This window comes from Caballeronia sp. GAWG2-1 (genome assembly GCF_023631405.1).
Taxonomy (GTDB): domain Bacteria; phylum Pseudomonadota; class Gammaproteobacteria; order Burkholderiales; family Burkholderiaceae; genus Caballeronia.
In genome coordinates this window covers 1-57,671 of the sequence record NZ_JALQDD010000024.1, presented here as the reverse complement: position 1 = coordinate 57,671, position 57,671 = coordinate 1, and the positions used below count along the sequence as shown (strand labels likewise).

The 57,671-nt window shown below is 62.1% G+C and carries 40 protein-coding genes and 1 pseudogene (1 of these 41 running past the window's edge); 20 read left to right on the top strand and 21 right to left on the bottom strand.

What is annotated here, in order from left to right:
- From glgA to treY, 8 genes are all read left to right on the top strand, one after another.
- Positions 1–1,004, top strand: the 3' portion of a protein-coding gene (gene glgA, locus NCR98_RS15015; protein ID WP_250509835.1) for a glycogen synthase GlgA. 628 nt of this gene lie to the left of the window's left edge; 1,004 of the gene's 1,632 nt are visible here — the last part of the coding sequence; the start codon falls outside the window, past its left edge; the stop codon is at positions 1,002–1,004.
- Between the two features lie 363 nt (positions 1,005–1,367).
- The gene (locus NCR98_RS15010; RefSeq protein WP_250526547.1) at positions 1,368–4,760 is read left to right on the top strand and encodes a maltotransferase domain-containing protein; all 3,393 of its coding nucleotides are present in this window, start codon (positions 1,368–1,370) and stop codon (positions 4,758–4,760) included.
- A gap of 72 nt (positions 4,761–4,832) precedes the next feature.
- Entirely contained in the window at positions 4,833–8,234 is a 3,402-nt protein-coding gene (gene treS / locus NCR98_RS15005; protein WP_250466499.1) for a maltose alpha-D-glucosyltransferase, read from the top strand.
- A complete protein-coding gene (gene glgB, locus NCR98_RS15000) occupies positions 8,227–10,464 on the top strand; it encodes a 1,4-alpha-glucan branching protein GlgB (RefSeq protein ID WP_250526546.1) in 2,238 nt (745 codons plus the stop codon). The genes treS and glgB overlap by 8 nt, the downstream gene beginning before the upstream one ends.
- Before the next feature lie 278 nt (positions 10,465–10,742).
- Complete coding sequence (gene glgX / locus NCR98_RS14995; RefSeq protein ID WP_250526545.1) at positions 10,743–12,968, top strand: glycogen debranching protein GlgX; 2,226 nt, start codon at positions 10,743–10,745, stop codon at positions 12,966–12,968.
- 69 nt (positions 12,969–13,037) lie between these two features.
- Complete coding sequence (gene treZ / locus NCR98_RS14990) at positions 13,038–14,906, top strand: malto-oligosyltrehalose trehalohydrolase (protein ID WP_250526544.1); 1,869 nt, start codon at positions 13,038–13,040, stop codon at positions 14,904–14,906.
- 26 nt (positions 14,907–14,932) lie between these two features.
- Positions 14,933–17,113 carry a 4-alpha-glucanotransferase gene (gene malQ, locus NCR98_RS14985; protein WP_250526568.1) on the top strand — a complete coding sequence of 727 codons (2,181 nt, stop codon included), beginning with the start codon at positions 14,933–14,935 and terminating at the stop codon, positions 17,111–17,113.
- Complete coding sequence (gene treY, locus NCR98_RS14980; protein ID WP_250526543.1) at positions 17,110–20,022, top strand: malto-oligosyltrehalose synthase; 2,913 nt, start codon at positions 17,110–17,112, stop codon at positions 20,020–20,022. The genes malQ and treY overlap by 4 nt, the downstream gene beginning before the upstream one ends.
- A gap of 70 nt (positions 20,023–20,092) precedes the next feature.
- Here treY and NCR98_RS14975 read toward each other — a convergent pair whose 3' ends face one another.
- Together NCR98_RS14975 and NCR98_RS14970 are read right to left on the bottom strand one after the other, a co-directional pair.
- Positions 20,093–21,454, bottom strand: coding sequence for a hemolysin family protein (locus NCR98_RS14975; protein WP_250509831.1), 1,362 nt, complete (start codon positions 21,452–21,454; stop codon positions 20,093–20,095).
- Positions 21,455–21,527: 73 nt separating this feature from the next.
- Positions 21,528–22,649, bottom strand: a complete 1,122-nt coding sequence (locus NCR98_RS14970; protein WP_250526542.1) for a sensor histidine kinase — start codon at positions 22,647–22,649, stop codon at positions 21,528–21,530.
- A gap of 620 nt (positions 22,650–23,269) precedes the next feature.
- Here NCR98_RS14970 and NCR98_RS14965 point away from each other — a divergent pair.
- The 12 genes from NCR98_RS14965 (at position 23,270) to NCR98_RS14910 (ending at position 38,386) form a co-directional block, all read left to right on the top strand.
- Positions 23,270–24,325 (top strand): glycosyltransferase family 2 protein, encoded by a 1,056-nt coding sequence (locus NCR98_RS14965; protein ID WP_250526541.1) that lies wholly within the window; start codon positions 23,270–23,272, stop codon positions 24,323–24,325.
- A 22-nt stretch (positions 24,326–24,347) separates the two neighbouring features.
- Complete coding sequence (locus NCR98_RS14960; protein ID WP_250526540.1) at positions 24,348–25,838, top strand: N,N-dimethylformamidase beta subunit family domain-containing protein; 1,491 nt, start codon at positions 24,348–24,350, stop codon at positions 25,836–25,838.
- A gap of 337 nt (positions 25,839–26,175) precedes the next feature.
- Positions 26,176–27,441 (top strand): flippase, encoded by a 1,266-nt coding sequence (locus NCR98_RS14955; protein WP_244829141.1) that lies wholly within the window; start codon positions 26,176–26,178, stop codon positions 27,439–27,441.
- A 246-nt stretch (positions 27,442–27,687) separates the two neighbouring features.
- Positions 27,688–27,864 (top strand): hypothetical protein, encoded by a 177-nt coding sequence (locus NCR98_RS14950; RefSeq protein ID WP_244829140.1) that lies wholly within the window; start codon positions 27,688–27,690, stop codon positions 27,862–27,864.
- A gap of 422 nt (positions 27,865–28,286) precedes the next feature.
- Entirely contained in the window at positions 28,287–29,441 is a 1,155-nt protein-coding gene (locus NCR98_RS14945) for a glycosyltransferase (RefSeq protein WP_244829139.1), read from the top strand.
- A gap of 12 nt (positions 29,442–29,453) precedes the next feature.
- Entirely contained in the window at positions 29,454–30,539 is a 1,086-nt protein-coding gene (locus NCR98_RS14940) for a glycosyltransferase family 4 protein (RefSeq protein ID WP_250526539.1), read from the top strand.
- Between the two features lie 22 nt (positions 30,540–30,561).
- Positions 30,562–31,755 carry a glycosyltransferase gene (locus NCR98_RS14935; RefSeq protein ID WP_250466490.1) on the top strand — a complete coding sequence of 398 codons (1,194 nt, stop codon included), beginning with the start codon at positions 30,562–30,564 and terminating at the stop codon, positions 31,753–31,755.
- Between the two features lie 24 nt (positions 31,756–31,779).
- Complete coding sequence (locus NCR98_RS14930) at positions 31,780–32,892, top strand: glycosyl hydrolase (protein ID WP_250493112.1); 1,113 nt, start codon at positions 31,780–31,782, stop codon at positions 32,890–32,892.
- A 368-nt stretch (positions 32,893–33,260) separates the two neighbouring features.
- On the top strand, positions 33,261–35,621 hold the full coding sequence (locus NCR98_RS14925) for a polysaccharide biosynthesis tyrosine autokinase (RefSeq protein WP_250466488.1): 2,361 nt from the start codon (positions 33,261–33,263) through the stop codon (positions 35,619–35,621).
- A 76-nt stretch (positions 35,622–35,697) separates the two neighbouring features.
- Positions 35,698–37,128 (top strand): O-antigen ligase family protein, encoded by a 1,431-nt coding sequence (locus NCR98_RS14920; protein WP_244829134.1) that lies wholly within the window; start codon positions 35,698–35,700, stop codon positions 37,126–37,128.
- A gap of 134 nt (positions 37,129–37,262) precedes the next feature.
- Entirely contained in the window at positions 37,263–37,604 is a 342-nt protein-coding gene (locus tag NCR98_RS14915) for an FKBP-type peptidyl-prolyl cis-trans isomerase (protein WP_244829133.1), read from the top strand.
- Between the two features lie 11 nt (positions 37,605–37,615).
- Positions 37,616–38,386, top strand: a complete 771-nt coding sequence (locus NCR98_RS14910; RefSeq protein WP_250509825.1) for a helix-turn-helix transcriptional regulator — start codon at positions 37,616–37,618, stop codon at positions 38,384–38,386.
- 66 nt (positions 38,387–38,452) lie between these two features.
- On the opposite strand, the gene purF is transcribed toward NCR98_RS14910, so the two are convergent.
- The 19 genes and pseudogenes from purF to sdhB all read right to left on the bottom strand — a co-directional run.
- Positions 38,453–40,000 carry an amidophosphoribosyltransferase gene (gene purF, locus NCR98_RS14905; protein ID WP_244829131.1) on the bottom strand — a complete coding sequence of 516 codons (1,548 nt, stop codon included), beginning with the start codon at positions 39,998–40,000 and terminating at the stop codon, positions 38,453–38,455.
- Positions 40,001–40,117: 117 nt separating this feature from the next.
- A complete protein-coding gene (locus tag NCR98_RS14900; RefSeq protein ID WP_244829130.1) occupies positions 40,118–40,657 on the bottom strand; it encodes a CvpA family protein in 540 nt (179 codons plus the stop codon).
- Positions 40,658–40,674: 17 nt separating this feature from the next.
- Entirely contained in the window at positions 40,675–41,493 is an 819-nt protein-coding gene (locus NCR98_RS14895) for an SPOR domain-containing protein (protein ID WP_250526538.1), read from the bottom strand.
- Between the two features lie 61 nt (positions 41,494–41,554).
- A complete protein-coding gene (gene folC / locus NCR98_RS14890; RefSeq protein WP_250526537.1) occupies positions 41,555–42,865 on the bottom strand; it encodes a bifunctional tetrahydrofolate synthase/dihydrofolate synthase in 1,311 nt (436 codons plus the stop codon).
- Positions 42,866–42,941: 76 nt separating this feature from the next.
- Positions 42,942–43,814, bottom strand: coding sequence for an acetyl-CoA carboxylase, carboxyltransferase subunit beta (gene accD, locus NCR98_RS14885; RefSeq protein WP_244829127.1), 873 nt, complete (start codon positions 43,812–43,814; stop codon positions 42,942–42,944).
- A 71-nt stretch (positions 43,815–43,885) separates the two neighbouring features.
- Positions 43,886–44,689 carry a tryptophan synthase subunit alpha gene (trpA, locus tag NCR98_RS14880; protein WP_250509822.1) on the bottom strand — a complete coding sequence of 268 codons (804 nt, stop codon included), beginning with the start codon at positions 44,687–44,689 and terminating at the stop codon, positions 43,886–43,888.
- An 81-nt stretch (positions 44,690–44,770) separates the two neighbouring features.
- On the bottom strand, positions 44,771–45,625 hold the full coding sequence (locus NCR98_RS14875) for a DNA-methyltransferase (RefSeq protein WP_250526536.1): 855 nt from the start codon (positions 45,623–45,625) through the stop codon (positions 44,771–44,773).
- A gap of 8 nt (positions 45,626–45,633) precedes the next feature.
- Complete coding sequence (gene trpB, locus NCR98_RS14870; protein ID WP_250509820.1) at positions 45,634–46,827, bottom strand: tryptophan synthase subunit beta; 1,194 nt, start codon at positions 46,825–46,827, stop codon at positions 45,634–45,636.
- A gap of 51 nt (positions 46,828–46,878) precedes the next feature.
- Complete coding sequence (locus NCR98_RS14865) at positions 46,879–47,547, bottom strand: phosphoribosylanthranilate isomerase (protein ID WP_250466482.1); 669 nt, start codon at positions 47,545–47,547, stop codon at positions 46,879–46,881.
- Positions 47,544–48,347 (bottom strand): tRNA pseudouridine(38-40) synthase TruA, encoded by an 804-nt coding sequence (truA, locus tag NCR98_RS14860; RefSeq protein WP_250526535.1) that lies wholly within the window; start codon positions 48,345–48,347, stop codon positions 47,544–47,546. The genes NCR98_RS14865 and truA overlap by 4 nt, the downstream gene beginning before the upstream one ends.
- A 1-nt stretch (position 48,348) precedes the next feature.
- Positions 48,349–50,412, bottom strand: coding sequence for a motility hub landmark protein FimV (locus NCR98_RS14855; protein ID WP_250526534.1), 2,064 nt, complete (start codon positions 50,410–50,412; stop codon positions 48,349–48,351).
- Positions 50,413–50,595: 183 nt separating this feature from the next.
- A complete protein-coding gene (gene asd, locus NCR98_RS14850) occupies positions 50,596–51,717 on the bottom strand; it encodes an aspartate-semialdehyde dehydrogenase (RefSeq protein WP_250493102.1) in 1,122 nt (373 codons plus the stop codon).
- 376 nt (positions 51,718–52,093) lie between these two features.
- Complete coding sequence (gene leuB, locus NCR98_RS14845; RefSeq protein ID WP_250526533.1) at positions 52,094–53,161, bottom strand: 3-isopropylmalate dehydrogenase; 1,068 nt, start codon at positions 53,159–53,161, stop codon at positions 52,094–52,096.
- 141 nt (positions 53,162–53,302) lie between these two features.
- Positions 53,303–53,953: a 3-isopropylmalate dehydratase small subunit gene (gene leuD / locus NCR98_RS14840; protein ID WP_244829115.1), complete on the bottom strand. Its 651-nt coding sequence runs from the start codon at positions 53,951–53,953 to the stop codon at positions 53,303–53,305.
- A gap of 71 nt (positions 53,954–54,024) precedes the next feature.
- A complete protein-coding gene (locus NCR98_RS14835; protein ID WP_250466478.1) occupies positions 54,025–54,162 on the bottom strand; it encodes an entericidin A/B family lipoprotein in 138 nt (45 codons plus the stop codon).
- 9 nt (positions 54,163–54,171) lie between these two features.
- On the bottom strand, positions 54,172–55,581 hold the full coding sequence (gene leuC / locus NCR98_RS14830; protein ID WP_244829113.1) for a 3-isopropylmalate dehydratase large subunit: 1,410 nt from the start codon (positions 55,579–55,581) through the stop codon (positions 54,172–54,174).
- Positions 55,582–55,828: 247 nt separating this feature from the next.
- A complete protein-coding gene (gene gltA, locus NCR98_RS14825) occupies positions 55,829–57,130 on the bottom strand; it encodes a citrate synthase (protein ID WP_244829112.1) in 1,302 nt (433 codons plus the stop codon).
- Positions 57,131–57,277: 147 nt separating this feature from the next.
- A complete protein-coding gene (locus tag NCR98_RS14820) occupies positions 57,278–57,574 on the bottom strand; it encodes an FAD assembly factor SdhE (RefSeq protein WP_244829111.1) in 297 nt (98 codons plus the stop codon).
- Between the two features lie 13 nt (positions 57,575–57,587).
- Positions 57,588–57,671, bottom strand: a pseudogene (sdhB, locus tag NCR98_RS14815) (succinate dehydrogenase iron-sulfur subunit); the annotation flags it as partial.

Sequence of the window (57,671 nt, the reverse complement as noted above, 5' to 3'; positions counted from 1 at the left end):
GCATCGTCCATAGCGACAAAGTGACGACCGTCAGCGAAACCTACGCGCGCGAAATTCTGACGCCGCGCTTCGGCCATCTGATGGAAGGCGTGCTGCAAAGCTGTAAGGACAAGCTGTCGGGCGTGGTGAACGGCATCGACGAAGAGACGTGGAATCCGGCTAGCGATCCGCTGATCGAGCGCAACTATTCCTTCGACGATATGCGCGGCAAGCACGCTTGCAAGCGGACCTTGCAGCGCATGTTCGGCCTGCCGGTCGATCCGTTCGCGCCGCTGATGGCAATCGGCAGCCGCATGACCGGTCAAAAGCTCGCCGATGTCGTGCTCGACGCACTGCCGCGTCTGCTCGAAAAGCATCCGCGTCTGCAACTCGCGGTGATCGGCAAGGGCGAATCGCACATCGAGAAAGGTTTCAGGCGGCTTGCGCAAGAGTTTCCCGATCGCGTGGGCGTGCGGATCGGCTATGACGAGCGGCGCGCGCATGCACTGCACGCGGGCGCGGACATTCTCCTGCATGGCAGCCGCTTCGAGCCTTGCGGCCTCACGCAACTTTACGCGATGCGCTATGGCACCCTGCCCGTCGCGTCGCGCGTGGGCGGTCTGGCGGATACCATCGTCGACGCCGCCGAAGCCGCCGTGCGCGAAACCGTCTATCTGCGCGACGGCACATACGACACGCCGATCGCCATCGAGGAAACGTCGGCGGCGCCAACGGGCTTCCTCTTCGAAGGCGAATCCGCGGACGATGTCGTGCAGGCCGCGAGCCGCGCCATCGACGCCTACATGCGCCCGCAGACCTGGCGCGAACTTCAGCGGAACGCCATGTCGTGCGACTTCGGCTGGCGCGAAGCCGTGGCGAAGATGGTTGCACTCTATGTCGATCTCAGCGGCCTCAAGCCGAGCAAGACCGCCTTGCGTACCCGCCGTATTGCCGATGCCGCTTCGCAAGCCGCGCATCCGGCCATTCTCGAGACAGCCGAGCGCCTCGTCGCGCGCACTGCCTGAGCCCAAGCCTCGAAGCTATTGCACGGCAGCGTCGTCACGTCAGACGCAATGGCATTCGGGGCGCGGCACGCTACGTGCTCCAACCCCCCATGCGAAGCCCCGAAGGAAACTCTTGGGGGGCCGTGGCGCCCACCGGCGAGATGCACTCTCACGCCGGTGCCTCGCGATACGCGACGCGGGCCAGTGTCGATACCGGCGGTACTGTGTTATCCATGTGTCGATACGTCTTGGCCCGTGACGCGTGCACAAACGACACGCGTCGTGATATATGGACCGACGCGTTGCCAGTTTGGCCCGTGAGCGTGATCGCGATTCAAAGCCCGCATCCCCGCCACCGCAGGACGACTCTGGAAAAGACGAACGATGGAAAACCATCAAGCTCATCATGCGTATGCGCCTCGTATCTACTTCATCGATCCCCTTCTCGTCGGCCCCTTGCCGAACTGGCCAGCTCAGTTCGAGCACGCAGCGGCGCTGGGCTTCGATCACGTCCTGATCGGCTCGCCGTTCGCGCCCGGAAGCAACGGGCATCGCGAGGCAGTTGCCGATCATCATCAACTTCACGCTGTTTTTGAATCCGACGCGAGCGCGGCGGAGGGTCTGCGCCAGCTTGCCGATATCGCCACGAAGCACAAGCTGACCTTGCTCGTCGATATCGTGATCGACCGCGTCAGTGCCGAAGGCGGTCTTTATCAGGACAACAAGCATTGGTTCGAGCCGTTCGAGAGCGCGGATGCGCGGCTCGATCCGCGTCGCGCGCCCAGTCAGCGCGATGTCGCGCAGGCAAGGTTCGGCGATGGCGAGGCGGCGCATCATCTGACCGAGTGGTGGGCGAAGGAATTGTGTCTGCTCGCGGACGCGGGCGTTGGCGGCTTTCGCTTCGACTCGCCGCATGCGGTGCCCGCGCACGTGTGGCGGCGTCTGGGCGCGGCAGTGCGCGAGAAACATCCGCAAACCCGTTGGCTCGCATGGACGGTCGGCCTCACGCGTCACGATCTGCATGGACTGAGCGACGCCGGCTTCGACGCGGTCTTCGCCTCCACGCGCTGGTGGGACTATCGCAGCGCGTGGCTCACGGACGAACATGCGGCGCTCGCGCGCATTGCATCGCCGATCACGTTTCCGGAAGAGCCGTACGGCGCGCGTCTCATCAGCGAATTGAGCGATACCAGCGATACCGCGCTCGTCGAACGCGCCTATAACCGCTCGCTCTTTACCGCAACCGCGCTCGGTACCGGTCTGCTCGTGCCGATGGGCTTCGAATACGGTGTGCCCTTGCCGATGTCGCCGCAATACGGCGTCGCGGCGGAATATCAGCGCGCGAAAAGCGAAGCGCGCTTCGACCTGTCGAGTCAGGTCAAGCGCGCGAACGCATTGCAGCGCGATACCGGCACGCTCGAAAGCGTCGGCGAATTGCGCGCGCTGACCGGCGCGGGCACGCCCTACGCCGCGTTGATTCGCTCCGACAGCGCGGACTTGCGCCGCAGCGATTCGGCGATTCTCGCGATCTTCAATCCCGATCTCGTCGCGCCGGTGCATGTCGATACCTTGCATCTGCTCGAATCGGTGCCGGGCAATTACACGCGTTTCGCGCCGCTCGACGACGCCAAGGCGAAGCCCGAACGTCTCTTGCCGTTCACCCTGAAAGCGGGCGATGTACGCTTGTTCCGCGCCGAAGCCGAGCCTTTCATCCTGCTCGCGCAGCCGCAGGTCAAGCGAGGCGCGAAGAGCGCCGATAAAAAGTCGGTGGCCGAAGCGATCTCCGCGCCGCGGGTGTCTATCGAAAGCGTCACGCCTTCGGTCGATAACGGGCGCTTTCCGGCAAAGCGTATCGTGGGCGAAGCCGTGCAGATTCAGGCGGCGATCTTCGCCGAAGGTCACGACAAGATCGCCGCCGCCGTGCAATGGCGTGCCGCCGACGAAACCGAATGGCACGAAGCGCCGATGACCGCCGTGCTCCCGCTCGGCAACGACTTGTGGACCACGCGCATTCCGCTCGAACGCGTGGGCCGTCACGAATTCGTCGTGATGGCATGGCGCGACGATTTCGCCTCGCTCACCGACCACATGTCGAAGAAGCTGAAGGCCGGGCAAACCGTCGAACTCGAACTAGAGGAAGTGCGGCATCTGTTCGCGCTGATCCTCGCCGAAGTGAAGACGGTCGAGGAGTCGGATAGCGCGCCGCTGGAAAAGATCGTCAAGGAATTCGCCAAGGCCGATGCCGCGCGCAAGCTCGAACTCGCGCTCGCGCCCGCAACCGCCAAGGCCATCGCGGCGGCGCGCCACCGGCCGTTCCTGTCGCGCGACCCGGTGGTGTATCGCATCGACTCGGAGCGCGCGGCGGCCCGCTTCGCAAGTTGGTACGAGATCTTCCCGCGTTCGATGAGCGACGACGTGAATCGTCACGGCACGTTCATCGACGTGATCGGCAAGATGCCGCGCATCCGCGAGATGGGTTTCGACGTGCTCTATTTTCCGCCGATTCATCCTATTGGGATTGCCAACCGCAAGGGCAAGAACAATTCGCTGACCGCCGAGCCGGGGGATGTCGGCAGCCCTTACGCCATCGGCGGCAAGGAAGGCGGACACACGGCGGTGCATCCGGAACTGGGCAATCTCGACGACTTCAAGCGCATGCTCGACGCCGCGCATGAACACGGTCTCGAGATCGCGCTCGACTTCGCCGTGCAATGCTCGCCGGATCACCCGTGGCTGAAGGAGCATCCGACGTGGTTCGCATGGCGTCCGGACGGCACGCTGCGTTATGCGGAGAATCCGCCTAAGAAGTATCAGGACATCGTGAATCCGGACTTCTATGCGCAGGACGCCAAGCCCGATCTGTGGCTTGGCCTGCGCGACGTGTTCCTGCACTGGATTGCGGCGGGCGTGCGCATTTTCCGGATCGATAACCCGCATACCAAGCCTTTCCCATTCTGGGAATGGGTGATCGGCGACGTGCGTGCGCGTCACCCCGACGTGATCTTCCTCGCCGAAGCCTTCACGCGTCCGCGCGTGATGAACCGTCTGGCGAAACTCGGCTTCTCGCAGTCGTACACGTACTTCACGTGGCGCGAGTCGAAGCGCGATTTCATCGAGTACATGCACGATCTCACGCAGACCGATGCAAAGGAATTTTTCCGGCCGAATTTCTTCGTCAACACGCCGGACATCAACCCACGCTTCTTGCAGAGCTCGGGACGTCCGGGCTTCGTGATCCGCGCGGCGCTGGCGGCAACGCTCTCCGGGCTCTGGGGCGTATATAGCGGCTTCGAACTGTGCGAGGCAGCCGCGCTGCCGAACAGCGAGGAATATCTCGACTCCGAGAAGTATCAGCTGCGCGCGTGGGACTGGAACCGGCCCGGCAATATCGTCACCGAAGTGACGGCGCTTAATCGCATCCGCCGCGCGAATCCAGCGTTGCAGACGCATCTCGGCGTGAACTTTCTGCCCGCGCATAACGACAAGATCCTGTTCTTCGAAAAGGCGAACGAGTCGCGCGACAACGTGGTGCTCGTCGCGATCAACCTCGATCCGTTCAACGAACAGGGCGCGGATATCGAACTGCCGTGGCAGACGCTCGAACGCTGGGGCGTCAACGAATGGGATGCGATCGCCGTGGAGGATCAAGTCACGGGCGATCGGTTCGAATGGCGCGGACGGCGCCAGCATGTGCGGCTCAATCCGCATTCGCTGCCGTTCGCGATCTGGCGTATTTCGCCGACCTGGGGACTGCCCAAGCCGCAACCGAACGAATAAAGATGCACTCATCCGGCGACCTACGAGACGCCGCGAACCAAAAACAAGGGCGGCAGCAAGCCCGCAAAGCGCATGGAGCAAACCGTGGATACAAGGGTGAAGCGCAACAAGACTTCGCAAGTCAGCGACGATCCGCTCTGGTACAAGGACGCGATCATTTATCAGGTTCACATCAAGTCGTTCTTCGATGCGAACAACGACGGCATCGGCGATTTTCCCGGCCTGCTCGCGAAGCTCGATTACATCGCGGAACTTGGCGTCGATGCGATCTGGCTGCTGCCGTTCTATCCGTCGCCACGCCGCGACGATGGCTATGACATTGCCGACTATCGCAACGTGCATCCGGACTACGGCACGCTCGGCGATGTCCGCCGCTTCATTCAGGAAGCGCACGCGCGCGGCATTCGCGTGATCACCGAACTCGTCATCAATCACACTTCGGACCAGCATCCGTGGTTTCAGCGCGCGCGTCGTGCGAAGCCGGGTTCGAACCATCGCAACTACTACGTCTGGTCCGATACGGACAAGAAGTACGAAGAGACGCGCATCATTTTCATCGACTCGGAGCCGTCCAACTGGACGCACGATCCGGTCGCGGGTCAGTACTACTGGCACCGCTTCTATTCGCACCAGCCCGATCTGAACTTCGACAACCCGGCGGTCATCAAGGAAGTGCTGAGCGTGATGCGCTTCTGGTTGGACATGGGCATCGACGGGTTGCGGCTGGACGCGGTGCCGTATCTCGTCGAGCGCGAGGGCACCAACAACGAGAATCTGCCCGAGACGCATCAGATCCTGAAGAAGATTCGCGCGACCATCGACGCGGAGTACCCGAACCGCATGCTGCTCGCGGAAGCGAACCAGTGGCCGGAAGACGTGAAGGAATACTTCGGCGATGAAGACGAATGCCACATGGCGTTCCACTTCCCTCTGATGCCGCGCATCTATATGTCGATTGCGAGCGAAGACCGCTTCCCGATCACCGACATCATGCGGCAGACGCCGGACCTGGGCGTGACGAATCAGTGGGCGATCTTTCTGCGCAACCACGACGAACTCACGCTCGAAATGGTCACGGACTCCGAGCGCGACTACTTGTGGAACACGTATGCAAGCGACCGCCGCGCGCGTCTGAACCTCGGCATTCGACGCCGGCTCGCGCCGCTGATGGAGCGCGACCGCCGCCGTATCGAGCTGATCAATTCGCTGCTGCTGTCGATGCCGGGCACGCCCGTGATCTATTACGGCGACGAACTCGGCATGGGCGACAACATCCACCTCGGCGACCGCGATGGCGTACGTACGCCGATGCAATGGTCGTCCGACCGCAACGGCGGGTTCTCGCGCGCCGATCCAGAACAACTCGTGCTGCCGCCGGTGATGGGTTCGCTGTATGGCTACGACGCGGTGAACGTGGAATCGCAAAGCCGCGATCCGCATTCGCTTTTGAACTGGACGCGCAAGATGCTGGCCGTGCGCCGCTCGAAGCACGCGTTCGGCCGCGGCACGATCCGCTTTCTGCGGCCGAATAATCGTAAGATCCTGGCGTATTTGCGCGAGCTCGAAGGCGAGCCGCCGATTCTCTGCGTGGCCAATCTGTCGCGCGCGCCGCAAGCGGTGGAACTCGACCTGTCGGAGTTCGCCGGCTCCGTGCCGCTGGAAATGACGGCGGATTCGCCGTTCCCGGCCATCGGTCAGTTGACGTATCTGCTGACTTTCCCGCCCTACGGCTTCCTGTGGTTCCAGCTTTGCCCGGGCAACATGCGTCCGGCCTGGTCGCAAGCGCCTTCGGAGCAACTGCCCGAATTCGTCACGATGGTGATTCGCGCCGGTCAAACCGGTCCGACGCCGGAAAACGTGCGTCTGCTCGAATCGGAAGTGCTGCCTTCGTATTTGAGCAAGCGCCGCTGGTTTGCGTCGAAGGATCAGAAGCTGCATGCGGTTCGTCTCGCCGCGCTCACGACGATCGAAGGCGCGGGCTTTGCGTTCACGGAAATCGAAGCCGATGTCGGCGATCACACCGAGCGCTACGTGCTGCCGCTTTCCATTGCGTGGGGCACGGAAACGACCTCGCCGCTTTATATGCAACTCGCGCTGGCGCGAGCGCGGCGCAATCGCGTGATCGGACATATCACCGATGCCTTCGCTGTGCCGAACTTCACCTACGGCATATTGCGTAAACTGAAGGAACGCGCGGTCGTGCCGACGGTGCAGAAAAGCGAGATCCGCTTCATTCCGACCGAACGGCTCGATGCACTCGACTTCAATCCGGTCGAGCCGCCGGAAATCCGCTGGCTCGCCGCCGAGCAGAGCAATAGCTCGCTCGTGATCGGCGACACGGTGGTGCTGAAGCTGGTGCGGCGCGTGGTTGGCGGCATTCACCCGGAAGCGGAGATGAGCCGTTATCTGACCAAGCTCGGCTACGCGAACACCGGCCCGCTGTATGGCGAAGTGGTGCGTGTCGATCCGCAAGGCGTGCCGCACACGCTCGTCATTCTGCAAGGCTTCATCGACAATCAGGGCGATGCGTGGAACTATGCGCTCGACTATCTGCGCCGCACGGTGGATGAACTCGCGGTCACGTTCGACTCCGAAGAGCACACGCCCGAGCGCGACGCGCAGGAGCAAGGCTTTATCGGCTACGGCAACATTGCGGGCATCATCGGCAAGCGGCTCGGCGAACTGCATGTGGCGCTTGCCTCGCCGACCGACGACGAAGCGTTCGCACCGCGCCGCGCCACGCCGGAAGACGTTCAGGGCTGGCTGAAAGGCACGTTGCAACTGCTGGAAACGGCGCTCGACATCCTCGCGCAGAAGATCGGCGATTTCAGCGAGCACGACCGCTTCCTCGCGCAGAGTCTGCTCGATCGCCGTGACCTGCTGGTGGATGCAGTGAAGAAGCTCGTCTCGGACAATGCCGATGCGTTGTGCATCCGCATTCACGGTGACTTCCATCTGGGTCAGGTGCTGATGGCTCAGGGCGATGCGTATCTCATCGACTTCGAAGGCGAGCCCGCGCGTCCGCTCGAGGAACGCCGCAACAAGACGAGCCCGCTGCGCGATGTCGCCGGTCTCTTGCGCTCGCTTTCGTATGCGAGCGCCGCCGCGCAACCGACGACGGAAAATGCGCCCGCGCAAACCGCCGACCGCAAGCGCGCGCTGTTCGAGCGACTGCGCGCGTTCGCCGAGGAAAGCTTCTTGCGCGAGTACGTGGCAGCAATCGCGGAATCGCCCGAGCCGATCGCCGGCGAAAGCGTCTTCCCGGCCCTGCTCGATCTTTTCCTGATCGAAAAGGCCGCCTACGAAATCCGCTACGAAGCAGCGAACCGGCCGACCTGGATCGGCCTTCCGTTGCGGGGCCTCGCGTCGCTCGCGAGCCGCCTGCTTGGCGACACGGGCGTTCCGCCCGCGCCCGGCACGCGACCCGTGTTCAACGCCACCAAGGACAATCCGGATGGAACCCACCATGAATAATCGTAGCGATCCAGGAGCGGATACCCGAAACCCGGCGCACGGCCTCAGTCCGCTCGACATCGATGCCATCGTCGAGGCGCGCCATCCCGATTCGTTCTCGGTCCTCGGCATGCATCAGACCGACCTCGGGTATGTGGTGCGCGTGTTCCTGCCGAACGCGGCGGGCGCAAATGTCGTCGATGCCGCGAACGGCGAAGTGCTCGGCCATCTCGCGCGCATTCACGATTCAGGTTTGTTCGCGGGCTTCGTGGAGCGGCCGGCGGCGTATCGTCTGCAAATCGACTGGCATGGCACGCCGCAGGAAACGCACGATACGTATTCCTTCGGCCCCGTTCTCTCCGAAGACTGGCTCAACCGACTTTCGGCCGCCGACCCTTACGCGGTGCTCGAATGCATGGGCTCGCGTCCGGTCACGCATGGCGGCGTGGCAGGCGCGCGCTTCGCGGTCTGGGCGCCGAATGCACGGCGTGTCTCGGTGGTCGGCGACTTCAACACGTGGGATGGCCGCCGTCATCCAATGCGCCTGCGTCACAACGCGGGTGTGTGGGAACTGTTCGTGCCGGGCATCGGCGCAGGTACGCGCTACAAGTACGAGATCGTCACGCGCGACGGCCATACGCTGCCGCTGAAAGCCGACCCGTGCGCGATGCAGAGCGAGAAGCCGCCATCGACGGCATCGGTAGTGGCGGACGCGGATGCCATCGACCATTACGCATGGACCGACGCTGAATGGATGGAGACTCGCGGGAGCCGTCAGACGGCGCAATCGCCGATCACCATTTACGAAGCGCACGCCGAGTCGTGGCTGCGCGTGCCCGAAGATGCGAATCGCGGCATGAACTGGCACGAGCTTGCCGAGCGCCTGATTCCGTACGCGAAGGGCATGGGCTTCACGCACCTCGAATTCATGCCGATTGCCGAGCATCCGTTCGGCGGATCGTGGGGTTATCAGCCGCTTGGTCAGTTTGCGCCGTCCGCGCGCTTCGGCACGCCGGAGCAGTTCGCGGAGTTCGTGAATCGCGCGCACGAGGCGGGGCTGGGCGTGATCATCGACTGGGTGCCGGCGCATTTTCCGAACGACGCGCACGGCCTCGTGCAGTTCGACGGCACGCCGCTTTACGAGCACGCCGATCCGCGCGAGGGCTATCACCAAGACTGGAACACGATGATCTACAACCTCGGCCGCAACGAGGTGAGCGCGTTCCTGCTCGCGTCGGGGCTTGCGTGGTTGAAGCGCTATCACGTCGATGGCTTGCGGGTCGATGCCGTGGCGTCGATGCTGTATCGCGACTATTCGCGCAAGGCGGGCGAATGGGTGCCGAACATGTACGGCGGGCGCGAGAATCTCGAATCGATCCAGTTCTTGAAGCGTCTGAATCATGAAGTGCGGTATATCCCGAACACGCCGGGCGCGATCACGATCGCCGAGGAATCGACGGCCTGGCCGGGCGTGACGGCAAGCGTCGAGAGCGGCGGTCTCGGGTTCGACTTCAAGTGGAACATGGGCTGGATGCACGACTCCCTGCACTACATGGAGGAAGATCCGGTGTATCGGCAGTATCACCATCACCTCTATACGTTCGGGATGGTCTATGCGTACTCCGAGCGCTTCGTGCTGCCTCTTTCGCACGATGAAGTGGTGCATGGCAAGGGGTCGCTCATCGGCAAGATGCCGGGCGATCTCTGGCAGAAGTTCGCGAATTTGCGCGCTTACTTCGGCTTCATGTGGACGCATCCGGGCAAGAAGCTACTGTTCATGGGCGGCGAGTTCGGGCAGTTTGCCGAGTTCAACCACGACGCGACGCCGCATTGGCACTTGCTCGACGATCCCTATCACGGCGGCGTGCAAAAACTCGTGCGCGATCTGAACCTGCTGTATGTCGGCGAAGCGGCGCTGCATAAGCTGGATTGCGATCCGCGCGGCTTCGAGTGGATCGTCGGCGACGACAGCGGCAATAGCGTGTTTGCCTATCGGCGGACGGATGCCGAAGGGCGCGAACTCGTGGTCGTCTGCAATATGACGCCCGTGCCGCGCCAGGGGTATCGCATCGGCTTGCCGCGTGGCGGGCGATGGAGCGAGGTGCTCAATTCCGACGCCGGGATTTATGGCGGGTCCAATATGGGCAATGGCGGGGTCATTCATGCGGATGATTACCCTTCGCACGGAAAGGAGCAGTCAGCCGCGTTGACGTTGCCACCTTTGGCTACCATTGTTTTGCGGGCCGATTGACGGTTCTTTCCGGGCGTTGCGGAAGGAGGCGCGCTGGTTTGTTCGTGTCTTCTTCCGCCTAGGCGTTTATGGGGCCTTGCTGGCGGTTTCTTTTTTCTTGAGCGTTCGGGAAAGTCGAGCCGCTGGCTTGCGTTTTTGTTCGGTAACCGTCTCCCCGGCGGCTACTGAGAACGCTGCAAGCTAACTGCTTAACTTCAACGACTCATCAGCACGGGCAAGAAACAACCCTTCAGAGAACCAGAACCCACCAGCCCGGCAAGGGCAAAAACCCCGACCAAATGGCAAACGCACTCCCCGAAAAACTTCTCCCCGGCGCATCCTACCCGCTGGGAGCAGACTGGGACGGCTTGGGCGTCAACTTCGCGGTGTTCTCATCGAATGCGCACCGCATCGAGGTGTGTCTCTTCGACAGCACGGGCCGCAAGGAACTGATGCGCTTCGATCTGCCGGAATGCACCGACGAAGTGTGGCACGGCTATCTGCCCGGCGCGCATCCCGGCACGGTGTACGGCTTTCGCGCTCATGGCCCCTATCAGCCGCAACATGGTCATCGCTTCAATCCGCACAAGCTGCTGCTCGATCCTTACGCGAAGAAACTCGTCGGTCCGTGGCGATGGTCCGACGCGCTCTTCGGCTATCGCGTGCATTCCAATCGCCTCGACATGTCGATGGATCGCCGCGACTCCGCTCCGGCGATGCCCAAATGCATCGTCACCGACGACGCCTTCGACTGGTCGCGCGACAATCGCCCGAACACGCCGTGGGGCGAAACCATCATCTATGAAACGCACGTGCGCGGCGCCTCGATGCTGCGCGACGATATCCGTCAGCACGAACGCGGTTCATTCGCCGCGCTCTCGTCGCCGTGGTTCATCGAGCATCTGCAAAAGCTCGGCATCACCGCCGTCGAATTCCTACCCGTGCACGCGTTTCTCAACGACCGCTTTCTCGTCGAACGCGGTCTTAAGAACTACTGGGGCTACAACACGGCGGCGTTTTTCGCGCCCGAGCCTTCGTATCTTTCGACGCATCGGCTGAACGAGATGCGTATCGCCGTGCGGCAACTGCATGCGGCGGGCATCGAAGTGATTCTCGACGTGGTCTACAACCACACCTGCGAAGGCAGCGAACTGGGGCCCACGGTGTCATGGCGCGGGCTCGACAATGCAAGCTACTACCGTCTGATTCCCGGCGACGAGCGGCATTACATCAACGAAACCGGTTGCGGCAATACCGTGAACCTGTCGCATCCGCGTGTCCTGCAAATGGTCATGGACTCGCTGCGCTACTGGTGCACGGCGTTCAATATCGACGGCTTCCGTTTCGATCTCGGCGTGACGCTGGGCCGCGAAGGGCACGGTTTCGATCCCGGCTCGGGCTTCTTCGACGCTATTCGCCAGGACCCGATTCTCTCGACGCGCAAGCTCATTTCCGAGCCGTGGGACATTGGGCCGGACGGCTACCAGGTCGGCAATCATCCGCCCGGTTTCGCGGAGTGGAACGACAAGTACCGCGACGGCGTGCGGCGCTTCTGGCGCGGCGATTCGGGCATGCGCCCCGACCTCGCCGCGCGGCTCACCGGCTCGGCCGAGCTATTCAACCGGCGCTTCCGGAAGCCGTGGGCATCGGTGAATTTCGTGGCATCGCACGATGGCTTCACGCTCGCCGACGTTACCGCCTATTCGGAAAAGCACAACGAGATGAATCAGGAGGGAAACCGCGACGGGCACAATGAAAACTGCAGCGCGAACTGGGGCGTGGAAGGCCCGAGCGACGATCCCGCGATCCGCACCGTTCGCAATCGCCTCGCGCGCTCGATGATCGCGACCACGCTTCTGTCGCTCGGCACGCCGATGCTGCTGGGCGGCGACGAATTCCTGCGCACGCAGAACGGCAACAACAACGCTTATTGCCAGGACAACGACATTTCCTGGACCGACTGGGCCGCGGCGCATAGTCCCGAAGGCCGCGAGATGACGGAGTTCGTCGCAAGCGTCGTCGCGCTGCGCAAAAAGTACCCGGTTCTGCGGGAAACGCGCTTTCTCTACGGCGACCGCGAAGTGCTGCCCGGTCTTTACGATGTGAGCTGGTTCGACGAACGCGGCGTCGCGCTCGCCATCGAGGCATGGCAGGACCCTGAGGGCCGCGCGCTGACCTTGCGCCGGGCGGGGCCGGGACTCGACGGCGAGATCGACGTGATCCTGCTACTCATCAATGGCTCGGGGCAGAACCTCGTCTTCACGCCGCCTCCGCCTCACTTGGAATGGAACGTGCTCCTGGATAGCGCTGAGCCCGACGCCATCCAGCGGCCGCTCGTCGGCAGCGAACTGGAGGTCGCGGCGCACAGTATCGTCGTGCTGCTCGCGCAACCGACCGGCGACGCCGACTGGCAGGCGGTCTGGATGGCGGGCGCACATCAGGGTCCGCGTCTTCTGACCGCGCTGCCTCCCGATCCGGGCACCATTCCGGCAAATCGACCGCCGGGCATCGATTCGGCTCAATGAGGCGATTCACCACGGCTCGCGCGGCGCACAGAAAAGTGGCATATCCCGCAGTACACCAGGCTCGAAATCATGTCCGAACGTCCGATTGATCCGCACAAGCATCACCACGCGCATTGCCTTCCCTTCGGCGCGCATCTGACCGGCGCGGCGCGCGAAGCACCGCGCACGCGTTACCGTTTCTGGGCGCCGTCGCGCGACCGCGTGCAACTGGAGTTGCAGCGCGAAGGCGATGCCGCGCCCGCGCTCATCGACATGCAGCCGGCCGGTGACGGCTGGTTCGAAGTCGAAGCCGATGGCGGCGCGGGCACGCTGTATCGCTATCGTCTGGATGCCGATCTCGCGGTGCCCGACCCGGCATCGCGCTATCAGCCGGAAGACGTGAACGGCCCGAGCGCCGTGGTCGATCCGCGCGCGTATCGCTGGACCAATACCGACTGGCATGGCCGGCCGTGGGAAGAAACCGTGCTGTATGAAGTGCACGTCGGCGCGATGGGCGGCTATGCGGGCGTCATCGCGCGTCTGGACGAGTTGGCGCAGCTCGGCGTCACGGCTATCGAACTCATGCCGCTGAACGACTTCTCCGGCACGCGCAACTGGGGTTACGACGGCGTGCTGCCCTACGCCCCGGATTCGGCCTACGGTCATCCCGATGAACTGAAGAAGCTCATCGACATTGCGCACGGTCTCGGCCTCATGGTGTTCCTCGACGTGGTGTATAACCACTTCGGCCCGGACGGCAACTATCTGCATGCATATGCGAAAACCTTCTTCCGCGAAGGCGTGGATACGCCCTGGGGTCCCGCGATCGATTTCGAGCGTCCGCAAGTGCGCGACTTCTTCTTCGATAACGCGCTGTACTGGCTCAACGAATATCGCTTCGATGGCTTGCGTCTGGACGCCGTGCACGCCATCAACGACGACGAATGGCTGCGCGAATTCGCGGACCGCGTGCGCAGTTCCGTGGAAACGGGCCGTCATGTTCACCTCGTGCTCGAGAACGAACACAACACGGCCAATCTGCTGGAGTCGCACTTCAACGCGCAATGGAACGACGACGCGCACAACACGCTGCACGTGCTTCTGACCGGCGAGGACGAGAGCTACTACGGCGCGTATGTCGACAAGCCCACGGATAAGCTCGCACGCGTCTTGAGCGAAGGCTTCGTGTATCAGGGCGATCCATCGCCGATTCACGACGGCAAGCCACGCGGCGAGAAGAGTTCGCATCTTCCGCCCACGGCGTTCGTGATGTTCCTGCAGAATCACGATCAGGTCGGCAACCGCGCGATGGGCGAACGCCTGCGCTCGCTCACCGACGACGCCTCGCTCTACGCGGCGACCGGACTTTTGCTGCTGTCGCCGCAGATTCCGCTTCTGTTCATGGAAGAGCAATACGGCTCGAAGCAGCCGTTCCTCTTCTTCACGGACTATCACGACGAACTCGCCGATGCCGTGCGCGAAGGACGCCGCAAGGAATTCGCGAAGTTCTCCGCATTCACCGACGAAAAGCGCCGCGCGCAGATTCCCGACCCGAACGACAAGCGCACGTTCGCGATGTCGTCGCCGAACATCGAAGGCAAAGCGGACGAACTGGACCGCCTCGACTGGCTGCACTTCTACAAGTCGGCGCTGGCCGTGCGTGCGAAACTCATCGCGCCGCGTCTGAAGGGCTCGAAGTCGCTCGGCGCTCAAGTGCTTGGCGACAAGGCCGTTCTCGCAAGCTGGAAGCTCGGTGATGGCGAAACGCTCACCATCGCGCTCAATCTCGGGCAAGCGCCGGCCACGCTTGAAGAAGCGCCGAAGGGCAAGGTCATCTTCGAGACGCCGGCGCGCGCGCAGGATGGCGCGAGCGCGGGGGAACTCGGCGGACGCAGCTTTATCGCGTGGCTCAGCGGCGATGTCAACGGCTTTGCCCATGCACAAGGAACCCGCACGTGAGCGCCACTGCAAGCACCACGGGCGAAATGTCGCCCATCGAAACGCTCGCCGCACGCGCGGGCTTCGAAGTCGAATGGCAGAACGCGCACAAGGCGATGCAGCGCGTGCCGGAAACGACGCTGCGCATTCTGCTCGAAAAGCTCGGCCTGCCGTGTGGCAACGCCTCGCAGATCAAGCAGAGCATGGCCGCCGTCGATGCCGAAATGAGCGGCCGCAAGTTGCCGCCGCTCATCACGGCGGAAGTGGATCGCGGCATTGCGTTGCCGGTGTCGGCGGCGAAGTCGGGCGTGCGCTATCGCATCGAACTGGAAAGCGGCGAGGTTATCGACGGGCGTTTTACCGCGCCTAAAGGCGAGACCGCATTGCTCTCGCCGATATCGGAGCCGGGCTATCACACGCTCGTCATCAACGACCATCGCACGACGCTGGCGGTAGCGCCCGCGCGCTGCTACACCATCGACGATGCGTGGCTCGCGCTCGACGACGCAGCCGACCAAGCCGCCGCTGAAACCGCGCCGCCGCTTTGGGGCGTCGCCGCGCAAGTCTATGGTTTGCGCCGTCTGGGCGATGGCGGCGTCGGCGACTTCACGGCGCTGGCCACGCTCGCGACGCAGAGCGCGAAGCGCGGCGCTCATGCGCTCGCCATCAGTCCGATGCACGCCATGTTCAGCGCCGAGCCGAACAAGTTCAGTCCTTATTCGCCTTCGTCGCGGCTCTTTCTGAACATCGCGCACGTCGATCCCGCCGCCGTGTTCGGCGCGGCCGCCGCGCGCGCCGCGATCGAACAAGCCGGTGTGGCGGATGAATTCGCCGAACTCGAAGCGCTGCCGCTCATCGACTGGCCGCGCGCCATGAAAGCGCGCCTGGCCATTCTGCGCGCGCTCTTCGAGACGTTCTCGGCCGACAGCGCATCGCCTTTGGCGCAAGACTTCGCTTCGTTCGTCGAGGAAGGCGGGCGCGCGCTCGAAGATCATGCACGCTTCGAAGCGCTGCAGGCAGCGCAGCTTGCGGAAAACGGCGAAGGCCACTGGCGCAACTGGCCAGACGAACTGCGCGATCCGCGCAGCGATGCGGTCGCCGCATTCGCCGAAGCCAATCGCCACGAAGTCCAGTTCTTTCTCTTCACGCAATGGCTCGCATCGAAAGGCCTGCTGCACGCGCAACACGCGGCGCGCGACGCGGGCATGGCGGTCGGACTCGTCGCGGACCTTGCCGTCGGATGCGACAGCGCGGGCAGTCATGCATGGTCGTATCGCGATGAAATGCTGACAGGCGTGTCGGTCGGCGCGCCGCCCGATCTCTTCAATCAGGCCGGGCAGTCGTGGGGACTCACCACCTTCTCGCCCCGCGCCATGCGCACGCAAGGCTTCTCGGCGTTCATCGACATGTTGCGTTGCGCGTTCGCGCGCGCGGGCGGCATTCGTATCGATCACATTCTCGGGCTGCGGCGGCTGTGGCTCGTGCCCGAAGGCGAAAGCGCGAAAGACGGCGCCTATCTGCGCTACCCGCTCGAAGACCTCTTGCGGCTGATTGCGCTGGAATCGTGGCGGCATCGCGCGATTGTTGTCGGCGAAGACCTCGGAACCGTGCCGCCGGGCTTCACCGAACGCTTGCAGGAGCACGGCTTGCTTGGCATACGAGTGCTGTGGTTCGAACGCGAAGTGGATGGCCCCGGCTTCAAGCCGCCGCGCGAGTGGGACAGCGGCGTGACCGCTACCACGACCACGCACGACCTGCCGACCGTCACCGGATGGTGGCGCGGCGAGGATATCGTGTGGCGCTCGAAGATCGGCCAGACGGCGGCGCGCGAAGACGGCCGCGATGCGGTGGAAGTAGCGCAGGAAGAGCGCGGCGCCGATCGTGGCTTACTATGGCGCGCTTTCCAGGATGCGGGTATTGCTCCGTCCGATGTCGATGCGCCTCCGGTCGAGGAAGCGCCCGTGGATGAAGCGCTCGCTTTCGTGGCCGCGACGCCCGCGCCGCTCGTCACGTATCCGCTCGAAGATCTGCTTGGGCTTGCTGAACAGCCGAATCTGCCCGGCTCGATCGACGAGCATCCGAACTGGCGGCGCCGTCTTGCCGCGCCTGTCGAGGAACTGTTTCTCGACGACGCATTTTCCGAACGACTGCTCGCGGTGGATGCCGCGCGAAAGCGTTCGACGCAATCCGACAATGTTGATTCACCCAAACCAGCCGACTCACCATGACCGTTCCGCGTTCCACGCTCAGGCTCCAGCTTCATAAGGACTTCACTTTCGACGACGCCGCGGCGCAAGTGGATTATTTCGCTTCGCTCGGCGTCAGTCATGCGTATGCGTCGCCGATCACGACCGCGACGAGCGGCTCCACGCACGGCTACGACACCGTCGACTACACGAAGGTCAATCCGGAGCTGGGCGGCGAGGAAGCCCTGCGGCGCTTCGTCGAGAAGCTGCGCGCGCACGACATGGGACTGATCGTCGATGTCGTGCCGAATCACATGGGCGTGGGCGGTTCGGAAAACGCATGGTGGCAGGACATCCTCGAATGGGGACGTCACGCGGCGCATGCGCGCTTCTTCGACGTGGACTGGCATTCGCCCGATCCTGCATTGCGCGGCAAGGTGCTCGCGCCGTTTCTCGGTGCTTCCTATGGCGACGAGTTGCAGGGCGGCAAGATCAAGCTCGCGTATCGGCCGGATGAAGGACGCTTCGTGGTGGAGTACTACGCGCATGTGTTCCCGATCTGTCCTGTCGATTACCCGGTCGTGCTGCAAGAAGCGCCGGAACTCGCGCACCGTTTCTCCGGCTTGACGACGCAGCCTGCCGATCAGCCGCGCGCGGCCGAAGCGCGCAATGCGCTCGCGACCATTGCTCAAACGGAAGGCGGCAAGGCCGCGATCGAAGCGATTCTCGCCGCGCATTCGCCGGACACGCCGGTTGGACGCGAGCGGCTGCATCGTCTGCTCGAACGGCAGCATTATCGCCTCGCATGGTGGCGCACGGCCGCGGACGAAGTAAACTGGCGGCGTTTCTTCGACGTGAGCACGCTCGGCGGCGTGCGCGTCGAGCGGCCTGAAGTGTTCGAGGCATCGCACGCGCTCATCTTCAGGCTCTTTACCGAAGGGTTGATCGACGGCGTGCGGATCGATCACGTCGATGGTCTTGCGGAACCGCGCGAGTACTGCCAACGCCTGCGCGCGCGGCTCGAAGAGTTGTCCGCGCAACGGCCCGAGGCTTTACGGCATGGCAACGGCCATACGTATTTCGTCGTCGAAAAGATTCTCGCGCGCGGCGAACCGCTGCGCCGCGACTGGCAAGTGGATGGCACCACGGGCTACGACTTCATGAACGATGTCGGCGCGCTGCTGCACGACCCGGCAGGCGCCGAGCCGCTCGCCGCGTTGTGGGCCGATATCACCGGCCGAAGCGCGAGCTTCGCCGACGAAGCGCTCGCCGCGCGCCGCAAGATTCTCGCGGAAAACTTATCGGCGGAACTGGATCGCGTGACGCGCGCGCTGCATCGCATTGCACGCGACTCGCACAACACGCGCGACTTCACGTTCACGTCGATCCGTCGCGTGGTCGCGGAACTGGTGATTCAGTATCCGGTGTATCGCATCTATCCCGTTAGCAGCGTGCGCAGCGCCGAGGATGAGAAGTACTTCTCGCAAGCGCTGAATGCCGCGCGGGCATCGCTTTCGAGTGCGGATCATGTGGTGCTCGATCAGGTGGCGCAGTGGCTTGGCGGCAAGTTGCCCGACGAAGCGCCGGTCAGCACGCCACCGGCCGAGCGCGCGGAACGCCCGCGTGAGCGCGCCGCCGAACGTGGACGCGACCGGAACCAGAGTCAGGCGACGGCTGGGCAAAACGCGCAGCCGTCGAGCGGATCGCAGCGGCGCGCGGCGCAGACGCTGTTTTCGCAGCTCACATCGCCGGTTGCGGCAAAGGCGGTCGAAGACACGGCGTGTTATCGCTATGGAAGGCTCATCTCGCGTAACGAAGTGGGCGCGGACCCCGGCGAGTTTTCTTTGTCCGTCGAAGATTTCCACGCGGGCAACAAGGAACGCTTTGCCGCGTTCCCGCACGCCATGCTTTGCACCGCGACGCACGATCACAAGCGCGGCGAAGACGTGCGCGCGCGCATCGCGGCATTGAGCGAGATTCCCGAAGAATGGGCGACCACGCTCAAGCAATGGTCGACGCTGAACACGCCGTTGCGTCGTGGTGCCGATGCCGGCCACGACTGGGCGCCCGGCCCCGGCGCCGAAGCGATGCTGTACCAGACGCTCGTCGGATGCTGGCCGCTCACGCTCTCGCCGGATGACGAAGCGGGCGTTCAGGAGCTGGCCGAACGCGTCGCGCAATGGCAGTTGAAGGCGTTGCGCGAAGCCAAGTTGCGCACGAGCTGGTTCGCACCGGACGAGGCGTATGAAAATGCCTGCCGCGAGTTCCTTTTCGATATCGTCTCGCCGCAGCGGCGCAATGGCTTTTTGCAGGAGTTGTCGGCGTTCGTGGCGCGGCTCGGGCCGCTGGGCGTGATCGACAGTCTGCAGCAGACGTTGTTGCGACTGACATCGCCGGGCGTGCCGGACCTTTATCAGGGCACGGAGCTTTGGGACTTCAGTCTCGTGGACCCTGACAATCGCCGCCCGGTCGATTTCGAATTGCGTCGCAAGTGGCTTGCGGAAGTGGACCAGAAAGGTCCACCTTCGGAACAACTCGCCAACTGGCGCGATGGGCGCATCAAGTTGGCGGTGGTACAGCGTGCGCTTGCGTTGCGCAAGCATTGCGAGTCGCTCTTTGCGCAAGGTGAGTATGTGCCGCTCGCCATCGAGGGCGAACATGCTGACCGCGTGATCGCTTACGCGCGCCATGCCGGTAGCGCTTACGCAATCGTGATCGCCACGCGGCTCGCCGCGCCATTGCTGCCTGCTGGCAGCGATGTGCCGCTCGTCAAGGCGGAAAGCTGGGGCGATACGGCGGTCATTCTTCCGGAAGCGTTGCGTTCCCGTGCGCTCTTCGACTGGCTGAGCCCGAATGCGCCGAAGGCGGACGGCGAAAAGCTGTTCCTGCGCGATGCGCTGGCTTCGATGCCCGTGGCCTTGCTCGTTGAAGAAGGCGTGCCTTGCGCATGATCAAAGCATGAGTTAGTGAGACATGAGGCGGGCGCGCTTCTCACCACGCGCCCCGCCCTTGCCTGCGCTACTACTCGGCGTGCTCGACCTCTTCCTCGCGCGGATACACCCGCACCAGCACGATACGCGGCCCGTTCATCTTCTTGACGACGATGTCGAAGGCGTCGAACTCGACGCGCTGCCCTTCCTGCGGCAAGTCCCCGAGCGCATTGATGACGAGCCCGCCGACGGATTCCGCGCGGCCTTCGTCGATATCGATGCCAAGCGCGCGTTCCAGTGAGACCACCGGCAAGCTGCCCTTGCCCATCAAAGTGCCGTCGTCCATGCGCGACCAGTCGGCATCGCCCTGACGGAATTCGTCGTGAATCTGACCGACAAGCGCGCCCAGCAGATTGTCGAGCGTGATAAAGCCGATGGGCTTCGCGCCCTTGCGCCCCACGATGGCGAAATGCGGCGCGCCCTTGCGAAAGCGCCGGAACAGTTCCAGCGCCGACAAATTGGGCGCGACGTATTGCACGGGACGGACATGGCGCGCGAGCTTCTCGATCTTTTCGGCATCCTTCGAAAAGCTGAAGTTGAAGCCGCGCGCTTCGCCGTCGCCCGCGAGGAACAAATCCTTCAGATGGATCATGCCGAGCACGCGTTCGCCGGAAGCATCCGCGAACAAGGGATAACGGCTGAAGCGATGCCGCGAGATCACGGTCAAGTTATCGCGCATGGGCAAGTCGTTGCGCAGACCGACGAGTTCGTGCGCGGGACGCATCAGGTCCGACACCGTCATGCGGCTGAAGTCGAGCGAATGCGCGATGGTGTTCCACTCGTCCGCGTTATACGAAGACGCCCCGCCAAGACGACGCCCGCGCAGAATGAGCTTGAGTTCGTCGGTGGAATAGTGGGCGTCGTGACCGTGTTCCGCCGACATGCCGAAAAGGCGCAACACGAGATTCGCGCTCGAGTTGAGCACCCAGATGAACGGGTACATGGCCCAGTAAAAGCCATAGAGCGGCGTGGCGAGCCACAGGCCGACCTGCTCGGGACGGCGAATGGCCCACGACTTGGGCGCGAGTTCGCCGACCACGATATGCAGAAACGAGATGACCGAGAACGCAAAGAAGAGCGACACGGACTCGACCAGCTTTTCCGACTGAACGCCGATGAGCGCAAACAGCGGATGCAGCAGCGAAGCGAACGCGGGTTCGCCTATCCACCCAAGCCCGAGCGACGCGAGCGTGATGCCTAGCTGACACGCGGACAAATAGGCGTCCAGCTGGCTATGCACCTTCGCGAGCAGACGCCCCGGCAGGCCGTTGGTCCGCGCGATGGCCTGCACGCGCGTCGCCCGTAACTTGACGAGCCCGAATTCCGCCCCGACGAAAAAACCATTCAGGGCAACGAGCAACAATGCGCCGACCAGCGCGACAACCTGAGCCAAAGCAACTCTCTTCGAAAGTGGAAAGCGTCAGTATATGGGCGACAGGCAAACGAAAGTCAATTTACGTCCTCAATTACATTCCCGCCACCGGAATACGCATGGTGGCCGTGACGGCTGCACCATTGACGATATCCGTGTGCTCGAACGCGCCGCCATGCGCCTCCGAAATGCGCTTGCAAAGCGCAAGGCCCCACGCGATGCGGCCGGCTTCGCGCGGCTCCAGCGCCTGTCTGCGCGCGAATGCCTCGAGTACATGCGCGGCCGATGCATCGGTCAATGCGGACGCCGCAACCGTGAAGCGCACGTCGGTACGCCACGTGCTGCCTTCGATGTTGCTCGATACCTGCACCGTCGTGTCGCGCGCGCTTGCTTCGGTGGCGAATGCCGCCATGAGCCAGAGCGCGTTGGTAAGCCGATCGGCGTCGCCTTCCACTTGTTCTTCCACGAGCGGCGAGTCGAGCGTGATGCTCACGCCGCGTCGCTCGCCGATAGCCTCGCGTGCGAGCGCGACGCCACGCTCGAGAAGAGCGCGCGCGGCGGTAGGCGCGATGGCAAGCGCGACGGCCTTGGTTTCGGCACGCGTCGTATCGATCGACTGTTCGATCAGCTTGACCTGCTGTTCGACGCCCGAGCGAATGCCCGTGAGCGCGCGCTGGGCGGCGGGGTCGTTTGCATCGACCTTGCGCTCGAGCACATAGCCCCAGCTATGAATGGCGTTGAGCGGACCGCGCAAGTCGTGCGATACGACCGAGAGCACGTGATCGCGCATGAACAGCGCGGCTTCGGCTCGCAGATGCGCGATGCGCGCTGCGTTGTCGCTAGCACCCGTCGCGTTCGCGCAGGTCGAGACGATCAGCGTCACGGATTCGGCGACGGGCAGCGCAAGTATGTTGAAGACTCGCGTGGAATCGTCCTCCTCGATGCTGACCTGCGCGCGCCGGGCGCCGTTGCCCGCGAGCGCGGCATCGGCTGCAACCGAAAGCGACGTGATCAACGGGGCGGGCAGCGGGAGATCGGCGAGTGCGCGTCCGCGCAGCGCGGTGGAATCGACATCGAAGAGATGGGAGAAGACGGCGTCGGCACTGAGGCAGCGTTGGGCCGCATCGAGCACCAGCAAGCCATCGTTTCCGGCGACGGCCGTATCGAAGGACTGAGTGTCTCCGGGCTCGACCGTACTGGAAAATGACGTGGTCACGGTTTTGGGTCCTTGCGTGGATCGGTGTTGAGGTTCTGTCGCGAGCGGCGTTCCGGTCACCAGGAGCGCGTCGCGCGAGGCCAAGCCTGCGGGTCTTCCGAGAGGCCATTATAGGTGAGCGCCTGCCGCACGAACGGCTCTGTTTGCTCACGAACTACGGGGCAATTCCAGCAATTGGCGTGCACGGACGTGCGAAGAAAACGAGGGCGTCATGCGTCCCGGATTCAACCATTGCGAAACCGCGCCGATATACAGTCAGTGCAATTCAAATGGCCGATATCCGCGGATAACCAACGCTCTCATCCGCTATACCCGCCATTTGCGAGAAGCAATTGAAACACGCGTGTCTTTTACTCGCTCTAAGCTGATTATCCACGCCTGACAAGGATTCAGCGGGTTTTGCAGAGCGATGCACGAAATCGCGCTTGAAGATACGGAAATCGTTTGCGAAGAAGCGGAAATTTCATGCGTGCGTCGGCGAACATTCCAAGCTTACAACTGCCTATAGCATTTGTCAGGAGACTACGTATGGACGGCTGGTCGACCTTTATTGTCGGCCCTCGAACGCCGGCCGCGGCCACGGTGGCTTCAACTAAAACTTAATCCGGTGACACGAGCCTATGACACGCGTCGAGAGCGACACCCCCAGAACCTTGCTGTCGGTGATCATTCCCGCCTATAACGTCGAGCACTTTATAGCCGCATCGTTGGAATCCGCGCTTTCGCAGCCGCGCTCCGACGAGATCGAACTTATCGTTATCGACGATGGTTCCACCGACCAGACACTCGCCCGCATTCTCGAAGTGCAGAAGCGCGCGCATGGCAAGCAGATTCACGTGATTCACCAGGAAAACCGTGGTGTTTCCGCCGCACGCAATCGCGCGATTGCAGAAGCGAAATCGCCCTATATCGGCTTTCTCGATTCCGACGATGTCTGGTCCGCGGATTTCACCGCCAAGATCATGCCGCTCCTCGACGCGCAAGCCGCGGACATAATCGAGTTCAACGTGGGCATCATCAATTCTGGCGGCAAGGTGATCGACAACGTGAAGCTGATCGACCGCTCGACCATCGGCTCGCGCACGTGCGATCTGGACGCGCTGCTCGACTTCGCGCACGTGTATCAGGTGTTCCCGGCCGCGCGTGTCTACAAGCGCGAATTGTGGGACGGCATCGAGTTTCCGGCAGGCCGCGTGTACGAAGACGCCGCCGCCATTCCGCTCGTCTACGCGCGTGCCCGCACGCTGCATCGTCTGGCCGACGAACTGTATTCGTATCGCCGCCGCGCGGGCAGCATCACGACCAAGGCCACGACCTATACGGTCACGAGCCTCACGATCTGCGCGGAAGAAACGCTGCAACGCTGCGATGGCGGTCCATACGACGCCTTCTGGCTCGCCATGTTCCACAAGATTTTCGGCTATGCGTGCCACCAGGCCGCGCGCGTGGATGCCCGCGCCTATAACGATGCGATCCGCGCGATCGAAGCCACGGCGGAGCGATATCGCGTGTTCGCGACGCAGCGCGGCGAAGAATCGAAGGAATTGCGTTTCCACAAGAAGATTGCCGCGGACCGCCGCCTGTTTCTCGCCAAGCGCCTGATCAAACGCGTGCTGGGCATGGAACTTCGCGCGCCCGCCGCCGCGCCGCGCGCGATGCCCGCAGGCAACCGATGACTCCGCGTATAAAGGCGCACTGATGCAGATCTATCCGATCAAGCCCGGCTTCACCGCTGGCGAACCGTTCGAAATCGCCGTGCAACCGGGATCGCGGTTTTCCATCGCCATCTATCGGCAAGGGCATGACGAGAATCTGACGAGCGTGGGCGGCGTGGCCGTTCAGGCAGGCGGCGCCGTTACGGCGGAACTCAAGCACGGCAAGTACGTGTTCCAGTCGCCGGGCCGCATGACGCCCGTGCGCTTCGACGAAGACTGGGGCTGGCCGACCATCACCATCAAGCCGAACACGGCGTCGCTCGAAACGGGCGCGTATGTGGTGATCGCGTATGAAGTCGGCGGCAAGGGCGAGCCCCTGACCGAGCTCGGTCGACGCGCCGCCACGCACAAGCCGATCTTCGCGGGACCGCCCGACAGCGACAGCATGGCGCTCGTCATCGCGCGGCCGCGCAAGCCTTCCGCCGATATCGCGTATATCGTGCCGATCAACACGTATCACGCATACAACTCCATCGGCGGCGGCTGTTACTACGGCGACCCGATTCATCGCACGAAGCCCGCGACACGCGTGAGTCTTCGTCGGCCAGGCGGCGGTCTTGGCGCGCAACTCGGCGAGCCGAACGATCCCTATGATTCGCGCTCGCCGCGTCAGCAATTCACGCATTGGGATGCGAAGTTCATTCGCTGGCTCAAGGCGGAAGGAATTGCTTGCGACTTCTACACCGACCACGATCTGCATCGCGGCACGGATCTCAGGCTCGCGAACTACCGCTGCATGTTGAGCGTGGGGCATCACGAATACTGGACCACGGAAATGCGCGAGCGCGTGGCGGGCTTCATCGCGCAAGGCGGCAACCTCGCGGTCTTCAGCGGCAATACGTGCTTCCGTCCGGTCGATTTCGGCGATGCGCCTATCGAAGGCGATTTCAAGATCATGAACCGGCTTGCCGAGAAATGGCCCGATCACGATGAATCGAATCTCATCGGCCTGAGCTACGGTTACGGCGGCGGAAAATACGGCGAATGGAAACGCTTGCGCGGCGGATGGATCAGACGCGAGCGCGAAGCGATCGGTTTTACGGTGCGTCAGGCGAATCACTGGGTCTTTGCAGGCACCGGCTTGCGAGAAGGTCAGACGTTCGGCGCGGAAGATCGTCTCGTAGGCTATGAAGTGGATGGCGTGCCGCCTGTCGCGAATGGCTTCGTGACGCTTGCGGATACCGTCAAGCTCACGGGCTGGGATGTCGGCGGCGCGGGCGCAATGGGCGTCTTCAAGCCCGATGCGAATGGCTCGCTGGAACAAGGCGAAGTGTTCAATGGCGGCACCACGGACTGGGCGCGCGTCCTAATGAACACGAGCGCGCAGAGCCATGTCGTCGTCGATCAGATCACGCGTAACGTCGTGCGCCGGTTCATCGGCTTGCCGCCGCTCGTGATCGAGCGACACGACACGCTTCTGGACCAGACAGTGAACAGCGAGAGCGAGATTGCTAGCGCGATGCTCGCCCAATAGTCAAGCAGTAGCCGGCAGTGTGCGTGTGCAAACCCACTGACGAATAAATTTTTTTATTGTTAAATACGTCCGGCACGACAACATGAACCGCTTCGCGTGGGTTTACCGCTCGAGAGCGGTTCATGTCGTTCATACTTGCGCTCCTTTGCCCTGAGGCCAAGGCGAGGATGTGTCTAACCCCATTGGTCTTGCTGCGCTCGAAGTGGCGCATGCGCCTGACGAAACGATTCGTTACACGCGTTGTCATGCAATGCCCTTTTAAACGGGCGAACATGCGACAAGGCCGCAAACTGCGTTACCGCGATCAGTCAGCGCTCAAGCCGGAACCTATCGTTACATGGCATCTTTTCGAAAGAACTTCACCATTCTGATGACGTTGCAGGTATCCACATACCTCGCACCGCTTCTCACGCTGCCGTGGCTTGCGCGCGTACTCGGCCCCAGCGAATATGGACGCCTTTCGTTCGCACTCGCTTTCTCCGCTTATTTCATCACGCTTACGAATTACAGTTTCTCGTTGACGGCGACACCAAGAGTCTCGATCAATCGCGATGACCGCGCCATGCGCTCGCAGGTCTTCTGGGAAACCATCCTCACGCAAAGCGTGCTTGCGCTTGCAGGCTTCATCATCCTGCTCGCGGTGACGTTCATCGTGCCGTATCTTGCGGAAAACCGCGACTTGCTGCTCTTGGGCTTCGGCATGGCGGTTGGCTCCATGCTCATTCCCACGTGGTATTTCCAGGGCGTGGAAGACCTCGGCATGATCAGCGTATTCGTATTCATCGGACGCGCCTTGAGCATTCCGGCGATGTACCTCTTCGTGCGTCATCGCGGCGATGTCGATATCGCCATGGCCGTCAACACGCTCGTGCCGTTGTGCTCGGGCATCGCAATTTGCACGTATTTGTACTTTCGACGCGAACTCGACTTCGTGCCGGTATCGCTGCCGACCATCTTCACGCGCCTCAAGGAAGGATGGAGCGTGTTCATGGCCACTTCGCTCGTCGATATCTATGCATCGAGCAATATCGTCTTGCTCACCTTCATTGCGGGCAATGTGGCGGGCGGCTACTTCGCGGCCGGCGACAAGCTGATTCGCGCGGCGTTGAACATGCTTCAGCCGCTCAAGACGGCCGCTTATCCGCGCGTGAGCTTCCTCATGCATCATGCGCGCGACGACGCCTTCGCCTTTCTGCGCAAGATGTTCGTGCTGCAAGGGTCGATCGTCTCGCTCATCTCCGTATGCATTTTCTTCGGCGCGCCGCTTGCCGTGAAACTGCTTTATGGTCCCCAGTTCGCGCCGACCGTCGACGTGCTGCGCTGGATGGCATTCGTCCCGTTGATGGCCGGCCTCTCCGATCTCTTCGGCGTTCAGACCATGCTTCCACTCGGCATGAAGGCGCAATTCAGCCGTGTACTCATCGCTTCGGCGGTTCTGAACTTCGGTCTTCTCGCCGTGCTTGCCAGGCTCTTCGGCGAGCAAGGCGCGGCAGCCACCGTGCTGATCGTCGAGACGTCGATTGCCACCGCAATGTTCTGCACCCTGCACTTCCAGGGCGTACCCCTGCTCCGGCGCGCCATGCCGGAAAGCGCCGGTTCCTGACCAGGCTTGAATCGTGCACAAGGCACGTTTGCATCGGCATGACGAGCTTTAAACGGCTCCGTCATGCGGTGCACGGTTAGCCACTTCTACCTAATGTCCAGACGATTCACGCTCCCACATTTCCGTTCGACGACGCACCGTTACTGCAAAAGTTGCGTTTTTGTATGTGTCGAAACGCACGGACGCCAATTGTTTGAGCCGATATCGTACTAGTAACAACATCAGGTAGGCAGGGTGAGGACCGGAATGAACTCAAACGACCCGACGCTCGAACGTGTGCGAGAACTCGCTGATCGTGCAGACAGGCTGCGTATGCAGTCCGTCGCGATTCCGCTCAAGGAACTCAAAGCCCTTGTGCAACTTTGCGACCAAGCGCTCGAACAGAAATACGCTTGGCTCAAGGCCGAATCGGAAGTCGATTAACCCACTGCCTTGCTCGCTTGCATTCGTCTTTAACTGCGTGAACAAACTGTCGACGCTGGCCTAAGAATTCTTTAGACCAGTTCGCAGTTTTGATTTTCCTTATGCCAGATTCACTAACGCGGGCTTTGCAAAGCCGATTAGCAGGGGAATCAGCAAGTCCGTGTGCGTTGCCGCCCGGTTCTGAGAGATCGAGGCGCACCGGTTAGGTTGCATATGTATTAATCGAACAGAAAAACTCAGGTCGATTAGTGATACTGCATTCCAGGCCGTCATAGATGCCTCCTTCGACGGAACCGATAACGGACCCAGCGAGGCGCGTTGGCAAGCGGAGCTCACCACTCCACCTATAAACACAAGACCGCCGTGCCTTCTCAATTGCGAATGCCGCGGGCGCTCGGCTTTTGCTCATTGCAGAGTTCTATATGAAAGAGATCGTACATATAACCGAAGCCTTTGGAGGGGGAGTCCTCTCCATGCTCACTCAGCTCTCGAACCGTGCTGCGGCTGCAGGCGTCGGCGTCACGATCCTCCACTCCATCCGGCCCGAAACGCCGAACAACTTCGCGAGCCTCTTTCATCCGGCCGTGAAGCTCGTCTACGTGAGCATGTTTCGCGAAGTCAGTGTGAAGAAAGACTGGACGAGCATGTGGGAGCTGGTGCGCAAGCTCAAGGAATGCAATCCGTCGGTCGTGCATTTGCATTCGTCCAAGGCGGGTGTGCTGGGACGGGCCGCCGCGCGCATTGCCGCGCCGCGTGCCCGCGTGTTCTATTCGCCGCATGGCCTTGCGTTTTTGCGTCGCGATGTATCGGCGGCAAAGCAGTTTGCTTATCTCAGCTTCGAGCGCATTGCGGCACGCATGGGCGGCACCATCGTCGCGTGCTCCAAGAGCGAACAGCACGAGATAGAAACGCAGATGCGCACGCGCAACACGGAGATGATCGAGAACGGCGTCAACGTGCTGGAGATTCCTTCGCGTCTTGAGAAAGACGGCCGTGAAGTCGTGGTCGGCATGAGCGGACGCGCATCGTTCCAGAAGAATCACGAAGCCTTCGTGCAGCTCGCCACCGATCTGCGCAACTCCACGACGCAATTCTTGTGGATCGGCGGAAACCTCGATGAATTGCCCGGTCAGACTGCGAGCGATTCAGTCGTATGCAGCGGCTGGGTCACGCGTGAACGCGCGCTCGCCCTGACCTCCGGCCTCGACATCTATGTGCAGACCTCGCGCTGGGAAGGCATGCCGATCGCGTTGATCGAAGCGCAGGTCGCGGGCATTCCCGCTGTCGTGACAGACGTGGTCGGCAATCGCGATGTCGTCTTGCACGGGCAGACTGGCTTCGTCGCCACGACGCACGAAGACATGCAAAAGTACATCGCCATGTTGCGCGACGACCCTATCCTGCGTGCGCGCATGGGCGAAACCGCGAAAAGAACGGCTAGCCGGCGCTTCTCGATGGAAGCCATCTTCCGCAAGTGGCTCTCGGTATACGAATTCGGTTCGGACAGGTACTTGAAAGAGCCCGTCGAATCGAACGAATTCGAATCGTACGAACCCACTTCCGAATCACAGTACTGACCCGCCCGAGACATGGACACATCTATTGCCCCGAACAAGCTCGTCTACAACGGCAGGTTCACGAGTCAGAAGACCACCGGCGTACAACGCGTTGCGCGCGAGCTCGTAGCCGCGCTCGTCAAGCTGCCGCAAGGCTCGCATGTGACGCTTGCCGTGCCGCCGCAAGACGGGCTCGAACCCGTGGACGGCGTCGAAACCGTGAAGCTCGGCTTCGGTAAAGGCGTGCTGTGGGAACAATTCGTCCTGCCACTCTTTGCGGGCCGCTCGCGCATTGTCAATCTGAGTAACTCGGGTTCGATCTTTCGCGCGAACCAGGTCATCTACATGCACGATGCCGCAGTGTTCGACACGCCCGCGCACTTCTCGTGGAAGTTCCGCATGTGGTATCGCGTGATGTTCTGGATTCTCGCGCGCACGTCCAGTTGCGTGATGACGAATTCGGAGTTCTCGCGCGACCGCCTCGCGCATCATGTCGGTGTGGATGCCAAACGTATCGGCGTCGTGCCGCTCGCAGCGGACCATCTCGATCACGTCGTGCCGGACCGGTCCGTCATCAAGGATCTCGATCTCACGCCGAACCGGTACGTGCTTGCAGTAAGCAGCATGAACCCGACAAAGAACTTTCAACGTCTTGTCGACGCCTTCATTCGACTGAACGATCCGTCTATCGACCTCGTTATTGTCGGCATGAAGAACGCCACTATTTTTGGCCGCGCGCATGATCTCTCGAGTGCGCCTAACATCAAGCAAGCGGGCTACGTGAGCGATGAAAAGCTCAAAGCTTTATATCAGGATGCAGCTTGCTTTCTTTATCCTTCGATTTACGAAGGATTCGGCATTCCGCCGCTGGAAGCCATGCGCAACGGCTGTCCGACGCTTGTCGGACGCGCAGCGGCGCTGCCGGAAACGTGCGGCGACGCATCAATCTATTGTGATCCGTACTCCGTCGAGGATATTTCGGCTAAGCTGCGCGAATTGCTCGACTCGCCGGCACTAAGCGAGGATCTCAAGCAGCGCGGCATTGCACACGCGGAGAAGTATCGCTGGACGGAAAGCGCGCGCATGCTCATGCAGTTCATCGACAAGCCATCGCGTTGAACGCGTTTTTGGGGGAAGGCCGGTGAAGTTAGGTATTTACTGCGATTCGGGCATCAATGGCGGGCACGAGGAAATGCTCAAGCGCCTGATGCTTGCGCTCGTCGCAAGCACAGGTATCGAGACGCTTAACATTCTCGTGCCGACCGCTAATGAACCGCTTTTTCGTTATGTAAGCGAACTATCGCTCAAGCATAAGAAAGTGAAGGTCATCGGTCTTACCTATACGGCCGAATCGCTGCGCGGAAACATGATCGAACTCGTCCGCATGGTGCGCTCCACGGCCGCCATCCTGCGTAGTCTCGAACTCGAAAAATTGTTGATCGCGCAAGGCACCATCGCTTCCGGTCTCGCAGGTCTTTTCGCCGCGCGCCAGGCGCGTGTCACCGCCGTGAGCTATCTTCCTCTCGTGGATGATGCGCCGGAAAACGCGGGCGCCGCCGAGAAGATCAAGTGGCTCATCAAGCGCGTGTTGTATCGCATGCCAGATGAATTCGTCACGCTCAACGAGCACTTGCGTGGCAAATTGCGCGCACTTGCGCCGCGTGCGCGGACCACGATCCTCGAAAACTATGTCGATGACCGCTTCAGCCGTTCAACGCTCACGCGTTCGCAAGCACGCGCATCGCTGGGTCTGCCGGATGACGGCACCACGATCATCGCGCATATCGGCAGATTGAATTTCCAGCAGAAGCGTCAGGACTTTCTGATGCAGGCTATCGAAAGTCACAAGGAAGCGTTCGCGCGAACGCTGGTGTTGATCGTCGGCGAAGGACCGGATGCGGAGCGTCTCGAAGCAATCGTCGAGAAGAGTCCCGCGCTTGCCGCATGCGTGCGTATTGTCGGGCCGCAGAAGGACGTGCTGCCGTATATCGTCGCAAGCGACACGCTCGTGTTGCCTTCAGCGTATGAAGGCGTGCCGCTCGTGATGATCGAAGCGGTGCTCGCGGAACGTCCAGTTGTCGTGTCGCGGGTGTCGGGTCTCGAATCTTATCTGCCCGATGCGCTGCTGTTTCCCGTCGACGACTCCGCGTCTTTCGTAAAGCGAGTCTTCTCGGCGAGCACCTACTCGATGGCCGCGCTCACGCGCGACTTCCGCCGCCGCTTCTCGCGTGAAGTTTTCGACGCGCAAGCGCAAAGCATCCTGACGAGCGCATCGAGCTCGCGCGGCGCGGCCAATCCCGCCACGCGCGAGCATTCGGACATGCTGGCCAAATAGTTTCGCCTTCCCGAGGTCCAGATATTGAAGCGAACGATTCTGATCGTAGTCGCCTTCTTCGGCGCAATGCTTTGCGGCTCCGTTCTGCTCTTCGCGCGCAGCGGCAGTCCCGATGCGTATCACGCAAGCCGCACCGGCGGCGCCAAGGCCGATGCCAATGCCGACACCCCATCATTCGCCGCACCCAAGATGAAATGCGGCAATGAGTCGGCCGGCGTGTTCTACGGCATTGCTGGCCATATCGAACATCGCGGTGCGTATCGCACGAGCGACTATGGTTTGCAGATTTCGCAGCTTCGCGAACTCGGCGTCACCATGTACGCCCAGGACGTCTCGAACGAAGAAAGCGCGCACATGGTCGCGGACTTCGCGCGTCAGGCGTCCAGGCAGTGCATCGGCGTGCTTGCCCTCGTGACACCGTTCGAAGTGCAGAAGCGCGCCAACGAAGCGGAAGCATTCGCGCGCGGCTACGAACTCGGCAAGCTCTCCGGACGCATTTTGAAGGGCGTGGTGACCTACTATCAGGTGGGCAACGAGTACGACAACTGGACCATACGCGGCGATGACCGCAGCGGCGAGCATCCGTCGGATTACGACAACGCGATGTACATGAAGGCGCGCGGCTCGATCCTCGGTCTCATCAAGGGCATTCGCGAATCCAACCCCGACGCCAAGATTCTGCTCACGTCGTTCAGCTGGCTGCATTTCGCCTTTCCGGACATGCTCTTTTCCGGCACGCAGCCGGACGGAACCAAAGGGCATCCCGTGCCGCAATGGGACATTACCGTGTGGCATTGGTATTCCGACATGGGTTCGATCACGGCAGCGGGATCGCAAAAGACCAACGTGCTGGAGCGTTTGCGCGACAGTTACGGCAAGCCGATCTGGATCACGGAATACGGTGTACGTCCGGATCATCCGGACCCTTCGGGGTATCTCGTGGGAAAGAACGCGCTGGGCGGTTTCGTCTCGATGGCGAAGACCTATGGCATTCAGAACGTGACGCTCTACGAGCTTTACGACGACCAGCGCTTCGGTGGCGACGGCAACTACGGCGTGATTCACGACGACGGTAAAACAAAAAAACCACGCTTCGACGTGGTCCGCGAATTCATCAAAGCCAACCCTATGCCGTGAGTGCGTGCCCGGGCTCAGGCAAACCGCGCATTATCGCCCAAATCCGCCATCGCGCAAGCGGCATGCCTGACCTTTCGAGCATTACAACGTTCGGTACTTAACAGACGCAGATAACTCAGGGCCGGAAGATGCCCCTTAGGATAATTTTTTTCTATTTATCTGCAAGTATCGTAGGGGTTTGCAAGATGCGCCGGGGCTGTCAAGGCCCGCGCTGACCGACGCCGCAGGCCCCAAGCATTCATGTTGCTGCGACTCACCGGCCATACCGCCGGATTAAATAAAGCAAAGAGACGTACCGCGGCTTTAGCCGCCGGGGCATTCGTTTTTTCCAACGCCCTGACAACTACGTTCTAACTATCGAATTGAGGATGGCGCCTTTGAACACGCTCTATGTCAACTCCGGATCTTCGCGCTCAGGCAAGGACGACGGTGAATTCACCGCGAGCGATATGCTCAAACTGCTTCGCGACCATATCGGCATGCTGATGCTGTTCATCGCGGGCGCGGCCTTGCTCGCCACGGCTTATGCGTTTCTCGCCAAGCCGATCTACTCCGCCGACGTCATCATCCGCGTCGATCCGCCAGATCCGAACGCGCTCGGCATCACGCCGCAGAATCAGCAGCAGATGCAGCAGCAGGCGCAGACCGTCAATCAGATCGCGCCCGCCGAGATCTCGGTGATGCAAAGCCGTTCCGTGCTGGAACCGGTCGTCAAGCAATTTCACTTCGACATCAAGGCGAAGCCGCGTACGCTGCCGGTCCTCGGGCAGATCGCCGACCTGTTCGCCAAGCGCGGTCAACTTTCGCCCGCATGGCTCGGCCTCGATTCGTATGGCTGGGGCGGCGAGGAACTGAACATCGGCCGGCTCGACGTGCCTGCATCGCTCGAAGATTCGAAGCTCGATTTCGTGCTGCTCGACAAGAACCAGTACGAACTGCGCGACGAAGACGGCGACGTGCTCGTGCGTGGCACCGTTGGCCGTCCGGCAGCTGCGAATGGCGTGTCGATGCTCGTGGACAGTGTGGTGGGCCATCCCGGCGTGCACTTCGACGTGATCCGCTACAACACGCTCGACGCCATCGCGCTCATGCTCAAGACGATGAAGGTGACCGAGTCAGCGAAGGACACGGGCATCGTGCAGATTTCGTTCAATGCGGACGACCCCGAACTCACGGCCAATGTCGCGAACGCGCTCGGTCAGGCGTACATGTCGGCGGCAGTCGCGAGCCGTCAGGCCAACGACACCAAGACGCTCGAGTTCATTCGCGGCGAGTTGCCGCGTCTCGAAGCCGACCTGAAGACGGCCGAAGGCAATCTCAGCGCGTTCCGTTCGAAGTCGCAGTCGGTGCAGCCGGTCAACGAGGCGCAAGCGTATTTGCAAGGCAGCATCACGTCGATGCAACAGCTCGCCATGCTGCAACTGCAACGCACGCAGGCCTTGCAGCGCTTCCAGCCCGACAGCCCGCAAGTGAAGAACCTGGATCAGCAGATCGCCCAATTCGAAGCGACCAACAAGCAGATCCAGTCGCGCTTCGACAGCATGCCCGCGTCGGAGCGTCAAAGCGCCGAACTCACGCGCGATGCACGCGTGGCCGAAACCATCTACCTCGGCATGATGAACAAGGCCGAGGAGCTGTCGGTGCGTCGTGCGAGCACGAGCGGCGGCGCGCATATTCTCGACAACGCGCTGCGTCCGCATCGCCCGGTGAAGCCGAACAAGATGCTCGTGATTCTCGCAGGTACGGGTCTTGGCTTCTTCGTCGGCACGTTCTTCATCTTCCTGCGCCGTCACGCCATGATCGGCGTGACCGACCCGATGTTCGTCGAACGCCGTCTGTCGGTGCCGGTGCTGGGCGAGGTACTGTTCAGCCGCCAGCAACTCGTGCTCGATCACGAGATCGCGGTGTCGCCGGTCGGACGCGCGCTCGGCTTCTCGGGCACGCAGCAAAACGGCGCCGCGCCCAAGGCCCTGCCGCACTATGACCAGGCGCAACACGATGCCATGACCATGCCGCATGTGGACGAACGCGACGAAGACGCTCGCGTGCTTGCCTCGCGCTTCCCGCACGATCCGGCTGTCGAAGCGCTGCGCGCCGTGCGTACCGAGTTGTATCGCGATCTCGTCAATGCGCCGAACAACATCGTCATGTTGACCGGCCCGATTCCGTCGGCAGGCAAGAGCTTCGTCGCGGCCAACCTCGCCGTGCTGCTCGCGGAAATCGGCCTGAAAGTGTTGCTGATCGACGCCGACATGCGCCGTGGCCATATCGCGTCGTTCTTCAAGCAGTCGAACCCTGGCGGCCTCGCGGAAGTGCTGAAGGGCGATATCGGCATCACGGATGCGCTGCGTTACGTCGGCGTACCCGGCCTGTCGTTCATGTCGTGCGGCGGCTATCCGCAGAATCCGTCCGAATTGCTGATGATGCCGCGTTTCCGCGACATGCTCGCGCGCATGAGCGACCAGTTCGACCTCGTGCTCGTCGATACCCCGCCGTTCCTCGCCGTCACGGATGCCGCGATCGTCGCAAGCGACGCAGGCTCCACGGTGCTGGTGTTGCGCTCGGGCATTCAGACCGAGGAAGAGATCGAGGAGACCGTGAAGAAGGTGCAGCGCGCGGGCGGCAGACTCGTGGGTTCGGTCTTCAACGCAATTCCGCGCCGGCGCAGCAACCGTCGCAGTTATGGCTATGCCGCGGCATACACCAGTTCGTTCAAGCCGGTGAATTAAGCTTGGCCCACTAAAAGAGCGATTACGCAACGCCGCGTGTCTCACGCGGCGTTGCGCGTTGAAGAGCCCCCGACCGATGAAAGAAAAACTCGCGCTGACAGACCGCTTCTACCAGATATGGGCCTTCGCGATGCCCGTGACGTCGTTCCTCGTGATGCCGAGCATCCAGGGCACGACGATCGGCTATCTGATGTGCTTTCTTTCGGTGCCGCTCGTGCTGCTCTTCGGCGGCAAGGCGCGCAAGAACTGGATGCACTTCCTGATCGCGGCCGTGGTCGTATGGCTTTTGATGTTCTGCACCTCGCAGCTCGCGGACGTCATGGCGCCTTTCGATCCCGACTTCAGCAAGGTCGCGATGGTCGACGACACCGACCTCGTCACGTTCATCCTGCGCAAGAGCATGTTCACGCAGTCGATCTACGTCGCGGCGGTGGTGCTCTACGCATCCTACGTCTACTACTTCTACAAGCCGACCTGGGACCAGTGGATTCTCGTGGCCGTGACGCTCTTCGCGCTCTACGGCATGTACGAAGTGGTCTACTTCGTCGCGACTGGACAGCCGGGCGACTTCATCTCGAACCGTGCATTTGGCGATCAGTTCGGCAAGGGTATCGTGCGCTCTGACGGCACCGTGAACGGCAGCTCGTTCCAGCAGATCGACATCAAGGGCTTCCCCATTCAGCGGCTGAAGGCGCTGACCGGCGAGCCTTCCATGTACGCGATGTCCATCTTCCCTTTCTGGGTGTATTTCAACGCGACCTCGCGCGTACGTTGGCCGGTGTGGGTCATCGGCATTTCGCTCATCATGAGTACGTCGTCGACGGTGCTGATCGGCTATGCGGTTTATGCGCTGATTCGCATGCGCAAGCTCGGCATCAACCCGATCAAGGCGTTGATCGCGCTCGCGGTGGTGTGCGTGATCGCCTATCTCGCGCAGGACTATATCGCCGATCTGTTCCAGCAGATGGTGATGGACAAGCTCGAAGGCAAGAACGAATCGGGCTCGGACCGTTCGATGCTGGTCCTGAATTCCGTGCAGATGTGGCTTGGCGCGACGCCGATGAATCAGTTGTTCGGCATCGGCTTCGGCTACATACGCTCGACCGATTTGTTCTCCACGTTGCTCGTGAACACGGGCGTGGTCGGTCTCGTCGGCATCAGCGCGCTCATGCTGTATCCCGCGTTCAAGCTCGACTGGGACGCGCGCGGCATGGCACTGCGTCAATGCTGCGTGGGCACCTGGCTGATGATGATGGTCTCCGTGCCCGAGTTCGCCTATCTCGCACCGTGGACTTTCGTCGCGATGGCTTACGTGCGAGTGCGCGCGCTCAAGCAGGCCCGGCAGCAATCGCATGACCGCGACGCCGCCGTCGTCATCGATCAGACGCCTATCGGCACCGACTTCGGTACGAACGCTAAACCGCATTCGGGTCCGCGTGTCGGCTCGCCCGTGGGACCGCGTCCCGCTATCGGCAGCCGCATGAATCCGCGCGGACGTCATCCCTGAAAGCGCCTCGGTGACCCTTCGGGCAGTGCGCGCACTGCCCTCCCGCTTGCCTGCGACGTTCTACAATGGTGGTTTCGACCACCGGACCATGGCATGACGAACGTGCGCATGGCCGGGCAACCAGGGAGCACAACATGGCGCAAGTCACGACCGATTCCGGCCTCAAATACGAAGACATCGCTGTTGGCGAAGGCGCCGAAGCCGTCGCGGGCAAGACGGTGAGCGTGCACTACACGGGCTGGCTGACCGACGGACAGAAGTTCGATTCAAGCAAGGACCGCAACGACCCGTTCGCCTTCGTGCTGGGTGGCGGCATGGTCATCAAGGGCTGGGACGAAGGCGTGCAAGGCATGAAAGTGGGCGGCACGCGCCGTCTCACCATTCCGCCGCAACTCGGCTACGGCGCGCGTGGCGCGGGCGGCGTCATTCCGCCGAACGCCACGCTCGTGTTCGAAGTGGAACTGCTCGACGTCTGAGCGTCGACGCCATGAACGCGCCAGTCCATCGTCCAGGCATTTCGCTGCGCCGCTATGAAGCGGTGCAGGCGACAGACGAGCACGACTTCCATCAGATCGTGCTCGGCTTCGACGGCGCAATGGGCATGGCAGTGGACGGGCGCGAGTCGCATATCGACCGGCATCGCGCGTGGATCATTCCGGCTCACGCGCGGCATGAATACTGGGCCGAGGGCGTGAATCGCCAACTCGTGCTCGATCTTCCGGCGACGTCGGTAGCGGTGCCCGAGCGCTTTTTCGAACGCGCTCGCACTGTCGATCTCGATTCCGCGATGACGCAGCTCGTCGCCGATATCGCGCTGAATGCAGGCATTCACGATGGCCGCTTCGCCTGGCAAGCCGCCGCGCATCTGTGCGGCGCGTTGATGGCCGACGCGGGCGCATCCGTCGTGGCCGAAGCGCGTGGCCTCGACTTCGCGCGCATCGACCGATGGCTGCGGCTGCATTTGTCGGAGCCGCTGCGCATTGCCGATCTCGCCGCGCACTGCGGCTTCGGCATGCGGCGCTTTCATCAGCTATTCAGCGAGGCGTTTGGCGAGACGCCGCATCGCTATCTGCATCGCTTGCGGCTCGATACCGCGCTTGCGTTGCTTGCCGATCCGCGCGCCGCGTTGTCGGACATTGCGCTCGATGTCGGTTTCGCCGATCAAAGCGCGTTCACGCATGCGTTCTCGAAGCGCTTCGGCATAGCGCCTGGTCTCTGGCGCAATGGCCTGAGAGCGCCTGATCCGCGTCAACATTGAAGACATAAAAAAGCCCGCCGGTCATCGACCAGGCGGGCTTTCTTCATGCCTCAACCAGCTAACGAATCATTCCACCGACAGTTGCAGATGCAATTGCGAGCGCGCGACGTCGCCCTCTTGCACGTCGCTTGCATTGTCGCGATCCGACTGCGATTGCGGCGCAAGACGCGCCGATTCGATCCGGTCGAGATACTCGGTCGTGATGTCGCCGGTGATGTAGTTGCCGTCGAAGCACGAAGCCTCGAACTCCTGCAACTCAGGGTTGATGTCACGGATCGCGCTTTTAAGGTCGGCCACGTCCTGATAAACGAGATAATCCGCGCCGATCATGCGTGCGACTTCTTCGTCGCTGCGGCCGTGCGCCACGAGTTCACCGCGCGTGGGCATGTCGATGCCATACACGTTAGGGAATTTAACCGGCGGCGCGGCGGACGCGAAGATCACCTTGTTTGCGCCGGCGTCACGCGCCATCTGCACGATTTCATGCGAGGTCGTGCCGCGCACGATTGAGTCGTCGACGATCAGCACGTTCTTGCCTTTGAACTCGATGGCCATGGCATTGAGTTTCTGGCGCACCGACTTCTTACGCACCGCCTGGCCCGGCATGATGAAGGTGCGGCCCACGTAGCGATTCTTGAAGAAGCCTTCGCGGTACTCCACGCCGAGCTTCGCGGCCACTTGCATGGCGGCGGGACGCGAGGAATCGGGAATGGGCATGACCACGTCGATAGGCACGTCCGGCAGCACGCGCTTGATCTTCTCGGCGAGATAGTCGCCCATGCGCAGACGCGCGTTGTAGACGGGCACGCCATCGAGGCACGAATCCGGACGCGCAAGATACACGAGTTCGAAGATGCAGGGGTTGAGCGTCGGTTTTTCGGCGCATTGATGACTGTGGAGGTTGCCTTCCGCGTCGATGAAAATGGCTTCGCCCGGCTCGACATCGCGCACGAACTCGAAGCCCACGCCTTCCACCGCTACCGATTCCGACGCCACCATCCATTCCACGCCCGTCGCGGTTTCCAGCTTGCCGAGGACGAGCGGACGGATGCCGAACGGATCGCGGAACGCGACGAGCCCGTAACCCGCGATCAGCGAGACGATCGCGTAAGAACCCTTCACCCGCCGATGCACGCCCGCAACCGCCTTCCAGAGCGCGGCGGCGTCGAGTTGCAAGCCCGAACTCGCGAGCTGCAGTTCATGCGCGAAGACGTTAAGAAGGACTTCCGTGTCCGACGCCGTGTTGATGTGCCGGCGATCGATGCGGAACATCTCGTCCTTCAACTGCGTCCAGTTGGTCAGATTGCCGTTGTGCGCGAGGATGATCCCGAACGGCGCGTTCACGTAGAACGGTTGCGCTTCTTCCTCGCTCGATGCGGAACCCGCCGTCGGATAACGCACTTGCCCGATGCCGACAGTACCCGGCAGGCTGCGCATGTTGCGCGTGCGGAACACGTCGCGCACCATGCCATTGGCTTTGTGCATGTGGAAGTTGTTGCCGTTCGCCGTGGCGATGCCCGCTGCGTCCTGGCCGCGATGCTGCAGAAGCAGCAAGCTGTCATAGATCAGCTGATTGACGGGACTTTGGGAAACTACACCTACGATGCCGCACATGGCATGGTCCTTCAAAGAGTCGAAACGGGGTCGACGGGGTCGATAGGCGGTGCCGGTCCACACCGCCTGTTCGCAGGCGGGCGCCGTATCGCGTCCCTCATGTAGCCAGCCGTTCGTCTATTGTGCGACGTTTCGCGCCGCGTCGCCGGCATCGGGGGCCGGGGCGACACGCACATACGCGGCAAGCGTAGCGGGGAGCAGCGGTTTCAGTTCACGCACGCCTTGCTCGGCCATGGGCGCGAGCAGCGCATTGCGCCAAAAATCTTTCTGCGGCAGTTCGGTCAAGCCCGCCAGGGCGACCAGGATGACTACCAATATAGCCCCTCTGGCGAGGCCGAACAGCAAACCCAGCGAGCGGTCGACGCCGCGCAGGCCGGTGACTTCGGTGATGCGCGTCAGGAGCGCGGACAGCACGCTCGACAGAAGCAGCACGGCCGCCACCACCAGCAGGAACGCCACGAGCCATTGCGTCAATGCACCGCCCGGCCACGTGGACGGTATGTACGGCACGACGACGCTGACGAAGCGCCCTGCAATCAAGATAGCCGCCACCCAGCCGACGAGACCGAACGCTTCGGCCAGAAAGCCGCGCCACATGCCGCGCAAGGCTGACAGGCCGATCACGGCGAGCACGGCATAGTCGAAACTGGTGAACATCGAGCTTCTGGTTCGCCTCAGTTCGCTGGCCGCTTGCCACCGGCAAGTCCGGCTTGCCGCACCTTCTGAAGCGCCGCCGATGCCGCCGTGCGATCCGCAAACGGTCCTGCGCGCAACAGAGCGCGCGTGGAGCCGTCCGTTTGCTTGCGATGTTCGAGATATGCGGGCACACCGGCCGCTTTCAACTTGTTGACCCAGTTTTGCGCGGCGGTTTCGTCGTCGAAGGTGCCGATTTGCAGCACGAAGCGGCTGCCGGCCGGCGACGAAGGCGAGCTCGGTGCATTGGCGGCGGTATTGGCTTCTTCGGCGGGCGCGACCGGCTGCGGCTTGGCCGCCTGGGTTTTTGCGGGCTGGCTCGCGGGTGCCGGGGACTTTGCTTCCGGTTTGACCTGCGCCTGTTGCTGAACTGGCGCCGGCGCTTGCGCGTCGGGCTGCGCTACGCCCGCCGCCACGCCGTTCGATGTCGCCGCAGGGCCGTCATGCGCGACGCCGGCTTGCGTGTCGGCATCGGTGGCTTCGCGCGATTGCTTCACGGCAGGCGCGGGGCGGCTTGGAATATCGATGGAGATATCGTCGGTGACGGGCTTCGGGCGTGAGTCCAGCACCATGGGCAGAACGATGACCGCGGCCAGCACGAGCGCGATTGCGCCGACCAGCCTGCGCCGGGCACGCTGCTTTTCGGGCAGCGTGGGGTCGAGCATCATCGCGTCGGCGTCGGTGCGCTCGGGGCGGCGCGTGCGGCGTTCCGTGCGGACGGCATGACGCGTGCCGCGCGGTGAGTCGGAATAAGCGTCGCGACCGGAGTCGTCTTTCTTGCCGAACGAGAAAAGTCCCATGTATGGCTTGGTGCGAGAAGCTTGGTGCGGGGGTTTGCCTTGCGGCTGACCGCCAACCGTCTCAGTGATGCTGCGATTTCCGGTATGCCATGACGCCGGCAACCGTGTAGAAACTGCCGAAAACCAAAATTCTATCATTTTCGGACGCACGACTTAACGCATCTCGAAATGCTTCGGCCGGTGTGTCGAATTGTGAAACGCTGCTGTCGGGGCCTTCGTTGACACCGGCATCGCGCAAAACCCTGGCCAGGCGGTCGGTCGACGCGGCGCGCGGAGTAGGCAACGCGCTCACGTTCCAGTGATCGACCTCGCCCTTGAGCTGATTGACGATGCCTTCGATGTCTTTGTCGCCCATTGCGCCGAACACCGCGTAGGTGTACGGAAAGTAGCCCATGTTGCCGAGATTCTGACCGAGCACGGCGGCGGCGTGCGGATTGTGCGCGACATCCAAAATGATCTGCGGTTTGCCCGGCAGCACCTGAAAGCGCCCCGGCAACTCGACGTTCGCCAGGCCCAGCCGGATATCCTGCGCCGACACGGCCAGACGGTCGCGCAACGCTTCGAGCGCCGCCAGCGCGGCCGACGTATTGATGAGCTGATTCGCGCCCCGCAACGCCGGGTAAGCCAGCGCGGAACGCCGTTGTGCGCGTCCGATGTAGCTCCACTGCTGGCGCTCGTTGCCCGGCTGCGCCTCGTAGCGAAAATCGCGGCCCACAAGCCACAAATCCGCGCCGATCGCCTCGGCATGATCGATCAGGCTTTGCGGCGGCGTCGGGTCGCCGCAAATCGCGGGCTTGCCCGAGCGGAAAATGCCCGCCTTCTCGAAGCCGATTTTCTCGCGCGTATCGCCGAGATAATCCGTGTGATCGATGTCGATACTCGTGATCACCGCGCAGTCCGTATCGACGATATTGACCGCGTCCAGCCGCCCGCCGAGCCCGACTTCGAGCACCACGGCGTCTAGTGTGCGCGAGGCGAAGAGATGCAGGATCGCGAGCGTCGTGAATTCGAAATAAGTCAGCGAGACCGGCTCGGCGAGACTCGCGCGCGCTTTTTCCACGGCCTCGAAATGCTGCAGCAACTCGGCGTCACTTGCCTCGACGCCATCGACGCGCGCCCGCTCGTTGAACGAAAGCAGATGCGGCGACGTGTGACAGCCCACGCGATAACCCGCGCGCAGCAAAATGGTTTCGATGATCGCGCACGTCGAGCCCTTGCCATTCGTGCCGCCGACGGTGATGACCGGGCAGTCGAAGGAAAGCCCGAGCGCTTCCTTCACGCGACCGATGCGCGCGAGACCCATGTCGATACCGACCGGATGCGCCGCTTCGAGATGAGCGAGCCAGGCGTCGAGAGTGGGGAAAGTGTTCATTTTCGAGATCGGGAAACAAAAGCGCCGCGCGGAACCTCGCGGGTTCACGCGCGGCGCGGCGCTGCATTCGAAGCCGTCAGGCGACGGCGTCGGCGGGCTGTCGGGTCATCAATGCCATCAACTGGGCAATTTCCTCGCGCATCTTGCGGCGATCCACGATCATGTCGACGGCGCCCTTCGTCATCAGGAACTCGGCGCGCTGGAAGCCTTCCGGCAGCTTTTCACGCACCGTCTGCTCGATCACGCGCGGACCCGCGAAGCCGATGAGCGCTTTCGGCTCGGCAATCACCACATCGCCCAGAAACGCGAAGCTCGCGGACACGCCGCCCATGGTCGGGTCGGTCAGCACCGAGATGAACGGCAGCTTTGCCTCGGCCAGCTTGGTGAGGAGCGCAGTGGTTTTGGCCATCTGCATGAGCGAAAGCAGGCTTTCCTGCATGCGCGCGCCGCCCGAAGCCGTGAAGCAGATGAACGGTACGTTCTGTTCGAGCGCATTGCGCGCGCCGCGCACGAAACGTTCGCCGACCACCGAACCCATCGAGCCGCCCATGAACGAGAACTCGAAGCACGCCACGACGCACGGTATGGTGTGAATTGCGCCGCCCATGACGACCATGGCGTCGGTTTCGTCGGTGTCTTCCATCGCCTCTTTCAGGCGGTCCGGATACTTGCGGCTGTCCTTGAACTTGAGGGCGTCGACCGGCAAGACTTCCTGGCCGATTTCATAGCGGCCTTCTGGATCGAGCAAACGATCGAGCCGCTCGCGCGCGCCGATTCGCATGTGGTGGCTGCACTTCGGGCACACATGCAGATTCGCCTCCACGTCGTTGCGGTACAGCACCGCCTCGCACGCCGGACACTTCACCCACAGGCCTTCGGGAATGCCCTTGCGGCTTTTGGGATCGGTCTGTTTGATCTTGGGCGGCAACAATTTGTCGAGCCAGCTCATCGAATTTCCTTCAGTGTTCAGACGGTCGCGGCGCCGCGCCGAGGGAATCCGGCGCGGCCGCGACTGCGTTTTTACTTGGCGGCGTCGAGCGCCGCTCTGATTTCCGCGATGAATGTCGTAAGCGACGCCGCGGCAGTATCCGGCGGCGCCTCTTCGAGCAACTGCACGAGCCGGCTGCCGATGACCACGGCATCCGCGATCTCAGCCACCGCGCGGGCAGTTTGCGCGTCGCGGATGCCGAAACCCACGCCCACCGGCAGCGGCACATGCGACTTGATGGCCGGGATTTTACTCGCGATGCTGGAAACGTCCAGATTTGCCGCGCCGGTCACGCCTTTCAGCGAGACGTAATAGACATAGCCGCTCGCAATCTTCCCGACCGCCGCGATACGTTCGTCGGTCGAAGTCGGCGCCAGCAGGAAGATGGGATCGATGCCGGCCGCGCGCATTTTCGTGCCGAATTCCTCGGCTTCCTCGGGCGGGTAATCGACGACCAGCACGCCGTCGACGCCCGCTTCGTTCGCTGCCGCCGCGAAAGCGTCCGCGCCCATGCGTTCGATCGGATTGGCGTAGCCCATCAGGACGACCGGCGTTTTGTCGTTCGTCTGGCGAAAACGCGCGACATCGGCAAGCACGCGTTTGAGCGTCACGCCGCGCGCCAGTGCGCGTTCCGACGAGCGCTGAATGACGGGACCGTCGGCCATCGGGTCCGAAAACGGCACGCCCAGTTCGATGACGTCCGCGCCGCCTTTCGCCAGCGCGTGCATGAACTCGACGGTCTGTTCAGGGTTCGGGTCGCCCGCTGTGATGAACGGAATCAGCCCCTTCTTGCCTTCGGCGGCGAGTGCCGCAAATGTAGTTTTGATGCGTGACATGAGAAATTTCTCGCAGTCGTTTTCGTGGGCGTCAGACGTCGTTGTCTCGGCATCTGACGCGTTTCAGCGACGAAAATGGCGCTATCGGGCAGCTTCCGGTACGAGACTGACGCTAGGTGCGCGCAAAACCTGCAATCGATCCTCGCGTCCCTGCGCCGTGCGCTGTTCAGCGATCGCACAGTAATCCGCGTTTATTTCGTACCCGGTGAAGAGCCGTCCGTGACGCGCGCAGGCAACACCCGTGGTGCCGCTGCCCATGAATGGATCAAGCACGCGGCCGCCCGGCGGGCAACTGGCAAGCACCATCCGTTCGATGATCTCCAGCGGCTTTTGTGTCGGATGATCGACCCGTTCCGCATGCTGCCGGTGCAAACGCGACACCGACCACACGTCTTTCGGGTTGTAGCCCATCTCCAGCCACTTGCTGCCTTCGAAAATCTTGCGCGAGCGCGCCTTCTTCGTCACTGCGTCGTAAGGAATGCGCACTGGATCGAGATCGAAGTAATAGTCCTTCGATACCGCGAAATAGCCGATGTTGTCATGCACCGACGAGAATTTTCGCGTCGTTCCGCCCATGCTCGGTACGCGCCGGTCCCAGACGATTTCGTTGATCATCATCAGGCGGCGCTTGAGAAACACGAACAGCTCTGGCGAATACTGCCAGGTGCAAAAGATATACATCGAACCGCTTCGCTTGAGCTTTGGCAAGGCCAGTTCAAGCCAGCCGTACGTCCATTCAAGGAAGGCGTCTCCGGACCGCATGTCCGAGTCGTTCCCGTAGTCCTTGCCCAAACCATAGGGAGGGTCCGCGACGATCAAGTCGATCGACGCGTCGGGAATGGTTGCGGCATCGGCCAGGAAATCGCGATTGCGGATATCGATGTCGGCGCCCGTGAGCGCGCCGACGGACAACGGTTCGTCGATGACAGTGCGCATCCGGCCGCTCAGAACTGAATGCCCGATCGCTCGGCGACCGTGTGCATGTCCTTGTCGCCCCGGCCCGACAGGTTGACGAGCAGCACCTTGTCGCGCGGCAGCGTCTTAGCGAGCTTCGCGCCATACGCCAGCGCGTGACTCGATTCGAGCGCCGGGATAATGCCTTCGATGCGGCAGCAGTCGTGGAAGGCCTTGAGCGCTTCCTCATCCGTGATGCCGACATACTCGGCCCGTCCCGCGTCCTTCAGCCACGCGTGCTCGGGACCGACGCCCGGATAGTCGAGACCCGCCGAAACCGAATGCGTCTCGATGATCTGGCCGTTGTCGTCCTGCAGAAGATAAGTGCGATTGCCGTGCAAAACGCCGGGACTACCGCCCATGAGCGATGCTGCGTGACGGCCGGTGTCCATTCCGTCGCCAGCTGCCTCGACGCCAATCAGACGCACGCCCTGGTCATCGATATAGGGATAAAAGATGCCCATCGCGTTCGATCCACCGCCTACGCACGCTATCACCGCGTCCGGCTGACGACCGGCCATTTCGGGCATTTGCACCTTGCATTCGTCGCCGATCACACGCTGGAAGTCGCGCACCATCATTGGATAAGGATGCGGGCCCGCCACCGTGCCGATAATGTAGAACGTGCTTTCGACGTTCGTCACCCAGTCGCGCATGGCTTCGTTGAGCGCGTCTTTTAGCGTCTTCGAGCCCGATTCGACCGGTACGACCGTCGCGCCCAGCAGCTTCATCCGATACACGTTCGCAGCCTGACGCCGCACGTCCTCGACGCCCATGTACACCACGCATTCCATGCCGAAGCGCGCGGCAATGGTGGCGGTTGCAACACCGTGCTGACCTGCGCCCGTCTCGGCGATCACACGTTTCTTGCCCATCTGGCGCGCAAGCAGCGCCTGGCCGATCACATTGTTGACCTTGTGCGCGCCGGTGTGATTCAGGTCCTCGCGCTTCAAATAAAGCTGCGCGCCGCCAAGCATCTCGCTCCAGCGCTTTGCGTGATAAATCGGGGAAGGGCGACCCACATAATGCTTCAGTTCGTAGTGATACTCCGCCTGGAACTCGGGATCTTGCTGAGCGGCTTCATACGCGACGCGCAATTCATCGAGCGCGTGGATGAGCGTTTCAGACACAAAAATGCCGCCATATTGGCCGAAATGGCCTCTTTCGTCTGGTAAGTTGTACATTACGTCACTCTTCGGTGGTGAAGCGCCATTGCGGCGAATTCACATTTTTATTCAGTTGGCATCCGCTTCGCGCACCGCGCGCACGAATGCCGCCATCCGGGCAGGATCTTTCACGCCCTTGGCGCCCGGCGTTTCGATGCCGCTTGAGACATCGACCGCGAACGGGCGCACGCGCCGGATGGCTTCACTGACGTTTTGCGTGTTCAACCCACCACTCAAAACGGCCCGATGCCCTAGATCTGTTGGGATAAGTGACCAATCGAATATCTTCCCGCCGCCGCCAAAGCCCTCGACGAGTGCGTCGAGAAGAATGCCGCCAGCATCTGCAAATTTAAGAGACGATTCTATCAAATCGCTCGTTGCAGCATCAGGCCCGATTCGCAATGCGCGCCAATAGGGCAAACCCGCAATCGCGGCCAACTCGGCGCATTGTTCGGGTGTCTCGTCGCCGTGAAACTGCAAAATGGACAGAGGAACGTTCGACGTGACTTCTCTCACCCATTCCGGCGTCGCGTTGACGAACAAACCGACCGCCGACACTAGCGGCGGCACATGCCGAGCCAGTTCGACGGCTTGCGCGACGCTCACCGAACGCGGACTCGGTGGATAAAAAACGAAGCCCACGGCGTCCGCGCCGAGCGCCACGGCGTGGCGCACGTCTTCGGCGCGGGAAAGTCCGCACAGCTTGATTCTCGTTCGATGAAGATCCCGTTCGCTCATTTCTCGTTCGCCCAGACGGCGCTCCACGGCATGCTTTCGATATGCGCAGGCGGCACCGCGAATTGCGCCGGATAACCGACTTCCGCCAGATATAGGCCGTCCGGCATGAAGGTCGGCGCGGCGATACGACGGTCGCGCGCGGCGAGTACGTCGGTCATCCACGAAACCGGATGTTTTCCCCGGCCAATGGCAACGAAGCATCCCATTAGATTGCGTACCATGTGATGCAAAAACGCGTTGGCGCGAAACCGGAAGTGCACGAAGTTGCCCTGCTCGCGTACATCGATCCGATACACATGCTTGACCGGCGTTTTCGACTGGCAATCCGCCGCGCGGAACGACGAAAAGTCGTGCTCGCCGATAAGACACGCCACCGATTCACGCATCGCGCCGACATCCAGCGGCGTGTGCACCCAGCCAGCGCGTTTCGCGAGCATGGGTGAACGGACCGCATTGATGTACAACGCGTAATAGTACGTGCGTTCGAATGCGCTGAAGCGGGCGTGGAAGTCGTCGGGCATCGGCTTCGCCCACTGCACCGCGATCGTTTCCGGCAAAAACGCATTCGTGCCGCGCACCCAGGAAAACTCGGTACGGTCGAGTTCCGTGTCGAAGTGCACGACTTGGCCCAGGCCGTGAACCCCGGTATCTGTCCGTCCGGCGACGACCGTCTGCAAACGAGTCTGCGCAAACTCTCCGAGTGCGCGCTCGAGTTCGTCCTGCACCGTGTTGCCGTGCGGCTGAGATTGCCAGCCGGAAAACGCCGAGCCGTCGTACTGAACGCCTAATGCAATGCGCATTTCAGGAATGCGGCGCGAGCGTCGAAAGCAACGCGGCGGCTTGCGGACGCGTGGCTGAATCGTTCGAGGCGAGCACTTCCTGAAGCAACGTACGCGCGCCCGACAAATCGCCCAGTTCGATGTATTCGGTCGCTAGTTCGAGCTTGTTTCGCGCGATCGTCGCGAGTTGCGAAGGCGTCAGCGCCGGCAACGGTGCAGTCTGGCTCGCCGGCAGATTCAGGTCGAAGTCGAGGCTCAGCGGGCCGTACTGGGTGGCTCCGAGGCCGGCCACCGCCGCGGCGCCTGCAGTGCCGGCTTCGATCTGAGCGACGACGGAATCCCCTCGCGGCACGGGCGGCAAGTCCTCGTGAGCCGTCTGCGCGTGGGCCACCGGCTGCGGGATGAACGGCAACGGCGCCGCGTCAGCGGACTCACGGGGCGCGGCTTCCAGCGCCTGCGGCGGCGAACTCGCCAAATCATGAGGCGCGTTCAGCGTCAGTTCGAGACGCGGCGGCAGACCGAGTTCGAGCGAGTCGAGCGCCTGAATTGCTTCTTTTGGAAACTTAGGCATCGGGAAACGATGACCGGGCGATGGATCGTCGTCGAGTTCCGGCTCGGGCGGCACGTCGAGCGCTGCGTGCTCGATCTCGCGCTGTTCTGCCGCGCGCTGCTCGGCGGCTTCCTCGGCGGCCGCACGCGCCTGAGCTTCGCGCAGTTCGGCTTCGCGAGCGATGATTTCGCGCGCCGCCGCCTCGCGGGCCTGTTCCGCGTGCTCGGCGGCATCGCGCGCTTCGGCTTCGCGCAATTGCGTCTCGCGGGCGGACAGATCGCGGGCGAGCGCCTCGCGGGCCGCGAGCTCACGTGCGCGCGTCTCCCGTTCCTCGGCTTCCTGATGCGCAGCCTGACGCGCGGCGGCTTCGCGCTCCTGTTCTTCCCATTTGCGCGCTTCGAGCGCGGCGGCTTGGCGTGCGGCGATTTCGCGGGCATGCGTTTCGTGCGCGTCGGCATCGTTCGATGATTCGTCGCGCGCAGATGGCACGAATTCCGCGTGCAAAGCGGCGGGCGTCGCGGGAACGAACGGCTCGGCTTGCGACGCCGGATTCCTGGCCGACGGCGTCATGCGCGCGACCGCGTCGTCATCGGACGGCGTGGGGAAGACTTGCGCCGCGTCGTAATCCTCGATGCTCGCCGCCACCGCGTTCAGTTCCGACTGATCGTCGCGCTGAACCGCCTTGCCGTCGACGCTCGCCACGGCGATAGCAGCCAAACGCTCGCGCTCGCGTTGCTGACGCAGCTTTTCGTTACGCGCGGCGGCGTCTGCTTCCGCTTCTTCCATCGAGGAAAAGGTTCGCGGCGCGCGCGGGTCCGCTGCCGCTCTCGCCGCTTCGAGTTTGGCGCGATTACGCCTTCTGATATACCACTGGCCGAATATGACACTCAGCCCGACCAGCCCGCCGAGGAAAATCCTGGGGTCCGAAAGCGGCGACCCGGCAGCGGGCGCCGCAGCGGAAGTGGCGACCTCGGGCTTCGCTGGCGCCATTGTGGTACTTGCCTCGGACGCCGGCGCAACGGCATTCGGCGCGCTCGCAACAAGCGCGGGATTCGAGGCTGCTTCGGGCGGCGCGGGCTCGCTCGCGGCGCCTTGAGTCGCTGACGCCGGTGCAACGCCAGTCGCGGATGCGCCCGCCGTCGCGTTTTCCTGCGGGACCGGCGCTGGCGTCGATGCGGGCGCCGAGACCGGCGCGGACGCTCCGCCCGCATCCGTTGCCGGCACGTTCAACACCGAACCGAGCTTCAACCGGTTGATGTCGTGCCCGGCGAACGCGTTCGGATTGGCTTCGAACAGGGCGCGCGCCATCTTTTCCTTGACGGCGCGTTCCTTGGAACCGGTGAGTTCGCCGGCGATATCGCTCAGCGACTGACCGGGCTTCACCGCGTACTGCTGCGTAGCGCCTGCTGCAACCTCGCTCGCCTGCGCGAAAGCCGCGCCCGGATGCGCGGCGAGCACCGCGGACGCGACAATGCCAGCCGCAGCGAACGCCGCGCGCGATGGCGTGTTGAAAGACCGGCCAGGTCGATGAATCATTGAAACTCCAGGGAACGGCGAAGGTTGAATCGAAACACTGCCATGACGAACGCGCGCGGGTGAATTTTTCGTCGAACGGTCACGCGGACACGTTCCATGACAAAACCGGCTGCACAAACGAAAAAGCGCCGCGATAAACGCGACGCTTCTCGTCAAGCCGCGCTCATAAGCGCGTAGTTTACTTTACTTGTCCAACAGAATGCGCAGCATGCGGCGCAGCGGCTCGGCAGCACCCCACAAGAGCTGGTCGCCGACCGTGAACGCGGACAGATATTCACCGCCCATGGCGAGCTTGCGCAGACGGCCAACCGGCACCGTAAGCGTGCCCGTAACGACTGCAGGCGACAGATCGCGGATGGATGCTTCGCGCTCGTTCGGCACGACCTTCACCCAGTCGTTCGCCGATGCCAGGATGCCGTGCACTTCGTCAAGCGGCACGTCCTTCGCGAGCTTGATGGTCAGCGCTTGCGAATGGCAGCGCATGGCGCCGATCCGCACGCAAAGCCCATCCACGGGAACCGAGCCCGGCTGACCCATTGCGAGCTTGCCGAGAATCTTGTTGGTTTCCGCGCCGCCCTTCCACTCTTCCTTCGACATGCCGTCGCCGAGATCCTTGTCGATCCACGGGATCAGCGAGCCTGCGAGCGGCACGCCGAAATTATCGACGGGCATGCGTTCGCCGTTCATTGCAGCCAGCACGCGGCGGTCGATATCGAGGATGGCGGAAGACGGGTCGGCCAGGTCTTCCTTGGCCGCGCCGTAAAGCACACCCATTTGCTGCAGCAGTTCGCGCATGTTCTGCGCACCCGCGCCGGATGCGGCCTGATACGTCATGGCTGTCGTCCATTCGACGAGGTTTTCGCGGAACAGGCCGCCGAGCGCCATCAGCATGAGGCTGACCGTGCAATTGCCGCCGATGAAATCGCGCCCGCCCTTGACGAGCGAGTCCTTGATGACGTTCAGGTTGACCGGATCGAGAATGATGACCGCGTCGTCCTTCATGCGCAGCGCCGAGGCCGCGTCGATCCAGTAACCTTTCCAGCCCGCCGCGCGCAGCTTCGGATACACCTCGTTGGTGTAGTCGCCGCCCTGACACGTGATGATGGCGTCGCACTTCTTCAGGTCGTCGATGCTCGTCGCGTCTTTGAGCTTAGTCTCGTTCTTGGCGAACGACGGCGCGTTGCCGCCCGCATTGCTGGTGCTGAAAAACACCGGTTCGATCAGGTCGAAGTCGCCTTCCTGCTGCATGCGCTGCATCAGGACGCTGCCGACCATGCCGCGCCAACCAACGAGACCTACGTTCATGACTCACCCTTCCAGTGGTAGCTTCCCCGCATCCTTACCCGGCGTGGCCGCGCGGGGAAGACGCTCGGACACGAGGGACGATCAGCGAATCGTGATCGCTTTGATGGAGGTTTTCGTAATGCGCGTTTTGGCGACGCCAACGATGGCGTGACCGCGCGTGCTGATGGCGAGACCCGTCGCGCTGACTTTTGAGCCGCGTCCGATGGATTCCAAAGAGAATTGAGAGTTCTTCGCCATAGCAAAACAGTCTACACGATAACCGGGCTATTTCGTGAATCTCGAACCGAATCGCCGCGAATCGTGCCGTAAAACGGGTAAAAATAGGATAAACATCACGATCGGCTGCATTTGTCGCAACAGCCGATCGCGAGTTTTTTTAGAGCGCCTTGAGCACCGCGTCGCCCATTTCCTTCGTGCCGACGACTTTGCCGTCGGGCGTCGCGATATCGCCGGTGCGATAGCCCTGCTCCAGGACCTTCTTCACCGCGCTTTCGATACGGTCGGCTTGCTCCGTCTTGCCGAGCGAGTAGCGCAGCATCATCGCGGCCGAGAGAATGGTCGCAAGCGGATTGGCCACGCCCTTGCCCGCGATATCCGGCGCCGAACCATGCGACGGCTCGTACAAGCCCTTGTTGTTCTTGTCGAGCGACGCCGAAGGCAACATGCCGATGGAACCGGTGAGCATCGCGGCTTCGTCGGAGAGAATGTCGCCAAACATGTTGCCCGTCACGACCACGTCGAAAGCCTTGGGCGCCTTGACCAGCTGCATCGCCGCGTTATCGACATACATGTGCGACAGCTCGACGTCCGGATATTCCTTGGACACGTCGATCATGATGTCGCGCCAGAATTGCGATGTTTCGAGCACGTTCGCCTTGTCCACGCTCGTCAACTTCTTCTGACGCTTTTGCGCAGCTTGAAACGCGACATGCGCAATGCGCCGCACTTCCGGTTCCGCGTAACGCATGGTGTCGAAGCCTTCCTGCGCGCCTTCGAACAAGCCGTCCGGCGCAGCACGCACGCCGCGTGGCTGACCAAAGTAGATGTCACCGTTCAGTTCACGCACGATCAGGATATTAAGCCCCGACACGATCTCGGCCTTCAGCGACGAAGCACCCGTCAATTGCGGATAGCAAATGGCCGGACGGAAGTTCGCGAACAGTTGCAGATGCTTGCGCAGACCGAGAATGGCTTGCTCCGGGCGCAACGCGCGTTCGAGCTTGTCATACTTCCAGTCGCCGACGGCGCCGAAAAGGATCGCGTCGGCGTCCTTGGCGAGTTGCAGCGTCGCATCCGGCAGCGGATGGCCCTTCGCCTCGTAACCCGCGCCGCCAACGGGCGCTTCTTCGAGTTCGAACTTCTCACCAAGCGCGTTCAGCACCTTGACCGCCTCGGCGGTGATTTCCGGACCGATCCCGTCGCCGGGGAGGACTGCAATCTTCATGTCTCGATTCCTTATTCACAGGACGCGCTCCGCGCTTGCGGAGCTTCCCGGTTTGGTTCGCGCCGTCGTGTCGGGTTTCTCGGACACGAACAACGTCACTAAAAGCGCGCCTGCATCTAAGCGCAGGCCGAATACAGGCTCTTATCCAACCAGCCGATTGTTCAGCCACGGCTGTTTCGTCAGCCGTTCCGTCTCGTACTGACGAATCTTGTCCGCGTGGCGCAGGGTCAGCGCGATATCGTCGAAGCCGTTCAGCAGACAGTACTTGCGAAAGCCCGGGACTTCGAAAGAATACTCGGTGCCGTCGCCCGTACGCACGACTTGCGCTTCGAGATCGACAGTCAGCGTATAACCCACGAACGCGTTGGTCTCGTTGAACAGCTTGTCCACTTGCTGCTCCGTCAGCGCCACCGGCAGCAGCCCGTTCTTGAAGCAGTTGTTATAGAAAATGTCCGCGAAGCTCGGCGCGATGATCGCGCGAAAGCCGTATTGATCCAGCGCCCACGGCGCGTGCTCCCGCGAGCTGCCGCAGCCGAAGTTCTTGCGCGTGAGCAGAATCGACGCGCCCTGGTAACGCTGCTGATTCAGCACGAAATCCGGGTTCAGCGGGCGCTTGCTGTTGTCCTGTCCCGGCTGGCCGACATCGAGATAACGCCATTCGTCGAACGCGTTGGGACCGAAGCCGGTGCGCTTGATCGACTTCAGGAACTGCTTCGGAATGATCGCGTCGGTGTCGACGTTTTCGCGATCCAGCGGCGCCACGAGGCCGCTATGCACAATGAATTTTTCCATGACGCTTGAGCCCTTTGTCTGTTGCAGATCCGGCAATGCTTGGCGCGCCTTGCCGGATGAATGCGGCTCGCCTACTTAGCCGCGTTGCTGATCGAATTGCCCAGATGCTGCAAATCTTCGCCGAAACCGTGCATCGTGTTGCAGCCCGCGAGTGTCAGTGTGAGCAGACAACCGGCGGCAACCACGAGCGAGAGTAGATTTCGCTTCATCGCACCGAGTCAGGCGAGCTTGCGAACGTCGACGAAGTGACCTTCGATTGCAGCGGCGGCCGCCATTGCCGGGCTCACCAGATGCGTGCGTCCGCCCGCGCCTTGACGCCCTTCGAAATTGCGGTTCGACGTCGATGCGCAGCGCTCGCCCGGATCGAGCCGGTCCGCGTTCATGGCGAGGCACATGGAGCATCCCGGCTCGCGCCATTCGAAGCCCGCGTTGGTGAAAATCTTGTCGAGCCCTTCCCGCTCGGCCTGCGCTTTCACGAGACCGGAGCCCGGCACGACCATCGCCAGACGAATGTTCGATGCCACGCGGCGGCCGAGCGTCTTCACCACATACGCGGCGGCGCGCAGGTCTTCAATACGCGCATTCGTGCACGAGCCGATGAAGATTTTGTCCGGCTTGATGGCCTCGATTGGCGTGTTCGGTTGCAGCGCCATGTAGTGCAGCGCGCGTTCCATGGCGTCGCGCTTGACCGGATCTTTTTCGCGCTCGGGATCAGGCACGCGGCCATCGACCGACGTGACCATTTCCGGCGACGTGCCCCACGTGACTTGCGGCACGATTTCGGCCGCATTGAGTTCGACCACGCGGTCGAACTGCGCGTCTGGGTCCGACTTGAACTGACGCCAGTACTCGACCGCCTGATTCCACTCGACGCCCTGCGGCGAGTACGGACGATCCTTGAGATAGTTGATCGTGGTGTCGTCGACGGCCACCATGCCGGCGCGCGCGCCCGCTTCGATCGCCATGTTGCAGACCGTCATGCGGCCTTCCATGGTGAGCGCGCGGATGGTCGAGCCGCCGAATTCCATGGCGTAACCGGTGCCGCCCGCCGTGCCGATCTTGCCGATGATCGCGAGCACGATGTCCTTCGCGGTGCAGCCGCGCGGCAATTGGCCTTCGACCTTAATGAGCAGGTTCTTGCTCTTCTTCTGCAAGAGCGTTTGCGTGGCGAGCACGTGCTCCACTTCCGAGGTGCCGATGCCGTGCGCGAGCGCGCCGAACGCGCCGTGCGTGGAGGTGTGCGAGTCGCCGCAGACGATGGTCATGCCCGGCAGCGTCGCGCCCTGTTCCGGCCCGATGATGTGCACGATGCCCTGACGCAGATCGTTCATCTTGAACTGAGTGATGCCGAAGCTATCGCAATTGGAGTCGAGCGTATCGACTTGCAGCTTCGACACGGGATCAGCAATGCCGTGCGAACGGTCGGTGGTCGGCACGTTGTGGTCGGACACGGCCAGGTTCGCGCTGATGCGCCACACCGGGCGCTCGGCCAGCTTCAGGCCTTCGAAGGCCTGCGGGCTCGTCACTTCGTGCAGCAGGTGACGGTCGATATAGAGGATCGACGTGCCGTCCTCTTCCGTGTGGATCACGTGTGTGTTCCACAGTTTGTCGTAGAGAGTCTGTGCCATGTGAGCGCTTTGGAGTGTGACTGCGGGGTTTTCAGTTTGACGACTTGTGAGTCGATTATGCCACTCTCAAGGAGCGCGTGGATAGTACTAGGCTACGGAAAAATCCATTAAAAACAGAGGGTTGGGTGGTGGGTTCGGTACCTGGATCAGCGATACCCGGATAAGAAGACGGACGAGGAAGAAGCCAAAAGCAAAAAGCCCCGGCAATCACTCGCCGGGGCTTTCATCCAACCTTACCTGCGTGCGCTTAACGCTTGTCCAGCGCCTTTGCATCACGCGGCGTCTGACCAATGAACAACTGACGCGGACGGCCAATCTTTTGTTCCGGATCGGCGATCATCTCGTTCCACTGCGCGATCCAGCCAACCGTACGAGCCATTGCGAAAATACACGTGAACATGGACGTCGGAATGCCCAGCGCGCGCTGAACGATACCCGAGTAAAAGTCTACGTTCGGGTACAGCTTGCGCGACACGAAGTATTCGTCTTCCAGCGCGATCTTTTCCAGTTCCATCGCGAGCTTGAAGAGCGGGTCGTCATGCAGACCGAGCTCGTTCAGCACTTCGTGGCAGGTTTCGCGCATGAGCTTCGCGCGGGGATCGTAATTCTTGTAGACGCGGTGGCCGAAGCCCATCAGCTTCACGCCCGAGTTCTTGTCCTTCACCTGCTTGATGAACTCGGCGATGTTGTCGACCGAGCCGATTTCTTCCAGCATGTTCAGCGCGGCTTCGTTCGCGCCGCCGTGCGCCGGGCCCCACAGACACGCGATACCCGCTGCAATACACGCAAACGGATTGGCGCCCGACGAACCCGCGAGACGCACCGTCGAGGTCGACGCGTTTTGCTCGTGGTCCGCGTGCAGGATGAGGATACGGTCGAGCGCGCGCACCAGCACGTCGTTGACTTTGTACTCTTCGCACGGGTTCGAGAACATCATGTACATGAAGTTCGCGCTATACGACAGGTCGTTCTTCGGATAAACGAACGGTTGACCGATGCTGAACTTGTACGCCATGGCCACCAGCGTCGGCAGCTTGGCGATCATGCGGATGGCCGACACTTCGCGATGACGCGGGTCGTTGATATTCAGCGAGTCATGGTAGAACGCCGACAGCGCGCCGACTGCGGCGACGAGGACGGCCATGGGGTGCGCGTCGCGACGGAAACCGCGGAAGAAGAAGTGCATTTGCTCGTGCACCATCGTGTGGCGCGTGACCGTATCCACGAATTCCTGGTTCTGCGCGGCGGTAGGCAATTCGCCCTTCAGCAGCAGATAGCAGGTTTCGAGGAAGTCGGCGTTCACCGCCAGTTCTTCGATCGGATATCCGCGATAGAGCAGTTCGCCCTTGTCGCCGTCGATATACGTGATCGCGGAATTGCACGCTGCCGTCGACATGAAGCCCGGGTCATACGTGAACTTGCCGGTCTGACCGTACAACTTGCGAATGTCGATCACGTCCGGGCCCATGGTGCCCTTGTAGATCGGCATTTCGACGCTCGGCGAGTTGTCGCTGAACGATAGCGTGGCTTTAACATCTGACGGGGTCATAGCACATCCTCAATCGAAGTATGGATACAGGTTCTCGATAATTTGCACGACGGAAGCTGCGCGGCACAAACTGTACTGTGGGCCTCTTGCGGCCTTAATTCGTTTATTTCGGCTTATTGTGCAGAACTCCGTGGATTCCTGCTGAAATCACACGGTACGCAGCATGCCTAGCAGACGAATTACATCGGGCGTCGCAAGCTCGCCTTCGGGCTCGGTGCGCGCCAGCAGCAAGTCCATCAGTTCGTTGTCGCTCAGCTCCAGCAGACGGGTCAACGCGAACACGTCGGCGTCACTGAGGTCATGCTCATATCGGCTGAAAAAACGCTCGAAGATTAGATCGTTTTCCAGCAGGCCGCGCCGCGCACGCCAGCGAAGACGCGCGCGGCGAAGGGGGTCGGACTGATGCGGACCGTCGTCCGCGGTATTGCTTGAATTGTCGACCATCTCTTAGCCCATCTCAGACAGCGCGGCGCACCATCAATTCCTTGATCTTGCCGATCGCCTTGGTCGGGTTGAGCCCCTTCGGGCACACGTCGACGCA

Bases quoted from the DNA above. Each gene is read 5' to 3' on its own strand.
- NCR98_RS15010 (WP_250526547.1), top strand. From the start codon at position 1,368: ATGGAAAACCATCAAGCTCATCATGCGTATGCGCCTCGTATCTACTTC.
- treS (WP_250466499.1), top strand. From the start codon at position 4,833: ATGGAGCAAACCGTGGATACAAGGGTGAAGCGCAACAAGACTTCGCAA.
- glgB (WP_250526546.1), top strand. From the start codon at position 8,227: ATGAATAATCGTAGCGATCCAGGAGCGGATACCCGAAACCCGGCGCAC.
- glgX (WP_250526545.1), top strand. From the start codon at position 10,743: ATGGCAAACGCACTCCCCGAAAAACTTCTCCCCGGCGCATCCTACCCG.
- treZ (WP_250526544.1), top strand. From the start codon at position 13,038: ATGTCCGAACGTCCGATTGATCCGCACAAGCATCACCACGCGCATTGC.
- malQ (WP_250526568.1), top strand. From the start codon at position 14,933: ATGTCGCCCATCGAAACGCTCGCCGCACGCGCGGGCTTCGAAGTCGAA.
- treY (WP_250526543.1), top strand. From the start codon at position 17,110: ATGACCGTTCCGCGTTCCACGCTCAGGCTCCAGCTTCATAAGGACTTC.
- NCR98_RS14965 (WP_250526541.1), top strand. From the start codon at position 23,270: ATGACACGCGTCGAGAGCGACACCCCCAGAACCTTGCTGTCGGTGATC.
- NCR98_RS14960 (WP_250526540.1), top strand. From the start codon at position 24,348: ATGCAGATCTATCCGATCAAGCCCGGCTTCACCGCTGGCGAACCGTTC.
- NCR98_RS14955 (WP_244829141.1), top strand. From the start codon at position 26,176: ATGGCATCTTTTCGAAAGAACTTCACCATTCTGATGACGTTGCAGGTA.
- NCR98_RS14950 (WP_244829140.1), top strand. From the start codon at position 27,688: ATGAACTCAAACGACCCGACGCTCGAACGTGTGCGAGAACTCGCTGAT.
- NCR98_RS14945 (WP_244829139.1), top strand. From the start codon at position 28,287: ATGAAAGAGATCGTACATATAACCGAAGCCTTTGGAGGGGGAGTCCTC.
- NCR98_RS14940 (WP_250526539.1), top strand. From the start codon at position 29,454: ATGGACACATCTATTGCCCCGAACAAGCTCGTCTACAACGGCAGGTTC.
- NCR98_RS14925 (WP_250466488.1), top strand. From the start codon at position 33,261: ATGGCGCCTTTGAACACGCTCTATGTCAACTCCGGATCTTCGCGCTCA.
- NCR98_RS14920 (WP_244829134.1), top strand. From the start codon at position 35,698: ATGAAAGAAAAACTCGCGCTGACAGACCGCTTCTACCAGATATGGGCC.
- NCR98_RS14915 (WP_244829133.1), top strand. From the start codon at position 37,263: ATGGCGCAAGTCACGACCGATTCCGGCCTCAAATACGAAGACATCGCT.
- NCR98_RS14910 (WP_250509825.1), top strand. From the start codon at position 37,616: ATGAACGCGCCAGTCCATCGTCCAGGCATTTCGCTGCGCCGCTATGAA.
- purF (WP_244829131.1), bottom strand. From the start codon at position 40,000: ATGTGCGGCATCGTAGGTGTAGTTTCCCAAAGTCCCGTCAATCAGCTG.
- NCR98_RS14900 (WP_244829130.1), bottom strand. From the start codon at position 40,657: ATGTTCACCAGTTTCGACTATGCCGTGCTCGCCGTGATCGGCCTGTCA.
- NCR98_RS14895 (WP_250526538.1), bottom strand. From the start codon at position 41,493: ATGGGACTTTTCTCGTTCGGCAAGAAAGACGACTCCGGTCGCGACGCT.
- folC (WP_250526537.1), bottom strand. From the start codon at position 42,865: ATGAACACTTTCCCCACTCTCGACGCCTGGCTCGCTCATCTCGAAGCG.
- accD (WP_244829127.1), bottom strand. From the start codon at position 43,814: ATGAGCTGGCTCGACAAATTGTTGCCGCCCAAGATCAAACAGACCGAT.
- trpA (WP_250509822.1), bottom strand. From the start codon at position 44,689: ATGTCACGCATCAAAACTACATTTGCGGCACTCGCCGCCGAAGGCAAG.
- NCR98_RS14875 (WP_250526536.1), bottom strand. From the start codon at position 45,625: ATGCGCACTGTCATCGACGAACCGTTGTCCGTCGGCGCGCTCACGGGC.
- trpB (WP_250509820.1), bottom strand. From the start codon at position 46,827: ATGTACAACTTACCAGACGAAAGAGGCCATTTCGGCCAATATGGCGGC.
- NCR98_RS14865 (WP_250466482.1), bottom strand. From the start codon at position 47,547: ATGAGCGAACGGGATCTTCATCGAACGAGAATCAAGCTGTGCGGACTT.
- truA (WP_250526535.1), bottom strand. From the start codon at position 48,347: ATGCGCATTGCATTAGGCGTTCAGTACGACGGCTCGGCGTTTTCCGGC.
- NCR98_RS14855 (WP_250526534.1), bottom strand. From the start codon at position 50,412: ATGATTCATCGACCTGGCCGGTCTTTCAACACGCCATCGCGCGCGGCG.
- asd (WP_250493102.1), bottom strand. From the start codon at position 51,717: ATGAACGTAGGTCTCGTTGGTTGGCGCGGCATGGTCGGCAGCGTCCTG.
- leuB (WP_250526533.1), bottom strand. From the start codon at position 53,161: ATGAAGATTGCAGTCCTCCCCGGCGACGGGATCGGTCCGGAAATCACC.
- leuD (WP_244829115.1), bottom strand. From the start codon at position 53,953: ATGGAAAAATTCATTGTGCATAGCGGCCTCGTGGCGCCGCTGGATCGC.
- NCR98_RS14835 (WP_250466478.1), bottom strand. From the start codon at position 54,162: ATGAAGCGAAATCTACTCTCGCTCGTGGTTGCCGCCGGTTGTCTGCTC.
- leuC (WP_244829113.1), bottom strand. From the start codon at position 55,581: ATGGCACAGACTCTCTACGACAAACTGTGGAACACACACGTGATCCAC.
- gltA (WP_244829112.1), bottom strand. From the start codon at position 57,130: ATGACCCCGTCAGATGTTAAAGCCACGCTATCGTTCAGCGACAACTCG.
- NCR98_RS14820 (WP_244829111.1), bottom strand. From the start codon at position 57,574: ATGGTCGACAATTCAAGCAATACCGCGGACGACGGTCCGCATCAGTCC.